Consider the following 46,406-nt stretch of genomic DNA (forward strand, 5'->3'; position numbering starts at 1 on the left):
CCTGATGGTTCCAATGGAACTCCCACTGCTCGCGCAGCGTATGGTTCCAGTCGAGTTCGTCTGCGTCCATGGAGTCACCCTGACACCCCTGGCGGACAGGATCGGTCCGCTATCTCTGGCAGGGTGTGGGACATGGACCTGGCAAGCGGTGCGGATCGGGGTACGACGGAGCGAGTGCTCACCCTGCTCGGGCTGCTGCAGCAGCGCCAGGTCTGGACCGGCCCCGAGCTCGCCGAACGCCTCGGGGTCACGCCGCGCACGGTACGACGTGATGTCGAGCGGCTGCGCACGCTCGGCTATCTGGTGCATGCCGGCCAGGGTGTCGGCGGCGGCTACCAGCTCGGCCCGGGGCAGGACCTGCCGCCGCTGCTGCTCGACGACGAGGAGGCGATCGCCACCGCCGTCTCGCTGCTCGTCGGCGCGGGTGGCGCGGTCGCCAGCGCCGGCGACGCCGCGCTCCGGGCGCTGACCAAGCTCGACCGAGTGCTGCCCACCCGGTTGCGGCACGAGGTGCGCGCGCTCTCCGGCTCGGTGGAGTCCTTCGGCGGTGGCCGTACACCGGTGGACTCCGAGGTACTCATGACGCTGGCCAGAGCCTGCCGCGACGAGGTCGAGGCCGGCTTCGACTATCCGTCCGGGAGTGAGGTACGACGACGGCGGATCGAGCCCTACCGCCTGGTCGCCTCCGACCGGCGCTGGTACCTGTTCGCCTTCGACCTCGATCGCGACGACTGGCGCAGCTTCCGCGTCGACCGGATGACCGACGTGTCCGTCCGGACCTGGCACTTCCGCCCGCGCGCGGCGCCCGACGCGGCCACGTACGTACAGGAGAGTGTGGCGAGCCGGGTCTACCCGCACCAGGCGCGCTTCCTCGTGCACGCGTCGGCCGACACTGTGCGCGCGCAGATTCCGGCGTCGGCGGCGGTCGTACGGCGGCGCGGCGCCGAGCTCTGCGAAGTGCTCAGTGGCGCCGGCAGCCTCGACTTCGTGCTCATGCACGTGCTCCTGCTGGGGCACGACTTCGAGGTGCTCGACCCTCCGGAGCTCGGCGGACGCTGTCGGGCGCTGGCGGAGAGACTGCTGTCGGCCGGTGCGGCGATCTCACCGGCGCCGGACCCGGACGAGTCATGAGCGGTGGTCAGCCGAGCCAGCGGCCGTCGCGCATGAGGTCGCGGCCCCGCAACTCGTTCGCCTCCCGCCAGGCCTGGATGCGCCGTGGCCGGATCAGGAAGTACTGGTAGGGCTCGTCGAGTTCGCGCGGGTCGAAACCGGTCTTGGCCGCGAACGCGTCGCCCGTCTCCGGGGCGAGGTCGGCGAGGTGCACCGGCTCGGCGGTGCCGTCGACGACCACGACGTCGCGCGTCGGCCCGAGACCGAGGCGTACCCGGCCGTCCGCCAGCAGGTTGCGGCCGGTGACCGAGGCGCTCGGCGTCGAGATGAGGAACGCGGTCCCGTCCCAGAGGTAGGAGAGCGGGATGAGGTGGACGCCCGCCGAGCCCGGCGTCGCGACCCAGAGATCGACGTCTGCCTCCAGTCTCGCGCGAGTGTCCCGCAGCCTCTCCTCGAGCTCACGCGGCGGCGCGCCGGTCATGCCGCGGCCTCCCATGCGAACCCGTCCGGGTCGATGAAAGACTCGGCATCGCTGCCGAGCGTGATCCGATGCGATCCGGTGCCGTCCATGGGGACGCCGACATCCTTGGCGAGGGCACGGCGCCCGTACAGCGCCAGCTTGACCGGACTCGACTCGGTGGCGAACTCGACGTACTTGCGGCCGAAGCTCTTCGCCACGACAAGGCCCTGGTCGACGTAGAACCGCTTGCTCGCGGCCACGTCCGTGGCACCCAGCAGGAGCACCATCTCGTCGAACTGCTGAGGGGCAGGCCCGGTGTCCTTCTTCTCCGACGTCGCAATCTTCCAGATCGTCCCGTCCGGGGCCTGTACGACGCCGCCGTAGCCCCAGAACGACTTCGCGGCGGGCTTCAGCGACGTGGCGCCGGCGTCGAGGGCGGCGCCGATGAAGGCGTTGACGGTGGCGGGCTGGGACACCGTGAGCGACAGCACGAACCCACGGAAGCCGGTCGCCGGCACCTCCGAGGCCCGCAGGCGCACGTGAGCGCCCAGACCGAAAGCGGTGTAGAAGCGGCTGGCGGCCTCGGTGTCGGCCACTTCGAGGGTGAGGGATGCGATGGAAGTCATGGCCGTCACGCTAGTTGCGGCTCGATGACCGGCGCTTCTCGATTCCTGACCGGTCTCGTCACCTGCTTCGCCACGCACGACGGCATCCCCGCCGCGCCGCCCGCCGCCTGGCGTTGGTAGGCGCTGGGCGGCATGCCGACCAGCTCGGTGAAACGAGTGCTGAACGTGCCCAGCGACGAGCAGCCGACCGCGAAACAGACCTCGGTGACGCTGAGGTCGCCACGACGCAGCAGCGCCATCGCGCGCTCGATGCGCCGCGTCATCAGATAGGAGTACGGCGACTCGCCGTACGCGAGCCGGAACTGCCGGCTGAGATGCCCGGCCGATATGTGCACGCCACGGGCGAGCGCCTCGACGTCCAGCGGCTGCGCGTACTCCCGATCGATCCGATCGCGGACCCTGCGCAGCCGGGCGAGATCGTTCAGGCGCTGTGCCGCGGTGAGCGCGCGCCCCCATGCGGGATGGCACATGAGAGAACTCCTTTCAGCGCAGCTCTTGGATGCGGACCAGGTTGCCCGCGGGGTCGCGGAAGGCGCAGTCGCGGACGCCGTACGGCTGCTCCGTCGGCTCCTGGACGACCTCGGCGTCGCCGGCCTGCAGCTTCTCGAAGGTGTCGTCGAGGTCACGGGTGGCCAGCAGGATCCAGCCGTAGGTGCCCTTGGCCATCATCTCGGTGATGGTGCGGCGCTCGTCCTCGGTGATGCCGGGGTCGGCGGCCGGCGGCGCCAGGAGGATGGAGGTGCCGGGCTGGCCGACGGGGCCGACCGTAATCCAGCGCATCGTGCCCTGCCCGACGTCGCTGCGTACCTCGAAGCCGAGGGTGTCGCGGTAGAAGGCCAGGGCGGCGTCCGGGTCGTCATGCGGGAGGACGGTTGTGTGAATGGTGAGGTCCATAGCCGTCCACACTAGCTACAGCTCGATGACCAGCGCTTCTCCGATCCTGCTCGATCAAGCCACCGTCCACGGCCGGAGCTTCTCGGGGTTGCGTACCGCCCAGATGTGCTTGATCCGGTCGCCTGCGACGTCGAACGCCATCACCATCTCGGTGACGTCGTCCCGCTGACCGATCAGGCCGGGCTGGCCGTTGACCGTACGCTCCAGGATCACCAGATCGGCCGCCCTGATGGCGATGTCGATGGCGTAGCGCGCGATGTCCTCACTGCCCTGGATGGGGTGGAGCACGGCGCTGACCAGGCCGCCGCCGTCGGCGATCGCCGTGGCGTCCGGGTCGAGCAGGCTGATGAGGGCGGCGATGTCCTTGGCCTGCCATGCCTGCTTGAAGTCCCGGACGATGCCGGCCTGCCGCACCGCTGGAGTCGCGGGCGCCTGCGACGTGCGAATGCGCCGGCGGGCCGAGGAGGCCAGCTGGCGGCAAGCCGCGGGCGTACGGCCGACGATCTCGGCCACTTCGGCGAAGGAGTGGCAGAAGACGTCGTGCAGGATGAACGCGACGCGTTCGGCCGGGGTCATCGATTCGAGCACGACGAGGAAGGCCATGTTGATCGACTCGTCGAGCGTGACCCGTTCGGCCGGATCGACCGCGGTGCCGCCCGGCCGCGCGCTGATCCACTCCGTACGATCGGGCAGCGGCTCAGGGATCCATTCGCCCACGTAGCGTTCCCGCCGGGCCCGTGCCGAGCCGAGCAGGTCCAGGCAGATGCGACTGGCCACCGTCGTCAGCCAGGCACCGGGCGATTCGATGGCGTCCTGCTGCTGCCGGGACATGGCGTACCAGCGGGTGTAGGTCTCCTGGACGACATCCTCGGCATCGGCCAGGGAGCCGAGCAGCCGGTACGCCAGATTGATCAGCTGACGCCGCTCGCTCATGATCGCGCTCAGGCTCGGATCTGGGGTGGTCATGGTGTCGTCGGCTCCCTTGGTCGCGGCTGCCCTCACCCATTCGACGAAACAGCGCCCTGAACTGTGAGGTCTCACATTCCCAGCGGTTGTGTCGTCGGCTACTGAAACACCGCTGAAATCGAGAGAGGAAGACCTCGCGATGTCCACACCCACGACCGATCTTCGATCGCGTATGCCCGACCCCACCCAGTTCTTTCCCGAGGTGGGAAGCATCGCCGGGGCCATGTCCAAGGCCGCCCTGAACGGTGCGATTCCGCAGACCACCGTCGGTCTGGTGCAGCTCCGCGCCGGGCAGATCGTCGGCGCCACGTACCATACCGTCCGGCAGACCGGCCTCCTCCGCAAGGCCGGGGAGACGGAGGAGCGCATCACCGCCGTGGCATCATGGCGGGACGCCCCCTACTTCACCGATGCCGAACGGGTCGCGCTGGAGCTCCTGGAGGCCGTCCTCACCCCGAACCCGTTCGGGGAGCGTGTCCCCGACGAGCTGTACGCCAGGGCATCCGCCCACTACGACGACAAGGCACTCTGGACGCTTACCTTGGTGATCGGTCAGATCTGCTTCTTCATCCCCGTCGCTCTCATCGCCAAGCCGATCCCTGGTAAGCCCTTGGGGAAGAATTACCGCACGTAACGGAAAGGGGAGCATCCACGCCTTTCCACTCTCAACGTATAGCGCACTGGGGGGCTTGCGGCAAGACCCGGGTCGTGCCTCATGATTACCGACCGTAGGGCCAGAACCTGCGGAAATGGGGGTACGAAATGCGGGTGTCGTTGTCGACATGGGGATCGCGCGGGGACGTCGAACCGCTGGCCGCTCGGCCCGACGGTGGCCGCGAAGCTGCTGCTCGACGCGGTCAGCCAGTAAAGACGCGCCAGCGACCTCAGATCGGAGCCAATCACGTGAACCCGCTGACCACCAGCGCGTTTGACCTTCCCGACCACCTCTCTCCCAAGGCCGACCCGAAGCTGATCGCCGGCGACGAGCAGCACTTCGCGGCCATCGCGGACAGCCTTGAGCAGGCGATCGCCGACCTGTCCGACCGCCTCGACGCCGAGCGCAAGGCGCCCGGCGGCAAGGGCCGGCAGGCGTTGGACCGGGACCTGGAGGTCCACCGGCTGACCTCCCGCCTGCGCGCACTGCGCCGCTTCGGCCTGGACCTGTGCCTCGGGCATATAGTCAGCGCGGACGACCCCGAGCCCGTGTACATCGGACGACTTGGCCTCACGGACAGAGAGGGTCGCCGGCTGCTGCTCGACTGGCGCTCCCCCGCGGCCGAGCCGTTCTTCGGAGCCACCCACGGCAACCCGATGGGGCTGGCAAGCCGCCGCAGGTACCGCTGGACCCGCGGCCGGATCAGCGACTACTGGGACGAGGTGTTCACCTCGGACGGGTTCGAAGGGCACGCCGCGCTCGACGACCAGTCCGCCTTCATCGCCAGCCTGGGCGGCAACCGGTCGGCCAGGATGCGAGACGTGCTCGGCACCATCCAGGCCGACCAGGACGCCATCATCCGCGCGGGATCCAGCGGCGCTCTCGTCGTCGACGGCGGTCCGGGTACGGGGAAGACCGTCGTCGCCCTGCACCGCTCCGCCTACCTCCTCTACTCCGACCCTCGCCTCGGTCACCGCCGGGGCGGGGTGCTGTTCGTCGGTCCGCACCAGCCCTACCTGGCCTACGTCGCCGATGTCCTGCCCAGCCTCGGAGAGGAGGGCGTACAGACCTGCACCCTGCGGGACCTCGTCGCCGAGGGAGGGGCTGCCGCGATCGAGCCCGACCCGGACGTGGCCCTGCTGAAGTCGTCCGCGAACCTGGTGAAGGCGATCGAGCCGGCCGTCAGGTTCTACGAGAACCCGCCCACCAAGGGGCTGACGGTCACGACCCCCTGGTCCGACATCCGGCTGAGCGCCGACGACTGGGCCGAGGCGTTCGAAGCGGCGGAACCCGGCACTCCGCACAACGAGGCACGCGACCAGATCTGGGAGGAGCTGCTCACGATCCTGGCCGACAAGCACGACAACGAGGACATCTCGCCTGACCTGCTCCGCAAGTCACTGCTGCGGAACAGGGAGCTGCTCACGATCTTCAACCGCGCGTGGCCGCTGATCGAAGCGGCAGACCTCGTCGGAGACCTGTGGACGGTCCCCGCCTACCTGCGGATGTGCGCTCCCTGGCTCAGCCCCGACGACGTTCGGCGACTGCAGCGCGCGGACGCCCAGGCCTGGACGGTGTCCGACCTGCCGCTCCTGGACGCGGCCCGGCAACGCCTCGGCGACCCGGAGGCGGCGCGACGCAAGCGCCGGCAGAAGGCCGCTGTCGCCGCCGAACGCGAGCGCATGGCCAGTGTCGTCGACAACCTGCTCGAGGCCGATGACGACGGTGAAGGCGCGGTGACGATGCTTCGCGGACACGACCTACGGGACGCCCTGGTCGACGAGGCCGCACTGCTCAGCACCGAACCGGACCTGCTCGCCGGCCCGTTCGCCCACGTCGTCGTGGACGAGGCGCAGGAGCTGACCGACGCGGAGTGGCAGATGCTGCTGCTGCGCTGCCCGTCCCGGAGCTTCACCATCGTCGGGGACCGTGCCCAGGCCAGGCACGGGTTCACGGAGTCGTGGCAGGAACGGCTTGAGCGGATCGGGCTCGACCGGATCAACCTGGCCTCCCTGAGCATCAACTACCGGACCCCGGAAGAGATCATGGCGGAAGCCGAGCCGGTCATCCGGGCCGTGCTCCCGGACGCCAACGTGCCGACCTCCATCCGCGGCAGCGGCGTCCCCGTCGTACACGGATCCACTTCGGACCTGGGCTCGATCCTCGACACCTGGCTCGCCGCCCATGCCGACGGGATCGCCTGCGTCATCGGCGACCCCACGTTCCGGGCGACGTCCCGCGTCCGGTCGCTGACTCCGGAGCTGTCGAAGGGGCTCGAGTTCGACCTGGTCGTCCTCATCGACCCGGAGTCGTTCGGCGAGGGCATCGAGGGAGCGGTCGACCGCTATGTCGCGATGACCCGAGCGACCCAGCGGCTCGTCATCCTCACGAGCTCCTGACGTCGGCTGGACGGGTTGATGGCGGTGCCTCGCGAAGCGCGTCCGAGATGGGCTTGGCACCACGATGGGCGGTGTAGCCGCCGTCGATCGGGATCTCGGCGCCCGTGATGTACGACGACTCGTCGCTGACGAGGAAAACGACCAGCGGGGCGACGTCGTCCACGGTGCCGGTGCGGCCGAGCGGGGTCTGGGCCAGGTTGGCCTCGCGGAAGGGCGGGGTGGCAGAGGCGGTCATCGGGGTCTCGATGAAGCCGGGATGGATGGTGTTGACGCGGATACCGCGCGGACCGAGTTCCAGGCTGGCGGCGGCGGACAGGCCACGCAGGGCCCATTTGCTGGTGGTATAGGCAATCGGGTAGTGGGCGGTGAGGGCGGCGGCGGAGCCGACGTTGACGATGGAGGCGCCGGCCTCCATCAGGGGTGTGAGGTGCTGGATGCCGAGCAGCGGGCCGGTGAGGTTGACGGTGTGCACCCTGGACATATCGGCTTCGGTCACTTCGTCGAGGCGGGCGCGCCAAGTGATGCCGGCGTTGTTGACCAGACCGTCCACCCGGCCGTGCGTGGCGCTCAGCCACGTCGCCAGTCCTGCCCAGGAGGCGGCGTCGGTGACGTCCAGGCGGCGGCCGGTGATGCCCTCCAGCTCGGGCGGAACAAGGTCGGTGGCGACGACCTCGGCACCTTCCCGGGCCAGGGCGACGGCCTCGGCCGCGCCCTGGCCGCGGGCGGCTCCGGTGACCACGACGACCTTGCCCTGTACGCGGTTCATGTAGCTCCTAAGGACGGCGCCGCGGGCGAGGGCGTGCCTTCGGCAGCGGCACCGGATCCACGCCGGCGACAACGGTGTTGCGGATGGCGCCGATGCCCTCGACAGCGATCTCCACCACGTCTCCGGGTCGCAGTGGGGGTGGGTCCTGCCGGCCGCGCAGTCCCCACAGCTCGGCCAGGCAGCCGCCGTTGCCACAGGTGCCGGAGCCGAGCACGTCGCCGGGGCGGACCCACGTGCCCCGGGAGGCGTAGGCGACCAGGTCCTCGAACGGCCAGCCCATGTTGGACAACAGGTCACGGCCGACCTCGGCCCCGTTCACGGTGACGGTGAGTGCCAGGCGCAAGAAGCCGTCGGTGTCCCGGTACGGCGCCAACTCGTCGGCGGTGACCAGCCAGGGGCCGAGCGTGGTGGCGGTGTCCTTGCCCTTGGCCGGGCCCAGGTTGACCTGCATCTCGCGGGACTGCAGGTCGCGGGCGGACCAGTCGTTCATGATCAGGTACCCGGCGATGTGCTCCCGCGCGGCTTCGGGGGTCAGGTCGCGCCCGGCCCGGCCGATGACGGCGGCAACCTCCAGTTCGAAGTCGAAAGCTTGGCAGCCGGGCGGCACCGGCACGTCGTCATGTGGGCCGATGACGGCGTAAGGGTTGGTGAAGTAGAAGGCGGGCGCGTCGTACCAGGCGTCGGGCACTCCGGCACGGCCGTCCACGTGCTTGCGCACGCCTTCGACGTGCTCCTCGAAGGCGACGAAGTCACGGACGGTCGGCGGCTGGAACGGCGCCAGCAGCCGCACCTCGGGCAGCGGGACCGGCTCCCCTGTGGGCTCCACGTCGAGGCGGCCCTGCCGGAGCAGGCCGAGCAGGTCGCCGTGCACCGGGGCGACCATGCCGCCTGCCACGACGCCGCAGCGGACGTGGCCCTCGTGGGTGTAGGTGGCCAGGCGCATCAGACGGGCGGGGCGACGAACACGCCGCGGTCGACGTCGTTGAACGATTCCTTGGCGATCAGCTCGTTCATGGGGTTGGCGGTGCCCCACTGGTCGGTGACCTCGGGCTGGGAGAAGTCGTGGACGTGCGGGTGCCAGGCGTCCTCGTCCAGTTCCTCCAGCTCGGTGGTGTACTCGACGGTGTTGCCGTGCGGGTCGAGGAAGTAGGAGAAGGTGTTGTCGCCGGCGAGGTGGCGGCCGGGGCCCCAGATCATGTGAACGCCGGCGCGCAGCAGCCTGCCTGTCCCGTACATGTACTCGTCCAGCCCGCGCAGCTCGAAACTGACGTGATGCAGGGAGGCGTGCGGGCCGCGGGCGATGGCCATGCTGTGGTGCTGGGGGTTGCAGCGCATGAAGTGCATGACCTGGCCCATGTGGGGGTGGGCGAGGGTGTCGGAGAGGGCGAAGCCGAGGTGGGTCTCGTACCAGGTGCGGGTCGCGTCGATGTCGGGCGCGTTGAGCACCACGTGGGAGAGGCGGACCGGCACCGACTCCTTGGCCTCCAGCTTGCGGTGCCCGCGCACGGCGACGTCCGCGGAGACCTCGATGGTACGGCCGTCGAGGTCGAAGAAGCGGAAGCCGTACCCGCCGCCGGGGGTGTCCATCTTGCCGGGCTCGGTGATGAGCCTGACCTCGGCGGCGCGCAGCCGTTCGGCCAGGGCGTCCACGTCGGCGGGGCTCGCGGCGCCGAAGGAGACCAGGTCCAGGCGCTTCTCCTCCGCCTTGCGCAGCCGGATGACGTACCGCTCGGGCGAGCCCTCGGCGGCCAGGAAGCTGATCCCCGAGTCGTTGGCGACCTCGGTCAGGCCCCAGACGCCGGAGTAGAAGTCTCGCTGCTTGTCGTAATCGGGCACGGCGAGAGCGACGTGCCGCAAATGAGTGATGAGTCTCATGAGCCGTCCTTCAGGTCGAACAGGCGGATGGCGTTACCGCCGCGGATGGCGTCGAAGGTCGTGGAGTCGGGCCCGGCCGCGCGCAGGGCGGCAAGGGGGTCGGGTTCGCCCATGTCGAAGGGGAAGTCGGAGCCGAGCAGCACGCGCTGGGGCCCGGCGGCCCGGACCAGCTCGCGCAGCACGGCCGGGTCGTGCACCAGGGAGTCGAAGTGCAGCAGGCGCAGGTAGCTGCTCGGTTCGCGGGCACAGCCGCGGGCGTCGGGCCGCTCGCGCCAACCGTGGTCGGACCGGCCCAGGTAGTACGGCAGGTAGCCGCCGCCGTGCGCCGCCAGCAGCTTCAGGCCGGGATGCCGGTCGAGCACACCGGAGAAGATCAGGTGGGAGAGGGCGACGGCGTTCTCGACAGGCTGGCCGACGATGTTGGACAGGTACCAGCGGTTCAGACGTTCGTCGAGCGTGCAGCCGAACGGGTGCAGGAACACCACCGCGCCCGACTCCGCGGCGCGCGCCCAGAACGGTTCGTAGGCGGGGTCGGACAGCTCGCGGCCGGGGGCGTGCGAGGAGATCTCCACCCCTTTCAGCCCCAGGTCCAGTGCGTGGTCCAGGGTCTGCGCCATCAGGGCAGGGTGCTGGAGCGGGGCCAGGCCGAGGCCGTACAGGCGGTCGGGCGCCTCGGCCACGTGCCCGGCGACGCCCTCGGCGGCCAGGCGGCACACCTCCCCGGCAAGATCATGGTCGGCCCAGTAGTGGTAGTGAGAGGGCGACGGGCTGACGATCTGCACGTCCACACCCGCCTCGTCCATGGCCGTCAGGCGGTCGGCGACCCGGGTGAGCAGGCCGATCCGCTCGCCGACCATCGCGCCCGACACGGCGAGCGCGTCGGGGCCGTTGCGGCGCGCGTCCAGCTCCCGGTGCGCGGCGTGGCCGGGCTGTCCGGCCACTGCCCGCTCGATCTCGGGCAACAGCAGGTGCGCGTGTACGTCCACGGTCGTCATGGGCGCTCGCTCACCATCGCCGCGATCCGTCCCATCAGGCCGGGCACGTCCGCGTCGCGCACCCCGTCGAGCTGCCAGCGCGCGAGCTGTACCGACGCTTCGACCACGGCCTTGACCCGGTCGTGGCGGCGGGCCATGAAGACGTCGAACAGCTCCTCGTCGAGCCGGTCGGCGGCGAGCAGCAGTTCGGCCAAGACGGCGGCGTCCTCCAGGCACTGGGCGGCGCCCTGGGCGAGCGTGGGCGGGCAGGCGTGCGCGGCGTCGCCGATCAGCACGACGCGTCCGCGGTTCCACGGGCGATCCACGAGCAACGACTCGAACCACGTGTAGTTGATGCGAGCCGGGTCGGTGATGTCCTCGCGGATCTCCGCCCAGACCCCGCCGTACCCTTCGGCGAGGGCGCGCATGTGCCCGGCCTTGTCGCCGACGGCCTCCCGGGGACGGGCCTTCTCAACGAGGTAGGCGTACATGGTGTCGTCGCTGGTCGGGCAGTAGCCGGCGATGAAGCAGGGGCCACCGTAGATCAGATCGGTGCGCTCCACCTGCTTGGGGCGGCGGGTGTGGATGCGCCAGATGCCCATGCCGGTCGGCTCGGGCGCCAGGCCGATGCCGATCAGGCCGCGGACCTTGGAGCGGATTCCGTCGGCGCCCACGACCAGGTCGTAGCCGGCGGTCGTGCCGTCGGACAGGCGCACCCGGCCGTCAGCTGTGACGCTGTCCACGGTGAGCCCGTACCTGACACGTACCCCTGCCTCGCGTACGGCGGTGGCAAGGACGGCTGCCAGTTCGGGCCGGTTCATGCCGAGGGTGGCGGGCAGGTCGGCGCCGCCGGTGCGGACGTCGGGGATCTCGGCGAGCAGGCCGCCGTCGGGCGCGCGCAACCCGAGCGTGTCGAACCCGAACCCGGCCGCGCTGACCTGCTCCCAAACGCCGAGGTCGCGCAGCACTCGCAGGGCGTTGCCCTGCAAGGTGATGCCCGAGCCGAACGTGGTCGGGGCCGGCTCGATCTCCGCGATGTCCACGGCGACTCCGGCACGGGCGAGCAGGATCGCCAGGGCCGAGCCGGCGGTGCCGCCGCCGACGATGAGGACGTTCCCTACTGCTGGCATACGGGCCTCATTTGATGGCGAGGGGGTTGACGGGGGATCCGACCGCGCCGGTGATGGGCAGGGGCGCGGCGGTGAGGAAGAAGTCGTAGACGCCGTCGGCGGCGCAGTCGGCGGCGAGCGCGTCCAGGTCCCACATCTCGCCGACGAGCAGGCCCAGGTGCGGGAGGACGACCTGGTGCAGGGGCTGGAAGGAGTTCTCGAACTCGTTGGGGCGCACCTCGAAGCCCCAGGTGTCGGTGGCGATGGCGGCGATCTCGGTACGATGCAGCCAGCCCGCGCTCCAGAACGACAGGCCCGGCGCGGGTCCGCCCGCGTACTCGCCCCAGCCCTCGCGCTTCGCCCTGGCCAGCCGGCCGGTGCGCACGCACACGAGGTCGCCGGACCCCACCCGGACGCCGTGCGCCTCGGCCGTGGCCGTCAGGTGCTCCTCGGCGATGGCGAACCCGTCCGGCAGCTCGCCGTCGCCGATCACCCGGCCGACGTCCAGCAGCACCCCGCGCCCTGCCACGGGGGCGGCCAGGTGCTCGATGCCGGTGACCTGGTCGCCCTCGCTGGTGACGACCTTGTCGGCGGGGCGGCCGTTCCATGCCCGGCCGTGGTCGAAGATGTGGCCCAGGCCGTCCCACTGGGTGGAGCACTGCAGCGGCATGAAGATCGTGTCGTCCGCGCCGCCCAGGCCGTGCGGGAAGCCCTGGTCGCCGTGGACCGCGTCCGTGCCGGTGTCGAGCATGGTGTGCACCGGGTTGGTCCGCCGCCGCCAGCCCTTCTGCGGGCCGTTCATGTCGAACCGCTGCGCCAGCGAGAAGCTCACGCCGCGCCGGACCAGCCGGGCGGCGCCGGCCCGTTCGGCCGTACCGATGAAGTTGATCGTGCCGAGCACGTCGTCGGCGCCCCATCGGCCCCAGTTGGAGTACTTCGCGGCGGCCTCGGCGATGGAGTCCTCAGCGTTCATCGCGGCATCCGTTCCGCTGCACGCCGAGCCCGGTGATCGTGCCTTCCATCACGTCACCGGAGCGCAGCAGGCGGCCGTGGTGCAGACCGTTCCCGGCCGGGCTGCCGGTGAGCACGAGATCGCCGGGCAGTAGCTCCACGGTCTGCGAAGCGTAGGAGACGAGCCGCGCCACGTCGAAGATCATGTCCTTGGTAGACTCGTCCTGCATGACCTCGCCGTTGAGCCGCAGCGTCACTCGCAGGTTCGACGGGTCGGGCACGAACGCGGCCGGCACCAGGTACGGGCCGAGCGGTGTGAACGTGGGCGCGTTCTTGGCCCGCAGCCAGTCGGTGCCGATCTCCGGCATGTCGCGGCGGAACACCAGCTCGCGCGCGGTGATGTCGTTGGCGATGGTGTAGGCGGCCACGTGCTCCAGCGCGTCCTCCGGATCCACCCGGAACGCCGGGCGGCCGATCACCGCTGCCAGCTCCAGCTCCCAGTCCGGCTTCACGCACCAGGCCGGGATCACCACGTCGTCGTACGGGCCGGTGACTGAGGAGGGCAGGCCGACGAACATGTACGGCTGGTCCTCGGCCGCGCGGCGGTCCATCATCGCCCCGACCTCGGCCCGCACCTGCTCGGCCGGCCGCCCGCCGGCGGGCTCGTGCGCCACGGCCAGGTCGATCACGTGGGTGCGGTAGTTCGCGCCGGACTGCAGGATCTGCCGCGGCTCGACGGGCGCGTGCACCCGCAGCTCCGCCAGCGGCAACCACGCCCCCGAAGACGTCGACGCGGCGTCGTGCAGCAGCGGCAGGACGTCTTCCCAGCTCTCCAGCAGCGCGCGCGTGGTCGGCGCGGGGACGACAGGACGCAGGTCCAGGACGCGGTCACCGACGACCAGGCCGGGAAAGGCCGGGGCGGTCCCAGCGGAGAAGGACCCGAGCGCGAAAGGGCCGGCGAGAGACAGGGATGTTTCCATGAGGTTTCCTCCGGATGCGATGCCTTAACCTTGAGCCACCCATAAGAATTTGGGAAATTGATTCTTCAGATGTAAGCCATCCACGACATGGATATGTGCGTGAACCTCGCCAACCTCGACCTCAACCTCCTCGTCGCCCTGCGCGCGCTGTTGGAAGAGCGCAACGTCACCAAGGCCGGCCTGCGCATCGGACTGAGCCAGCCCGCGATGAGCGCCGCCCTGGCCAGACTCCGCCGCCACTTCTCCGACGAACTGCTGGTCAGACAGGGCAACCGCTACGAGCTGACCCCGCTCGGCACCGCCCTGCGCGCGCCCGTCGCCAACGCCTACGCCACGCTGGAACGGCTGTTCACCAGCCGCGCCGACTTCAATCCGGCCACCGAACAGCGCGACTTCACTTTGCTCTCCTCCGACTACGCGATCGCGGTCTTCGGCGCGCGGCTGGCCCGCGTGCTGCACGAGTCGGCGCCCGGCGTACGACTGCACTTCCGGCACCTGCCGCCCGACATCGTGGAGAACCCCGAAACCCTGCTGCCCAGCGTGGACGGCATGCTCATGCCGCACGGCGTGATCTCCGGCCTGCCCGCGGTCGAGCTCTACCGCGACGAATGGGTGTGCCTGGTGTCAGCCGGACATCCGGAGATCGGCGAGCACATCATGCTGGACGATCTGGCCCGCCTGCCATGGGTGGTCTACCAGCGCACCTTCGACACCCCGGTCACCCGCCAGCTCACCATGCTCGGGCTGGAACCGCACGTGGAGGTGTCCGTGCAGAGCTTCCAGCTCCTGCCGTCACTGGTGGCCGGTACCCGCCGGGTCGCCCTCGTGCAGCAGCGGCTCGCGCACCTGCTGCGCGACCTCGCCCCCGTCCGCGCGCTGCCATGCCCGTTCGAGGCGGTGCCGCTGCAGGAGGCCATGTGGTGGCACCCGGTGCACACCCACGACGCCGCCCACATCTGGCTACGCGAAACCGCCGAACGGGTGGCCGCCGAGCTCCCGGATCCACCGGCTCTCTCCGACAACGGACACGAGGCGACCACATGACACATCTCGACTTCAACCTCGTCGCCGCACTCCGGGCACTGCTGGAGGAACGCAACGTCACCCGGGCCGCCGCGCGGCTCGGCCTCAGCCAGCCCGCCATGAGCGCCGCGCTGGCGCGCCTTCGCCGCCACTATGGCGACCCCCTGCTCACCCGCGCCGGCAACGCCTACGAACTGACCCCGCTGGCGGCCATCCTGCGGGAGCGAAGCGCGGCCGCCTGCGACATGCTGGATCGGGTCTTCAGCGCTCAGGCGTCCTTCGACCCGGCCGAACCCCGCGACTTCACGCTGGCCTGCTCCGACTACGGCGCCGCGGTCTTCGGCGCCGCGTTGGCCCGCGTCCTGCACGAGCACGCCCCCCAGATCCGTCTCCATCTGCGCCACCTCTCCCCGGCGCTGGTGGAGAACGCCGCCACCGTGCTCAGCACGATCGACGGGATGGTCCTGCCGCACGGCGTCATCGACGGCCTGCCCGCCGTGGAGCTGTACCAGGACCGCTGGGTGTGCCTGATCGCCGACGATCATCCCGACGTACCCGGCGGGCCGACTCTCGATGATCTCAACCGCCTGCCCTGGGTGGTGTACCAGCGCGCCTACGACGCCCCGGTCGCCCGGCAGCTCAGCATGATGGGGACGAGTCCGCGGGTGGAGGTCTATGCCCCTACCTTCCAGCTGCTGCCCCTGCTGGTGGAGAAGACCCGGAGGGTCGCCCTCATACAGGAGCGACTGGCTCGTCTCTCGGTCGGCGGCGCGCGCGTACGCGTCGAGCCGTGCCCCTTCCCCGCCGTCCCGGTACAGATGGCCCTGTGGTGGCATCCGCACCACAAGCACGACCCCGCGCACATCTGGTTGCGTGAAAGAGCTACCGAGGTGGGACAGGCCCTGCGAGAAGCCCCCGAGCCATCCACCCGCTGAATAACGGGCATCACGACTTTCCGTCTTCCGCGCACCGCGTCCGGTGTCCAACAGTGATGCTGCACATTCCCCGCGACATCAAGCGAGGCCCGCATGTCACAGCCGGCCACCGTGAAGCAGGCGGGTTTGCCGCAGCTGATTCTGCTGCTCATCGGCAGCTGCATGCCCGTGCTGGGCGCCGTCCTGCTCTCGCCTGTCCTCCCCCGCATCAGCCAGCACTTCGCCGCCACGCCGGGCGTGGACGTGCTGGTCCCAGTGATCTTGACCGTTCCGGCGCTGTTCATCGCACTCGGAGCACCCTTCGCCGGCGCCATCGCCGACAAGTTCGACCGCAAGCGCCTACTGATCGCCGCCATGGTCAGCTACGCGATCTTCGGGACCGCGCCGCTCTACTTGGACTCGATCCAGGCGATCCTGGCCAGCCGCGTGCTCGTCGGCGTGTGTGAAGCGGCCATCATGACCTGCTGCACGACCCTGATCTCCGACTACTGGTCGGGCCCCCTCCGGGTCCGCTATCTGGGGCTGCAGACCTTGGTCGCCACCGTGGCCGCGACCGCCTTCTTCGCGCTGGGCGGATTGCTCGGGGCCGACGGGTGGCGCACGCCGTTCTGGCTGTACGCGGCGGCCGCGCTCGCCGCGATTCCCATGGCCGTCCTTCTGTGGCAACCGGCTGCCTCGCACCACAAGGAACGCAGCCCGTGGCCATGGCGCATCCTGGCCCTCCCTTGTCTGGTCACCATCGGCGGGGGCGTCGTCTTCTACACGCTCATCGTCCAGCTGTCCTATGTCCTGGACGACGCGGGGGTCTCCGACACGGCCGCGATCGGCGGCATCACCGCGCTCGTATCGCTGGCGACCGCCATCGGAGCCGGCCTGTTCGCCAAGGTCTCCGCCCGTGGGGCGCGGACGCTGCTCATCGCCGAATTCGTGGTATCCGGCCTCGGCCTACTGCTGATCTTCATGGCACAAGCGGTTCCCTTGATCATCGCGGGTGCCGTACTGACCGGCTTCGCCACCGGTGTTCTGCTCCCCACACTGCTCACCTGGGCGGTCAACAAGCTGCCCTTCGCCCAGCGCGGTCGCGGAACCGGCCTGTGGACGGGCGCTCTGTTCCTCGGGGAATTCCTCTCTCCGCTGCTCGTCAGCGCCCTGACCGCGGCAACCGGAGGGCTCGGTCTCTCCCTCGCGGTCATCGGAGTCGCGTCACTGGTCCTGGCCATCCTCACCGCGACGATCTTGACCGTTCCAACCGAACCGCTCAACGCCCCGGCAGCCCAAGAGGCGTCATAACAGCGCGGTCCAAGACCAAGCCCTGCACGATATGCGGGCTAGATCGTTTCCAGGATCGCCACGACTTCCCCCACCCGGGGGTCGTCCATGGCCTTCCATTCGGCCAGCGCGGACTGCAGGACCTGTCTGGCCGGTTCGCGCCGGCCGGCGTCCGCCAGGGCCTGGCCCAGGTCGGTCAGGGCCGTAGCCAGCCAGCGGCGGTTGCCCTTGCCCTGGTAAAGGGCCACCGCCTCGCGGAAGGAGCGCAGGGCCCGGCGCCAATCTCGCAGGGCCGCGTACGCACGTCCGAGATGACTCAGGACGTCGCCGCGCACATCGGTGTTGCCGTTGAGGGCGGCGGCATCGAGGGCCCGGCGGAAGTAGTGAACCGCGAGCACGTGGTCGCCGGCCAGGTGGCTCACGGTGCCCAGATTGTCGAGGAGGTGCGCGATTCCGTACTGACCGCCGAGCCGTTCGTACAGTGTCAGCGCCCGTTCCAGACAGCGCCTGCCCTCGGCGGGATCGCCGAGTTCGCCGTGGACCAGGCCGATGTTGCCCAGCACCATCGCCTCGCCTCTGGCGTGTCCGGCCTGCTGGAAGTGGGACAGCGACCGCTCGAAGCAGGACAGGGCGGCCGGGTGGTCGCCCATGTCGAAGTGGACGCAGCCGAGGGAGTTGAGTGTGTAGCCCTGCCCGGCCGGCTCGCCGGCGATCTCGGCCGCCCGCAGCGCCGACCGGGCGAACTCCAGGCCGTCGTGCCAGGGGATGTACCGGTCGAAGAAGGTGGTCATGGCGATGGAGATGCGCCACGCGTGCCCGGCCTGGCCGCTCGCCGCTGCGCAGGCGATCACGGAGCGCAGGCAGTGATACTCCCGTTCCAGCCAGCTCGTCGCCTGGCGGTGGTCGCCGAACGCCAGTGGCGGGATCTCGGTGGTGTACGGCTCGACGAAGTCCCGGACGCGGTGGGGCAGCAGTTGCCGGTCGGCCTCGACGACGGTGTACAGGTACCAGTCCAGCAGCCGGTCCACCGCCGCGTCGCGCTCACCGGCCCGCTCCTCCTCCATGGCGCGGCCGGTGGCGTACAGGTGCACCAGGTCGTGCAGCTCGAAGCGGTCCGGCTGGACCTGCTTGACGAGATGGGCGGCGACGAGCTGGTCGAGCAGCGCGTTCGCCTCCCACGGCGGCACGCCGACGAGCGCGGCCGCGGCCTCCAGCGAGAGGTCTCCGGTGGGATGCAGGCCGAGCAGGCGGAACATCCTGGCCACCGGCGGGGTCAGCGCCCGGTAGGACCACAGCAGGGCGGTGTTGAGATCGGCGAGGGGGTCGTCCTCGCCGATCCGGAACTGCTCCAGGCGGGCCTTCTCGTCCTCCAGCGCGCTGACGATCCTGGCCAGGCCGCCGCCGCGGTGGGCACGTTCCGCGATGACGGACAGCGCCAGCGGAAGGCCGGCGCAGAGCTCCACCAGGCGTACGGCCGCGTCACGCTCGTCGGCCACCTGTCGCGCGCCGATCACCTTCTCCAGCAGCTCAAGGGATTCGGGCCCGGTGAGGGTGTCGAGAGTGAGCTGGCGGGCGCCGTCTCTCGCGGCCAGCCCGCGGAGCTGGTTGCGGCTGGTGACCAGGACCAGCGAGTTGGCCCCCGGCAGCAGGGGCCGTACCTGCGCGCTGTCGCGGGCGTTGTCCAGGAGGAGAAGCATGCGCCGGCCCGCCAGCGTGCTGCGCAGCATCGCCGCGCGCGCGTCCAGGTCCGCGGACAGGCTGGTGGCGGAGACGCCCATCGCGCGCAGCAGCGTCTCGATGGCGACCATCGGTTCCATGGGCGCACCGGGGCCGAACCCGCGCAGGTTCAGGTAGAGCTGCCCGCCGGGGAAGCGGTCGATCATCTGATGCGCCCAATGGACCGCCAGCGCGGACTTGCCCGCGCCTCCCGGGCCGCCGATCACCACGATCTCAGTACGCCCCGGCACGTCGGCCACGAGCCGGTCCAGCCGGTCCAGCTCGGCCAGCCGCCCGGTGAAGTGCGCGACGCCGGAGGGCAGTTGCTGCGGCGTCATCGAGGCGCCGACCACCTCGGTCTCGCCCGCGGTCAGGATGGACTGGTGGGCCCGGCGTAACAGCTCGCCGGGGCGTACGTCCAGGTCCTCGCGGAGGCGGTGGGTGACGCTCTGATAGGCCTCCATGGCCTCCGCCTGCCGTCCCGAGCGGTGCAGGGCGCGGATGAGGTTGGCCCACAGGCGCTCGCTGTAGGGATGCCTGGCGGTGGCGGCCCTGAGGACGGCGATCCCCTGCTCCGGCCTGCCCCATTCGAGGTGGAGGTCCGACCAGCGTTCCAGGGTACGCAGCTGCTCCTCGACGAGCAGGGAAATCTCCTCGCGATGGAGTGCCTCCGAGGGGACGTTCGCCAGCAGCGGCTCTCCGCACAGCGCCATCGCCTCGGTCAGCGCGGCCAGCTCCTCGGCCGGCTCACCCCTGCGGGATCGTCGGCAGATCTCCCGATAACGCAGCAGGTCGAGGCTGTCGGGGGTGGCGGTGATGGTGTAGCTGCCGTCGAAGGTCCGGATGAGACCGGGGGCGCCCAGGGCCTGGCGCAGGCGGGTCAGGTGGGTCTGCAGGGCCGCTCGCGCGTTGGCCGACTCGTCACCGTCCCACATCCGCGTGATCAGGTGGTCGGCGGAGACGCGTTCGTTGGCGTGCAGCAGCAACGTCGCGAGCGCGATGCGCTGCTTGGGCCCGGACAAGGGGATCTCCGCTCCGGCGCTGCTCACTCGTAGCGCGCCCAGGACGCTGAAGTGGATCAAGCGACCCGCCCTCCACCCCTGTGCATTCGGCTGAGCCTAGGGGCCGCCGACGACAAGTTCAAAGACCGTGGCCGCTATACCAGCCTGTCCGGCTGAGGCACCTGGGACATCGCGCGTCGGGGTTGGACGCTCGCCGACGCGGAGCCGGACGCTGCGATTCAGGGGTCAAGGATGATGACGGACGCCTGCGCCCGTAAGTGGTGGCGTAAATTCGGAGCGGCATGGAATGCTGCCTGAAAGGGCACTGACGGGTTTTGGCTTAGCCGGCTCGGCTCCGGCGTTCATCGCAGGGTGAGTGGGATCTCGGATGCGATGCGGGTCAGCTTCTCCGGGTTGCGGACGTAGTAGAGGCCGGTGATGCGGGTGTCCTCGACCCGGATCGCGATGACGCCGTCGATCTCGCCGTCCAGGCGTAGGACGAGTGCCGGGTTGCCGTTGACCACCGTGGGGTCACCGGTGAGCGCGACTCCAGCCTTGCCGAGGCCACCGATGATCAAGCGGGACACCTTGCTGGCGCCGATGATCGGCCGCGGCGCGGCCTTCTTGACGCCGCCGCCGTCGCCCACCAGGACGACCTCAGGGGCGAGCACGTCAAGGAGGCCCTGCAGGTCCCTGGTTTCGAGCGCGCGCCGCAACGACTCCAGAGCCGTCCGGGCCTCGCTCGGGGAGATCACCTCGCGAGGGCGGCGGGCATCGACGTGCCGGCGGGCGCGGTGCGCGATCTGGCGGACGGCGGCGGGGTTCTTGCCGACGGTGGCCGCGATCTCGTCGTAGCTGACGCCGAAAGCCTCACGCAGCACGAAGACGGCGCGCTCGGTCGGCGACAGCGTCTCCAGCACGAGCATCAGCGCCATCGACACGCTTTCGGCGAGCTCGACGTCCTCGGCCACGTCCGGCGTGGTGAGCAGGGGCTCGGGCAGCCAGGAGCCGACATACGCCTCCTTGCGGCGTCTCATGGTGCGCAGCCGGTCGAGCGAGCGCCGGGTCGTGATCCGGACCAGGTACGCGCGCTGGTCGCGTACCTGGCCCATGTCGACCTTCATCCACCGCAACCAGGTTTCCTGGAGGACGTCTTCGGCGTCGGCCACCGATCCGAGCATCTCGTAGGCGACGGTGAAGAGCAGGTTGCGGTGGGCGACGAACACCTCGGTGGCGGAGTCCATCGGGTCACCGCCGGCGAACGGCTCGGCTGTGCCCGTCGTTGGCTCGCTGCGCTCGTTCATGGCCGGCTCCTGCCGTTCGCTGTCAACTGTGCTCGCCTCACAAGACGGCGACCCTCACCGCTGTGTGACATCCGTGACGGTGGCGCACGTCACATGGCCGCGCTGTCACAGAGGTCGGGGCAGCGGCGCCTCATGTTCGTCAGGACACCGCGATCCGCGCGGTGATCGCCACCGCAGAAAGAACGGAAAGACATCATGAGCAAGGTCTGGTTCATCACCGGTTCCTCACGCGGCCTGGGCCGTAACTTCGTCGAGGCCGCCCTGTCGCGCGGCGACAAGGTGGCCGCGACCGCCCGGAACACCGCAAGCCTTGACGAGCTGGTCGCCACCTACGGCGACGCACTGCTTCCGCTGGAGATGGACGTCACCGACAAGGCCGCCGTCTTCGACAGCGTCAAGCTGGCCAAGGAGCGCTTCGGCCGTCTGGACGTCATCGTGAACAACGCCGGCTACGCCCAGGTCGGCGCGATCGAGGAGCTGACCGAGCAGCACCTGCGCGACCAGCTGGAGACCAACCTGTTCGGCGCGGTGTGGGTCATTCAGGCCGCGCTGCCCTACCTGCGCGAACAGGGCGCGGGGCACATCATCCAGCTGTCCTCGGCGGCCGGGCTCCTGGCAATGCCGCTCGGCGGCGCGTACCACGCCTCCAAGTGGGCCCTGGAGGGCCTGAACGAGGCCCTCGCCCAGGAGGTCGCCGGCTTCGGCATCAAGGTGACCGTGGTCGAGCCCGGCGGTTTCGCCACCAGGTCCGGCAAGAACCCCGATCCGCTCGCCAACGGCCACGTGGCCGCGCCCAACCCGATCTACGACGGTCTCCGCCAGCGCCTCGCGGGGATCGCGGGAAAGCAGCCCGCCGGCGACCCGGCCGCCGCGGCCCAGGCGCTCCTCAAGATCGTCGACTCCGACGACCCGCCCCTGCGGGTGCTCTTCGGCCAGGGCTTCTACCCGATGATCCAGCAGGTCTACGCCGACCGGCTCAAGACCTGGGCCGACTGGCAGGACCTGTCAGCGGAGGCTCACGGCAAGCTCGACCAAGAATGAAGAGTAGTCACATATATAATGCTATTGCTAATTAGTCGCAATAATATGGAGCATGACTGACCCCACCCCGCCAGTACGGCGGTCCCTGTTCCTCCACGCGCCCATCCGGCGCGGGCCGCGCGCTGTGCTGGAGCGCATGCTCGCCCTCGTGGACGACGACACCCCGCCGGATGGCCCCGATGGCCCGGTCGCGGTGCTCGAACGGCGCATGGCCGCTCTTCTCGGCAAGGAGGCCGCGCTGTTCTTCCCGAGCGGGACGATGGCCCAGCAGGCGGCGCTGCGGGTGCACGCCGAGCGGAGCGGACGGCGCGCCTTCGCCGCGCACCCCCAGTCCCACCTCGACGTATGGGAGGAACAGGGCTACAACGCCGTCCACGGCCTATGGCTCCACCGGACCGGCGACCCGTTCGAGCTGATGACCGCCGACGACCTGACGGCCATCGGCGAACCGCTCGCCGCGGTGGTGTGGGAGCTGCCGCAGCGTGATCTCGGCGGACTCCTGCCCGAATGGGATGACCTGTGCGACCAGGTCGCGATCGCGCGGGCCACCGGCGCCGTCCCGCACCTGGACGGCGCCCGGATCTGGGAGGCTCAGACCTACTACCGCCGCCCCCTGGCGGAGATCGCCGCGCTGTTCGACACCGTGTACGTCTCGCTGTACAAGAGCCTGCTGGGCACACGCGGCGCCGTACTCGCGGCGGACACCGCCACGGTGGCCACCGCCAGGACCTGGCGGCAACGGCTCGGCGGCGGCATCCGCGACGCGTGGCCGCTCGCCCTGTCCGCCCTGGTCGGCCTCGACACGATCGCTGACCGGATGCCCGTCTACCGCGACCACGCCATCGCGATCGCGGCGGCCGTCAACGCCGACGGCGCCGCCCGCGCCTACCCCGATCCTCCGCAGACACCGATCTTCCACGTCCACCTGCCGGCGCCCCGGCGGGCCGTCGAGCAGGCCGGCGCGGCCATACTCGCCGAACACGGCGTCCAGTTGTACGGCCGCGTGCGATCCGGACCGGACCCGTCCCGGTGCAGCTTCGAGGTGACCGTCGGCGAGAACGCGATGGACTTCACCCCCACCGAGGTCGTCACCCTCCTCCACGAACTCCTGGAGCGCGTGCGCGCGGTCGGTTGACCGCTTGCGAAGGTCAGACTCCTGCGTCCACCAGCTTGGAGATCGCCTCCAGGGCGTCGAAGCGGGAGAAATCATCCCGAAGTTTCTGCGCACGAGCGCGATAAGAGGGCGTCGACAGGACGGTGTCCACGGCGCTGCGGAGTGCGGCGTCGTCGGGCCGGGCGGTGCCCAGGTTGACTCCTGAGCCGCTCCACTCGACCCGGGCGGCGATCAACGGCTTGTCCTCGGTGGCGCCCCCGACGACGAGCGGGACACCGTGCCGTAGGGCGGTATGCACACCACCGTAGCCACCGTTGGTCACCAGAACATCGGCGAAGGGCAGCAGCATGTCGAAGGGGATGAAGTCCGCCAGCCGTGCGTTGTCCGGGACAGTTCCCATGAGGTTCCGCACCTCCTCGGCACCATCCGGACGCGCGGTGGCCGCGACGACAAGGGCATCGGAGTCGCCGAGGACGCGCACCGTGGGAATCACCAGTTCCTCCAGGTCCACGTTGGCGAACGTCCCCTGCGTGGCCACCACGACCGGAGCTACGGCGCGATGGACGTGATCACGCTGGCGGAGGGGCAGCAGGTCGTGGTGGACTCCGGGCACCTGGTCGCCTACGACGAGACGGTCAAAGAGCAATCTGCGCCGGGCGGTCGAAGGTAAGACGGTCCAGTCACTCAAGTCAGGCGAAGGCTTGGTCTTCGAGTTCACCGGGCCGGGCCGGATCATGACACAGACCAGGAATCCCGGTGCCCTGATCCTCCACCTGACGGAAGTGCTCCCCTTCGAGCGCGCTTGACACCGTGAGCAGGTGCCCGCCCGGCTGGATCACTCGGGATCCGGGTGAGCCGTCCTGAGTTCCCGGCGCAGCCGGGCCGGGTCGACTTCGGTCACAGCCGTCTTTCCGTCCAGCTCCCAACCCTTCCCGTACGCCGCGGCGAAGGCTTCCTCGCCCAGCGCGGCCCGCCCTCGGCGGGTCAGCTCGCGTACCTGCTGATCGGTGCGGTCGTGAGCGCCGCGCAGCCGGGAGGCGGCGCCGAGCAGGACGGCCGACTCGTGATGCCGCCCGTGCGCCGCCGCGAGCGCGGCCGCCGTCACCGCCCCCAGCGACAGGATCGGCAGGTCCCGGGTCTCCAGCGCCACCGCGTACGCCTTCTCCAGCGTCTTCTTCGCGCCGGCCAGGTCACCCAGCTCCAGGCAGAGCGAGGCCCGCACGTTGCCGGCCAGCGCCCGCGCGTGGTGACCGGGGAATGTGGTGTCACCGCGCAGAGCCCGGTCGGCGTCGTCGAGCAGTTCCCGCGCTCGGTCCAGGTCGCCGCGCCGCACCCGGAAGGCGGCCTCCCACGCGTCGACCAGGGCCGACATCTCCGGCGAGTTCGCACGCAGCGCCCGTTCCCGGGCCGAGTCGATCATCGCGATCGTCGCGTCGGTGTCGCCGCGCCGCAGGTGCAGGTCGATCCAGCGCAGGTCGCTGAACACCTCGTCGCTGAGGCTGAGTGAGCCGAACTCCCCGGCCAGCGACCGGGCCTCGCGCAGGTCGGCCAGCGCTCCGTCGAGGTCGCCGTCGTACTGCCGCTGCTGGGCGCGCATCGGCAGCACGGTGGCCTGGCCCCAGCGGTCGCCGACCTGCCGGAAGCAGGCCAGGGCCGCTTCCACGTCGGTGCGCATCTTGTCCAGCTGGCCCGCGTTCTCGGCGAACTGGGCCCGGAACATGCGGGCCAGCCCGGACAGCCACACGTCGTCGCCGTCGACCAAGCGCTCGGTGATCACGAGCGTGGTCTTCACCTCCTGTCCGAACGCGAGCGGGAGCGCGGTGAGCGCGCCGTACGGGCCCGGCAGCTCGGGACAGGCGAGCAGCCGGTCGGCCAGCTCGCGCAGCTGCGCCTGGTCGTACGCGGCCTCCTCGGTGGTCATCCCCGGCCGGGTGCCGACCCGGTTGATCAGGTAGATCGCGTGGGCGCAGTCGCGGTCGGGCGTCGGCGCACCGCCGGGCACCGCCAGTGCCTCACCCAGCCAGTAGGCCGCGTCGGCGTGCCGGCCGAGCATCTGCCAGTACCAGGTCAGGTTCAGGGCGAGAGCGATCGCACCGGGGGCGTCGCCGGTGTCGCACCGCCGGCGCAGGGCGGCCAGCGTGTTGTCGTACTCGGCGCTGATGACTCGCATGGCCGCCAGCTGGCCGGGTCCGCACAACTGCGGGTCGCATCGGGCCATCAGCTCGGCGAAGTAGCCGGCGGCCAGGTCGCGGACGGTGTCGAGGTCGCTCGTCTCGGCCAGGCGGTCGATGCCGTACTCGCGCAGCGTCTCCAGCATGCGGTAGCGGCCCGGGTCGGGCGCGAGCTGCAGCAGCGACCGATCGACCAGGCCCGCGAGCAGCTCGGGAATCTCGGCAGCCGACACCGCGGTGTCGGCGCAGACCGCGGTGGCCGAGGCCGGCGTGACGCCGCCGGACAGGATCGAGACGCGTTCGGCGACCGTACGCTCGTGCTCGCTCAGCAGCTCCCAGCTCCAGGCGATGACCGCGCGCAACGTGCGGTGCCGGGGCAGCGCGGTACGGCTGCCGGTGGTGAGCAGCCGGAACCGGTCGGACAGCCCGTCGGCCAGCTCGGGCAGCGACAGCGTCCGCAGCCGGGCCGCGGCCAGCTCCAGCGCCAGCGGCATCCCGTCCAGGCCGCGGACCACCCGCCGGACCTCGGGCAGCGTCGTCTCGTCCACGTCGAACCCCGGGCGCACGGCCGCCGCTCGTTCGGTGAACAGGCGTACCGACGCCGCCCGCCGGACCTGCTCGACGCCGTCGTCCGGCCCGGGCAGCGCGAGCGGGCCGAGCGGCACCAGCGCCTCGCCGTCGACCGCGAGGGGTTCGCGGCTGGTGGCGAGCACGCGCAGCCCGGGGCAGCGGGACAGCAGTGCCGCGACCAGGTGGGCCACGGCGTCGATCAGGTGCTCGCAGTTGTCGACCAGCAACAGGCTCTCCCGGCCGCCGAGCTGGTCGGCGAGTACGTCCAGCTCGTCGCCCTCGACCCGCATCCGGGCCTCGAACATCGCGCCACCGCGCAGCCCGATCCCGGCGAGCACGGCCGCGCCGACCTTGGCCGGCTCGGTGACCGAGGCGAGGTCGATCATCCAGGCGCCGTCACGGTAGCCGTCGCGGTGGCGGCGGGCGGCCTCGACGGCGAGGCGCGTCTTGCCGGCGCCGCCCGGGCCGAGCACGGTGACCAGGCGACCGGCGGCGAGCAGCGTGTCGATCCGGGCGAGGTCGTCGTCGCGCCCGATGAAGCTGGTCAGCGGCGCGGGCAGGTTACTCGGCCTGGTCTTCGCGGCGGCGGCGACGGCGGCGGTGGCGACGGCGGTGGCGGCGACGGCGGTGGCGGCGGCGGGCCGCTCGGCGCGGAGCAGGTGCAGGTGGCGCTCGCGTAGGGCGGTGCCTGGGTCAGTGCCGAGGACGTCGGCCAGGGTTTCGCGGACCCGCTCGTACAGGGCCAGGGCCTCGGCCTGGCGACCCTGGGCGGCGAGCGCGTCCATGAGCAGCGCGGCCGCCCGCTCGTAGACCGGCTGCTCGGCGAGCAGGGCGGCCAGGCGGGCGGCGGCCGCGTCGGCGCGGCCCAGGGAGAGCTCGGCATCGGCGAGGTCAGCGACGGCCTCGATCGAGGTTTGGGCCAGCCGGGTCGCGGCGGCGGGCGCTACCGCGGCGACGACCGTGGGCTCGGCGCCGGGACGGTCGCCCCACAGCGCCACGGCCTCGCCGAGCACAGCCGCCGCGCCATTCGGGTCGCCGGCGCGCAGGCGGTCACGCCCGGCGGCGGCGAGCTGCTCGAACCGCAGCGCGTCCACGTCGGCCGCGTCGACGTCCAGCCGGTAGCCACCCGCGACCTGCGCGACGTCGCCGGCCGAGCCGAGTGCCCGGCGCAGCCGCGAGACAAGGGCCTGCAGAGCGTGGGCGGGGTCGGCCGGCGGGTCCTCGGCCCAGATCGCGTCGAACAGGACGCCCTGCTCGACCGCGCGCCCGCCGGCGAGCGCGAGCCGTACGACCAGACCCTGCAACCGCGCACCCGGAACGGACAGGGCGACGTCACAGCGAGACGCCTGAAAGGCGCCGAGCAGCGTGACGCGAAGCCGCGCACCCCCGTCCATCTCCCGATCCTCGCGTACGCACCCTCGGGTCCCCAAATCATCCGCCATGGGAAGCCTGCCGGGTGCTTGCTCGAACGCAGCGGTGACGCGGGGTGTCAGCGCCGTGTGCGCCCCTGTGAGCGCCGTGTGCGCCCCGTGTGAGCGGCCCGCTTCAGTCTTGGGGTGCCTGAAGAGAACAGGACGACGAGCTTCGAAAGCCTCGAAAGCCTCGGAAAGGGAGTTCTCATGCACGACGTAGTGATCGTGGGCGCCGGCCCGGTTGGTCTGTTCCTTGCCTGCGAGCTTGGTCTCGCGGGCTGCTCTGTCCTGGTGCTTGAGCGGGATCCGGAGCCCCGCTCCCCGTGGAAGGCGGACCCGCTCGGGATGCGGGGCCTGTCCGCCGCGTCGGTCGAGGCGTTCTACCGCCGGGGGATGCTGCACCCGCTCTTGAAGACGTCGGGCGTCAACGACTATCCCGACGCGGACGAGCCGTCACCATCCCCTCGTGGCGTGGGCCACTTCGCCGGCATGATGCTCGATCCGGCCAAGGTCGACGTCGCCGCTCTGCCGTTCCGGCTGCCCAGCCCGGCGATGGAGGGCGTGATGACGAACCTCGAAGCGATCGAGACCGTACTGTCCGAGCGGGCATCCATACTCGGCGTGGAGATCAGGCGCGGCGTCACGATCTCAGCCATCGCGCAGAACGATGAGAGCGTGGTCGCGCGAGCCGGCGAGCACGAGTACGCGGGGCGCTGGCTCGTCGGCTGCGACGGCGGACGCAGCGCGGTGCGTGGGCTCGCGGGCTTCGACTTCGTCGGCACCGAGCCGCAGTTCACCGGCTACGCCGTGCACGCCACCATCGCCGATCCCGAGAAGCTGCGCCCCGGGTTCAATCCGACGCCGACCGGCATGTACCTCCAGACGCCCCTGAAAGGGCACATCGGCATGATGGAGTTCGACGGCGGCGCGTTCGATCGCTCGCAACAGCCGACTCGCGAACATCTCCAGGCGGTTCTGCGCCGTGTAGCCGGCACCGACGTGACGCTGAGCGAGATCCATCTCGCCTCCAGCTATACCGATCGGGCGATGCAGACGACGACCTACCGGCAGCGGCGCGTCCTGCTCGCGGGCGACGCCGCTCACATCCACTCTCCCCTCGGAGGGCAGGGACTCAACACCGGCATCGGCGACGCCATGAACCTGGGATGGAAGCTCGCGGCGACCGTGCACGGGTACGCGCCGGACGGGCTTCTCGACACCTACACCCGCGAGCGCCATCCGATCGGTTCCTGGGTGCTCGACTGGACGCGCGCCCAGGTGGCGGCCATGAAGCCGGACCCGCATGCCCAGGCGATCCAAGGAGTGATTCGCGACCTGATCGGGACCCGTGACGGAACGACCTACCTGTTCGACAAGATGTCGGGATCGTCGATCCGCTACGACCTCGGCAGCGAGCAGCCGCTGGTCGGCCGTAACGCCCCGGATTTCCGTTTCGAGGACGGCACTCGCCTCGGCGACCTGATGCAGGACGGACGAGGCGTCGCGCTCGATTTCAGCATCGACCGATGCCTCCACGGTTCAGCGATGGGCTGGGAGAGCCGGGTGCGGTATGCGGCCGGGCCGGCGAGAAACGACCTCGGATCAGGTGCCGTGCTTGTCCGACCTGACGGCGTAGTCGTCTGGGCAGGTGATCGCGAGCCTGATCGTGAAGCTTTTGAGCGGGCCGCCGGCCATTGGTTCGGTAATCCGACAATCTCCTCAACCGAGTTCTAGGAGCGTACACATGACAATCACCCTCCGACCGGGAAGCACCGTAATGTTCACCGGCGATTCGGTCACCGACTGCCAACGACTTGAGAGCGAAGACCGTCTCGGGTTCGGCTACCCGCTGCGCGTCGCGGGAGAGTGGGGACTCCGGCACCCGGACAGGCCCGTGACCTGGCTGAACACCGCCATGGCCGGCGACAAGGTGATGGACCTCGAAGCCCGATGGCAGGCGGACGTGCTCGACGCGCGCCCGGACGTGGTGTCGATCCTCGTCGGCGGCAACGACGTGGCCTGGCACACGTACGACCCGGACGGCTACGTGATCTCCGCGGAGGAGTACGCGGCGGGTTACGACCGCCTGCTCGCGCCCCTCGCCGAGGCCGGCGCCGAACTCATCCTCATCGAGACGTTCCTCCTGCCGATCAGCGGAAGCGTCGAGGTCGGCGACGTGTACGTCGGCGAGAAGGAGCGAAAGGAATGGCGCGCCGACCTGGACCCGAAGATCCAGGTCGTGCGCGAGCTCGCCCGCAAGTACGGCGCGCACCTGCTCGCCGCCGACGGCATGTTCGCCGAACTCGCCGCGACGACCGGGCCGGAGTACTGGGCCGCGGACGGCGCGCACCCGACGCCGGCCGGTCACGCCGCACTCGCGGCGGCCTGGCTGCGCCTGGTCGCGTGACCGTGCCTCGCGATCGTCCGTGACACCGACGATCGTGAGGCGATCCAGGCCATGCCGGCGCAGAGGACTACGGCAACGTTCCCCCGGGCGTGCCCGTCTCCTCACGCCGAACCAGCGTCAAAAACATGACCAGCACCGCACCCGCCAAATAGTGCAGGATCGGCCCGGACTCCACGATTTTCCAACCCCCGAAACGGAGGGTGTCCATACACCCATCCATGACGACCTGGATGGCGAACGGAATCGTGAATACCCCGGCGATCATCACGAACAACGCCGCCGTCAGCCACCCGGCGATTGTCCCCCACCTTCCCCGAAGGGCGAGAGTCGCGCTCAGGCCAAACGCCATCACCGCGGTGGGCCAGCCGTTCATCTCCGCCGATATGGTCTGCCCGTTGATATCTATCAGCCAGCCGACATTCGCGAAGGGGTAGTCGGCACATGAGAAGCGGAGGAAGCTCCGCGTCGAGTAGGCCGGTCCTTCGGGGAAGTATCGCCAGACGGTACGCAAGGCGGGAGCCGCCAGCGCCGCCAGGGTCAACAAAGGCACCCCCCAGCGCGGGGGAACCACCGGTAACGGAAGCAAGAGGGCCGCCACGTGGTCGTAGATGGAGGCGCCCAGCCTAGATCATCTCTGGCGGGGACGGCGGAATGTGCCCTTCGGCAGGATCGTGTTCATCCCTGACCCGGCACGCCGCCGTGTCAACGGGGTCCGGAGCGGACCCCGGTGACGAGCAGGTCGGCATGTCATCAAGCGGCGTCGAGGGCTTCGGTGATCTTGCGGGCCATCTCGGCCATGGTGGGGCTGGGCTCGCCCTGGTGAGTGCGGGCTGCTTCGATGGCGACGGTGACGGTGCCGCGGAAGTTGTCGGCTTCTGCCGGATCCTGCTGGTTCAGCAGGCGCATGGCGGCGGTCAGGGCCGGGAGCACCTGGTCGGCGAGTTCGGCCACGGATTTGCCGTACTTCACGCCCTTGGGCGCCTTGGTGAGCACGTGCCCGACCAGGCCGGTCGCGGAGGTCAGGGCGATGGAGCCGTGGGTGGCGACCTTGTGAGCCGAGCCGGCGGCACCGGCGGCCGACATCAGCGAGACGGCGCCCCATGCGGCGATCCGCAGGGTGAGCTTGTCCTGGTCGGAAAGGGTGACGGACATGATGGTGTGCTCCTTCAGATTGGATGGACGGCTGGTGGACCGCGTCCTGTTGGCCGCGATCGCTGAACCGTTCATGGGTCAACCATCGCCGACCGCTCTGATACCGGACCGTCGCTGCCCTGACACGGCCACTGACACGACACCGCACGGTCAACGGGCTGGTCAGCTGGGTCGAGGGCGCCCCGCGAGGGGCTCGGTGGCACGCGCGATGAGTTTCGGCCGGGTCGCGGGTCTGTTCAGCTGACCGTCGAAGGGCGTCGCACGACGCTGTCCGGCACGAGAACACCACGGAGGACACCATGACGACCACGCCGAATGACCCGACCACCGCGCTGCCCGGCCGCCCGCCCATCGTCGACCTGGCCACCTGGCAGGCCGCCCGCGACGAGCTCCTGGTCCGCGAGAAGGCCCACACCCGCGAGGGCGACGCCATCGCCGCGGCCCGCCGCCGGCTGCCGATGGTGGAGCTCGACGGGACGGTCGAGGTCGTCGGACCTGACGGCCCGGTCCCGTTCCTGGACCTGTTCCAGGGCCGCGACGAGCTCGTGGTCTACAAGCACATGTGGCACGACGGCGCGCCGCACCAGGGGCAGTGCGAGGGCTGCACCACCGTGGCCTGGCACCTGAAGGACGCCGTCTACCTCAACGCCCGCGGTGTCTCGTTCGCCATCCTGACCACGGGCCCGTGGGACGAGGTGGTCTCCTACGTCGAGTTCATGGGCTACACCCAGCCCTGGTACTCGGTGCGCGACGTGGATGCTCCGGTCGGCGGCAGCATGGGTTACCTCACCTGCTTCCTGCGCGACGGCGACCGCGTGTTCCTCACCTACTCCACGACGGGCCGTGGCAACGAGGCGGTCGCCGGGTCCTTCAGCCTGCTCGACATGACGCCCTACGGCCGTGGCGAAGCGTGGGAGGACAAGCCCGAGGGCTGGCCCGAGGGGCGCCACCCGTGCTGGTACTGGCGCTCGGACGCGGACGGGAACGCCACCTGGGGCCCGACCAGCCGCCCCGTGCCGCAGTGGACCCGCCCCGGCGCGACCCCCGTGGAGACCCTCGGCCGGCACGACCACCACCACTGACAGGCACGTCGGTCATGATCTTGACAATAGATCGCAACATGTCCGGATCATCGGTCTCGATCTGCCTCGCCGGCCGCTGCGCGGGCGTCACACTGTTGTCCACGGCCATCGCCCTGTTCTCCTTCGATCTTGAACTGCGCACTCGAAGGCTCACGCGATGGCCGTCCCCATTTCCCGACGTCATGCCTGCCACCAGGTCAGAAGGGCGTGGTTGGCATCATCGGGGGGAGTAGCGTGATCGCGTGGAACAGCGAATCACTCTGATCACGCTGGGGGTCTCCGATCTCGCTCGCGCCAAGGGCTTTTACGAGGCCTGGGCTGGCGGGGGCAAGAAGTCGAGGAGACCGTCTTCTTCCAGGCCGGCGGCCTAGGACTGATCCTGTGGGGTCGCGACAAACTCGCGAAGGACTGCGGCCTGGAGCCTGGGCCGGCGGTCGGTTTCGGCGGGATCGCCCTGGCACACAACGTCCGGTCCGATGCGGAGGTCGATGCTCTGCTCGCGGCAGTGGAGCGGGCTGGTGGAACCATCACCAAGCCCGCGACCATCAACGCGATTGGGTTCTACTCCGGTGCCTTCGTCGATCCGGATGGCCACGCCTGGGAGATCGCGCACAATCCCGGGTTCCCCCTCGCCGAGGACGGTTCGATCACCCTTCCTGATTTCGGCGACCTCTAGCGCTCTTTGGTGGTCTGGGGAAACCGGCCGTCTCGTGGCCACGTCAGGCAGCGGCGATGACGTGCTGGCCACGAGGTGGTCGACACGCCTCGCATCACGTGGGTGGTCGTGATCGCGGCACTGACGACGGTTGTGGTCCTGCGCAGGCTCGATATCGACCCGTGGCCTGCGCTGGCGGTCGTCGTGGTCACCCTCGCCGCGGTGGGCCTCCTCGACGGCCGGTTACGCAGGCCTGGCCTGCGACAGGTACGGAGCCTGCCTCGCCCACGCTGAAGGACGAGGGGACATCTCAGGGACGGTGATGTCTGTCGCTGTCCCTGATCAGCCGGACGCCGGCATCCACCCGCAGTCCTCTTTCAGCGTTTGATCTTAAGGGCCGACGCGAGCTGGTTACAGTGGCGACGGCCAGCAGTCAAATGCAGTTAAGGCTGGCCAAAAATCGGGAGGAGAACAGGCATGCGAAGAACCTGGCCGGTGGCGTTGGTGGCCCTCGCCACGATTGTCATGAGCGGCGCGACGCCGGCGAGTGGCGACGCGGTCGATTCGGCAACCAATTCGACGACGGCAACGGCAGCGGTCTGCGGCAGCTCGACACTGAACGGCCCGACCACACCGCCCGCCGGCGCGGTCGTGGTCCCTGCGGGCGACAACAGCGGCGTGGACTTACGCAAGGCGAACACCACGTACTACTTCGAGACCGGCACGCACACGCTGGGCACCGACCAGTACTCCCAGATCATGCCCGGCACCGGCGCGACGTTCATCGGCGCGCCCGGCGCGGTACTGGACGGGCAGCGGCGGAACCTGTTCGCGTTCACTCAGGGGGCGACCGGCGTCACGATCCAGTACCTGACCATCACCGGGTTCGTCGCACCGCACGATCAGGGTGTGGTCAACCACGACTCCGGCGACGGCTGGGTCGTGGAGCACAACACGATCCGTGACAACTCCGGTGCGGGGCTGATGGCCGGGGCCACGAACAAGATCCGTGGCAACTGCTTGAAGGACAACGGGCAGTACGGACTGAACGCGTACAAAGCCGGCAACACCATCACCGGCCTGGTTGTGGCGGACAACGAGTTCACCGGCAACAACACCGAGGACTGGGAGCACCAGATCCCTGGGTGCGGATGTACCGGCGGGATGAAGTTCTGGGCGGTGAACGGTGCCGACGTGACCGGCAACTGGGTCCACGGCAACCACGGGCCGGGGGTCTGGGCGGACACCAACAACAACGACTTCCTCATCGAGAACAACCTCATTGAGAGCAACGACTCGCTCGCGATCTTCTACGAGATCAGCTACAACGCCGTGATCCGGAACAACACCATCCGCGGCAACGCCTGGGCCTCCGGTTCAGAGCGGGCAACGAAGGGCGACCCGTTCCCCGAAGCGGCGATCTACCTGTCCGAGGCGGATGGTGAGCCCCGCGTGAAAGCGCGGACCAGCAAGATCGAGATCACCGGCAACCGGTTGGAGAACAACTGGGGCGGGATCACCGCGTGGGCGAACGCCGACCGGTTCTGCAACAGCCCAGCCTCGACGACCAGCGACTGCACGCTGATCGTCGGGCCGACCAACACCTCGCAGTGCTCGGATCCTGCCATCGCCAGCGAGCCGCTCTACACCAACTGCCGCTGGTGGACGAAGAACGTCGACATCCACCACAACACGTTCGCCTTCGACCCCAGTGCCGTCAACGGCGGCTGCCCGACGCAGTACTGCGGACACATGGCCCTGCTGTCCAACTGGGGCACCTACCCAGCCTGGTCCCCGTACAAGGGCGCCGTGATCCAGCAGTCGATCGTCCACGAGTCGAACAACTCCTGGCACGACAACACCTACACAGGACCGTGGCAGTTCAGGGTCACCGACATGGGCACTCGCATCGCGCCCGGGCAGTGGGTCGGCCCCCAGTACGGCCAGGACGCCGGCAGCACGTTCGACGGCGGCACGCCCGTCCCGCCGTCGATCACCGAGCAGGACTTCGAGTCTTCGACGACCTCGCCCTATACCCCGTGGTACGGGGCCAGTCTGGCGCACCAGACCGGCGGCGCGCATGGTGGCACAGGCTCGCTGCAGATGACCAGCAGCCAGGCGTCTGGCAGCGCGGTGCAGCTTGACAACTTCCCCGGATACAGCGGTGTGGTCGCCGGTACGAGCTACCGCGTGTCGCTGTGGTACCGGGAGGCCGTGGCGACCATGCCTGCCGTCACGTGGAATGTGCGGTGGCGCGACGAGTCCGGCACGGTGCTGCGTACCGACGCCATCTCCCTGGCCCAGAAGACCGCCTGGACCGAAGCGGCCGGCACGTTCACCGCGCCCGCGGGCACGACCCGCGTCGACTGGACCTTTGTCTGGAACGCGAGCACCGCCGGGCCGGCGTTCCAGATCGATGATCTGGCAATCCGTACCGGGTAGCTTCAAGCAAAAGACCTGAAGAACGCGAGCCCGGTGCCGGCGGCTCCGCCCGCCTTCCTGAGACGATCTCGCCCGGACAAGCCGCAGGACTCCGCATGAACTCCGGAGCCCTGCGGCTTGTCCGCGCAATCCCACAGATGAACGCCGCAGTCATCCACCCAGCGATGGCGCCCCGCCTTCGCCGAAAGGCGATAGTCGCACTCAGACCGAGCGCCATCACCGCGGTGGGCCAACCGTTGATCTCCGCGGACACGGTTGCCCAGCTGATCTCTACCAGCCAGCCGACATCCGTAAGGACCGCGGCTCACCACTCAAAGGGCAGGCAGAGCCCGTCCAGTAGTAGACCGGCTCTTCGGGGAAGCCCCACCAGGCGGTACGCGAGGCGGGAGCCGCCAGCGCCGCCAGGGTCAACAAGGACAACCCCCAGCGCGGGGGAATCGCCGGTAACGGGAGCACGAGGGCCGCCACTTGGTCGTAGATCGAGGCGCCCAGCCTAGATCATCTCCGGGGAGCCCTCAGCTTGGCCGCGCATTGGCCGTGGCGACTCCGGATCAAGCCCCCACTGGGCACGGCCGGCCGGCTCAGCTGCAGCGCGCGACGCGGGTGACGGAATACGGCTTGTAGACAGCGGCGTAGAACTTCTTCTTGCCCTTGGTGTGGGCGTTGACCGTCATGCAACGGTACTTGGCGGCCTTGTCGCCGACCGAGCCCTTCCTCACGAACATGATCTTGGCGCTGACCTTGTGGCTGCAGTGGTTGTTGAAGTAGATGGTCGCGCTCGTGTTGCCCTCACCCCACGAGTAGTTGGCCCACTTGCCTCTGGGCTTGGAGCAACGGATGCTGTCGCGCTCGACCCCGGCTCGAGCCGACACGGTGGTGGCCTTCGTCCCGGCGGTCTCCGTGCTCGTCCGTGCGGTGCCTGCCTGTGCGGAAGCTGCGGTTGCCGGAGTCAGCAGCATGGCCGTCGTGGCGGCGGAGCTGAGCAGAACGGATGTGAGCTTCTTGCGGTACATGCTTCAACCTCATAAGAGCAAAGATCTTGACCGAATCAACCGTATCGGCCATCCCAATACTCTGTAAAATCGAGATTGTCTGCCCGTCAAGCAGCCTGTTCGCCACCAGGCTGGCGGGACCTGGAGGGCGAAGAGTTGGAGAAACTGCGGCGTACCTGGCCACCAGCGGCGTCCCCAACGAGATGACAATCAACGCCATCACCACTGCGGAGCCGCACGCGGCGTCCAAGAGCCGTGACAGCATGTCCGACGCCCTCTCCACGGTCCTCCCGGCTCTGACCAAGGAGACGCCCGGTGGCCCCGACGCCAACACCCTCCGTCGAGCCCTGCGCAAGTACGCCTTGCTGCCGGAGGGCAAACGGCCGACCGCTCCCCCGGACATGGCCGAAGCCATTCGATGGCTGGAGTCGGCATCCCTCGACATCCAGGACCTCAGCGAGACCAAGGTCATACGCCCGGCGCTCGATGCCCTGGCGTTGTGCCTGGACGGGACGAAAGCGGGCGCCAACACCGTCAAGCGGAAGCGGGCCGTCCTCCACAACGTGCTGGAGTACGCCGTGGAGTTGGAGGAGTTGCCCTCCAATCCGCTACACCGCGTCAAGTGGTCGCCTCCCAAGACGACCGAGACGGTAGCCCCCCGCGTGGTCGTCAACCCTCGCCGGGCTCGCGAACTGCTAGTGGCGGCCACTTATGGCGGCAAGCGCGGGCGAGGCGCGCGGGGACGTGGGCAGCACCTCATGGCCCTGTTCGCCTGCATGTACTTCGCCGCCCTGCGACCGGCCGAGGCGGTCAGTCTGCGCAAGGAATCAAGGCTGCGAGCCGTCCTGGAGGGCCTTGCCCTCCGATGAGACGAGGAATCATCTGGGGCTCGGCGAGCCTCCCCAATCGGGCTTGATCGTAGACGAGAACAGCCACAGTCCGGAGTGCCTGCCCCCGGGTCGAGGCCTTCATTGGATGCGAGGAGCGAACTGCGGAGAATCTGGAACGCTCTGGCGTTCTGGCGCTGGATGGCGATTCGGAGGTCTCAGACCATCGGAACCTCTGGGAGCCTCAGGATGAGATGGCGACCGCGGTGCGGTGGGTGCGGGGGTCGTCGATCGCGGCGAGGATGAAGGCGGCGAGGTCGGCTCGGGCGGTGGTGGGGCCGACTTTGGCGGTGGCGCCGATGGAGATGCGGGGGCGGCCGGTGGCGGGCTGGTCGGTCAGCCGGGTCGGGCGCACCGAGGTGTAGTTCAGGTCGCTGGTCGTGAGGAGTTCCTCCATGCGGGCCATGTCGGCGTAGGTGTGCCGCATGACGCGGTGCAGCAGGCGCGCGGCCAGACGTGTGCCGGGACCGGCGTCGGCGGGGATGCCGAGGCCGGCCGACGAGATCACGATGAGTCGCCGTCCGGGCTCGAGGGCGGAAATCATCTCAGTGGTGCCGGCCGAGTAGACGGTGGTGGGCCCGCGCCCGGTCGCGCCGAGCGCGGAGATCACCACGTCGTGGTCGTCCAGTGCCCCCTGGAGCCAACCGGAGGTGAGGACGTCAGCGCGGAGGAACGTCAGGTGAGGCCGAGCCGGACCGAGGTTCTCGGGTCTGCGCGCGATGGCGGTGACGTGGTGCCCAGCGGACAGGGCGTTTGCCACGATGATCTGCCCGGTGCGTCCGGTGGCGCCGATGACGGCGATGGAGGCCATGGTGAAGCGTTCTCCAGGGGTTCTGTGCGGTCGCAATGGCAGGGTGTCACTGGGTGGCGGCGGGCTTGGTGGCAGGTTGGGCGCGGAAGGAGATGGCCTCCATCAGCGAGCGTCGCTTGGTCTTCTGGACCGCGGCGATCCGCCAGCGTCCGTCGACCTCGCGGACGAGGATGTAGGTGGCGAGCTTGCCGAGCTTCTTCGGCTTGCCCTTGGAGACCTCGCCGCGGGTGACGACGACGGCGGTGTCGGCGCCGTATCGGCGGATGTCGAGGATCTCCATGGTCAGCCGGGTGCCCTTAAGGAAGCTGTCGAACAGCGCCTGGTGGGCGCGGCCGATCTCCTCGGCGCCGTGGTAGACGGTTCCAACGAACGTGACGTCGGTGGCGTCGGCGGTGAAGCACGCGCCGTAGGCGGTGCCGTCGCTGCGGTCCCAGGCGTCGCTGGACTGCTGCAGCAGGGCGCGGATGGCGGTGAGGTCGGCCTGTGCATCGGTGCTGGTGGCGTTCATTGAGGTGGTTCCCTTCTGGATGGTTCGGTTCTGGGCGGATGGGATGTGCGGGCGGGTGCGCGTCAAGGTCACTTCTCGGCCTCGGGCTTGGTTGCGCCGCCTGCGGCCAGCCCGGGCGTCAGGGCCGTGACGCCCAGCGTGCGCTTGATCCGCCGCCGACGGCGCGGTGGAACAGTGAGGTCGGTGGTATCGACCTTGGGCTGGACGGACGTGACGGCGCTCATGCCGATCCCCTTCTCTATGATAGCTTCTTAGAAGAAGTTACTTCTTTGAAGATTTCTCTTCTCTGAAGAAGAGATTAGGCTGAGGAGGATCTCGTGTCAACACCCCAGGTGCCCTCGAACGCGAGCCGGGTCTATCGCCGTTACCTGAGCGCGGTGCTGCTGCACGGCCACGCCAGCGCGAGGGCGTGCGACCTGGGAGCGACCGATCTGTACGCGTTGAACATCCTGGAGCTGGCGGGGCCGATGACCCCCGGGGAATTGGGCACCCGCACCGGCCTGACGACCGGGCCCACCACCCGGCTCATCGACCGGTTGGAGCAGGCCGGCTACGTACGCCGGGAACCCGCACCGGATGACCGCCGCAAAGTGATCGTCGAGCCCATCGGCAAACCTGCCGGGCTGGACGAGATCATGGCCCCGGCCCGGCAGAAGGTCGCCGAGATTCTCCGGGGATACTCGCCTGAACAGCTCGACGTCCTCTTCGACTACTTCAGCCGGGCCGCCGACGCCTACCAGCAGGCCGCCGAAGAACTGCGAAGCAGCACTCTATGACTGAGCCTTTTCAAGCTGACCGCGAACCAGCATCGACGGGCAGGAGGGGATCGTGAACCAGCGGATCGAGGACGCGCTTGCCGCCTGACATCTCACGACGAGCGACCAATGAGCTCCGGATCACCCTCCGGCCCTTCGGCGTTGCCGGGCTCGGATCGTTCCGTGACTATTCCGGATCAAGGTGTCCGACCTGGGGAAACACCCCGTGATCCATTCCGCGTATATTCCGACCAGCTACAAACGGCGGCTCAGAGCGGCCTACGGCTGCCTACTCCTGAAATGCAAAGAGGCCCTTAAGGGGCCTCTGAGCTGGTGTTCTGCTGGTGGCAGGTGCAAGGTTCGCACTTGCGTAGGCTGAGCCGACGGTTTTACAGGGCGTCGCTGCTCATCACCTGGCAGCCCCTTTGAGCTGCGAAGGTGCCGCGTTCAACTCCTCCCCTGCGAGCTGCCTTCCGGGTATATTCCGGATCTTGCACCTCCAGCCCTGCCCAGCTTCTCCTCTGACACCAACCCCGCTGCCCTGTGGGACTGGATGAGGAACGAACCCCGGCCCGGCACTCAGCAGCGTCGCCAGGCGGCGTTTGGCGCGAGAGGTGCGCGTGCCGACCGTGCCGACCGGGATGTTGAGACGCTCGGCGATCTCTCTTTGGGTGAGGTCGTCGAAGTAGGCCAGGCGCAGGACGTCGCGTTCCTCGAAGGGAAGCCGGTCAAGGGCGATCCGCACACAGGGGACCGCGTCAGGCGCCGGCTCCTCGGCCGGGATGTCGTCGTCCATCAGGGGAGCGGCGGACAGATGCGGCCGCTCCCTGCGCCAGACGTCGATCGCGGCCTTCCGGGTGATCGAATACAGCCACGGGCGCAGCTCCCGTACCGGATCGAATCGGTGGGCGGCGCGCCAGGCGCGCACGAACGCGAGCTGTACGGCCTCGGCCGCCAGCTCGTGATCGCCCAGCAGCCGGTACGCCAGCGCCGACATGGGGCGCGAGTGAAGGCGGTACACCTCCGCGAGTGCCCGCTCGCTGCCTGCCTGGAAGCGTTCGCTGAGCGAACGGTCAAAATACGAAGTCATGAGATCTCCCCCGATATACGTTCGCCACCCAGGATGCGGGCCGACGGCGGCCGGGCGTAAGGAGGCACTCTCATGTCAGTAGGGCACACGGGAGTATGTGACGAGGTCCGGGAACTGCTGGAGCGGCTCGGCGACCGATGGTCGATCTATGTCCTCTACGAGCTGTCGGGCGGCGTGCGCCGGTTCAGCCAGCTCCAGCGGGCGATTCCCGGCGTTTCGCAACGGATGTTGACGCTCACGCTGCGCCGCCTGGCAGAGCAGGGGCTCATCTCGCGGACCGTCTACGCCACGGTCCCGCCGCAGGTCGAGTATGAGATGACCGATCTCGGACGGAGTCTGGGCACCGCGGTTCTCGGACTCGTCACCTGGCTGGAGCAGAACGGAGAGATTCTCGAACGGGTCCGCGAACAGTTTGCGCAGGCCCATGCCAGCTGACGGGCGGAGTGGGCGGTGAGTGTGTCGAATTACCGGTAGTGAAGCGGAGCGGGGGGCCAAGCGCGTACTGCGGCGTGTCAACGACTCCACATCACGAACGGAAACCACAGTCATGATCAAGACACTCATCGGTGCCCTCGCCGTCGGCGGGGCCCTCTTGACCGCCGCACCCGCGAACGCCGCCACGTACATCGAGTTCGAGAACGACAGCAGCGCCTTCGACCTGGTGATGTCGGCCACGAGCGTGACCAACGGCGCATCTGTGGGCCTGGCCACCGACAACAACGCCACCCTGGGCCAGTGGCGTGAGGAGATCGTGGGCACCGCGATCGACGGCCTCGCCCAGCGCAGGTTCGTCCTGCGGGCCAGCGAGGGCAGCGTGGCCGGTCCGCTCTGCCTGGCTGTCAATGACAACATCCAGCCCGGCCAGGCGCTCGGGGTCAAGGTCGCCACCTGCAACACACTCAACGCCCAGCGGTGGACGCTCCACTCGGGCGGCGTCGGCCTGGTCCGGCTGCGCAACGAGAAGTACCGGACGCACTTCATCGCCCGCGTGAGCGGTAGCCCGGAGTTCATCACGCCGCTCCAGATGACCACGGCCTTCTCCGGCAGCACCTGGGTGGAGCGGGCCAGCGGCTGACCCTCTGCTCGGTCTGGCGCGCCGACCAGCGGGGAGTCAGGGAGCTGTCTCCGCGGGCTCGCGGGTGCCAGGCCGAGCATTCGGGTGGTGATCCGGTGCAGGTGGGTGCGAAAGCGCGCCACGCTTCTCTCGCCCTCGGAGAAGCCGGCGGGGGTGAGCTCATCGTGGCATAACGCACGAAAATGATGACGGTCCAGGCGATGCCAACGGGCTCCGGATCGCCCTCCGGGCCTTTCGGCGTTGCCGGGCTCTGATCGTTCCGTGACCGTTCCGGATCAAGGGGTCCGACCTGGGACACCCCATGATCCATTCCGGTTATATTCCGGGACCAGCTACAAACAGCGGCTCAACGCGGCCTACCCCTGAAATGCAAAGAGGCCCTCAAGGGGCCTCTGAGCTGGTGTTCTGCTGGTGGCAGGTGCAAGGTTCGAACTTGCGTAGGCTGAGCCGACGGTTTTACAGGGCATCCGTAAAGTCGGCCTTGACCTGTGCTTTTACCTTCACAGGCGACTAGCTTCGCACGCATTCGACACACCCACCCACAGGAGCCCGGCTGAGGCTTCCCAACGAGACCAAATTCCCCTGGGTGACAGGACATCCAGACAGACCGCATTCGCCGCCGTATGGCGCCCCTCCGCGCCGCACCTCTTACCCATCGACCGACCTTGGCCCTCCACGCCGGAGCCTGCTTCTGTACCTCGCCAAGTTCGATCCCGCTCCCGCACTAGGTAAGAGACGACACGTACCTTGCAGCCTGGCCACCTGTATGGCTCATGTCACCGACGCACGCTTGCGCTGTAACGCTGTGCGATGTATGCCAGATATGACTATAAAGCCAGTCCAAATTCCCCGGTCCATAGTTACGCATCCTTGAATCACCGCCGTCGCACCATATCAATCATCTACTAGGATGCCTGTGCACGAATATTCTACTGACACCATTGGACGTCATCGCATCATTATTGCTGCGTGCGTTTTGATCGCGATAGGAGGAGCATATGGCCTGGGCGTACTTTACGAGAGGGTTGGCTTCACTCCTCCATGGTGGCTCGACGCGCCGGCTATCTTTGGTTGCTATGCCGCGATATGGCGTATCTATGATCAGTTCGTCTGGCGATGGACACTGTTCGGAAGAACCGTATCAGGGATTGACGATTACTCAGGCGAATGGAGTGGGATGCTACATAGCAACTATGCCCGCAATGCAGCACTGCCAATAGAGTTGAGCATCAAGCAGACCTCCAGTCGCATTCTTGTCGAGGTCAGAACGGAGACATCAAACTCCTATTCAAATATGGCAATGGCATGTTCATCCGCAGGCCGCTCTAAAGGATTGCGCTACACATACTCAAATGAGCCACGCGCGTTCGCAGCATTGAGCATGAGTCCACACTCTGGCATAGCAGAGATCCAGCTTTCTGCGGACCGTACTACACTCAGTGGACAGTATGAAAACAATCGACATCGAGGGACGTACGGGACTATCAGGGCTATGAAGGTTATTCTCCACGGAGGTAATTCTCCACGCGAAGGGAGCTCAAGTTAGTTGTCTGTGATTACCCCTAAGCGGATCGCCAGAATCAGAGACGAGCTCATCGACGAGATTGGACTAGAGCTCCCATCGATCGTGCTCGAAGAGGTCGTCTATGCGAGATATATACCGATCCACGAACTCAAGCAGCCCCAATATGGCGCAATGATTATCCCGGACAACGACTTTCTTCCATTGTTTTCCACCTTCGAGTTTGGACCATTTGAGACAAGAGATATTCAACAGTCGAGCCTCGATGTGATACGTCTTCTAGCTGATGGAAACACAATGTTCGCTGGAAAAGACGGACTGGGCAGCTACCTTCTAGAACACTCCGCAACCGAGAAAAATCTGGCAGAAATAGTTAGCAACTTCCATGCTGTGGTTGTACAGCGCACCACCAACCCAACGGAGGTGAAGATTTATCACAGAGACGGCATTTCTACCTGGAGTGGTGCGGCCTGGCACACTAGGCCATATAGCCATGACTACTCAGGAATACTGATGCACGCCGTTGATGGACTCGAAGACACCTCGCAATTCGCAATCGCGGAAGCGATCCTAGATTTTTGCATGCATACCTTGAGCGCAGCCAAAATAGGAGCAACGATTGTCTGGGACCGCGCCGAATTTGAGGCAGATTTCCGTCAATACACAGTTGACGAGGTCCGCAATGTAGACAGGTCCCAGGCCATCAACTTGCCTCCACTGCCTATATGCGACTACGGCAACCATCCAGGAATTGCTAACCTACTTGAACAATTTGACCTAGCTATGTTGATTGACAGCAATGGAATTCTACAAAGCGCTCGCGTCGGGCTAGTGTCGGGGATTTCGAGTAGATCTGTATCTACAACAGGCGGAATGAGACACAACTCCGCAATCAGGTTTTCTAACGAGGAGCAAAATGCACTCGTTTTCGTGGTGTCCCAGGACGGTCCAGTAACCGTGTTTCGTGCTGGCGAAGTTGTTATCTCTCCAGCTCATGCCTCCTACTATGTGATAGAGATGGTCAGATGTATATGCTGCGAGAAGATCGGATCCTGGCAAGAGGATAATTCTTATGCGCCCGACCCGGATTGCTTTTTCTGTCGTGGCACCGGGTTAGATTCAGACGAGGGATACCTTCTTGATATGACTCATTCCGAGTATGTAGAGAAAAGGCGCGCCTGGGACAATTTGTTCCCGTCAAGAACCGATCCACCGCATCTCTGCTTCATCTGGCGGGGAGGCGAGAGTCCTCAAATTATTTCTAGCAGGAATGCCCTGCCATCCATGGCAAGCTAGTAGCTTATGGACACTCAGCCCTTAAGTTTTTTCTCAGGTACTGGATTCGACAACAGGGAAGGCAGCTTTCATCGTGGAGACGGAGGAGTTTGGGGGCAAGCCTTCGGTCGATTCCATTCGAATCAGCGAAGTGGACGCTTCGCCCGACGTGGCGAAGCGACTAGACCTGACCACATAGGACAAGATTCTCGTACGCTCCCGTCGCTATCTGATCAACGGCCACCCTGTAGAGACGGCCGTCTCATACCTGCCTGCTGTTATCGCTACAGGACCGCGGATCGCCGAACCCGACACCGGACCGGGGGGCATCTATGCCCGACTGGAGGAGATGGGTTACCGTCTGGACCGCTTCGACGAAGAGATCAAGGCGTGCATGCCATCTACAATGAGGCCGACAGAGACGATTACTTGAAGCTTGGCTTCGCGACCTTCTACCTTAACAGAAACTAACAGATCTGGCGTGCTCAATGGAGGGCCTATTGGAGGAATGGATCAGTCTGGCAATTACAAGATTGACGCAAGATTTAATAGATCTACGCTAATTGAGCGCATCAGACTTATCGATTTATATCGCAACAGAACCACCGTCTCAAACCGCGACGGATTTGCCGCAATTGACCAATATGCCCAAGCCTCTGATGTGTTTATCTATGCCGACCCGCCATATTTTGAGAAGGCGGGAACGCTCTACATGAACTCCTTTACCGAAGCGGATCATGCAGCCTTGGCTAAATCTCTTAATAGCTTTAAGGGATCCAATTGGCTGCTTACATACGACAACGTCACTCAGGTGAAGTCTCTGTATGAAGACCGGCGCCATGAGATTATTACGCTTAGCTATTCTGCTCATCGTGTCGTGAAGGCCAAGGATATTATGGTCTTCGCGGACACATTGCGACTACCGTCCTAGTCTAGACAAGGGCTCCTGCTGCCTATGCACCAATCTCCCAGTGCTCGCTACCTGCGCTTTCCAAACAATCCGCGGCGCGGCGGCGCTGGAAATAGCTGATCCTGTATATGCCTCGAGACACTAAAGAATTCGCGCGCTCCGCCGCTTCCAGCGGCCGAAAGGAGCTCTCGCAGACATGAATGCGCAAGCTCCGCAACCTCTGGTTGCCGGTATGTCCACTCTTCCACGATGGCATGAAGAGCTGGGGAGAATTCATCATAGGTCTCAGAGGCGAAACCGGTCTGAAGTTCCAACAGCAGGCCGCTTACGGCTCTTGCCAAATGGTAACCACATACCTCCTTGTTTACAAACAAATCATCACTTGCGATCAGTTCAAAATTAAAAGCGAAGCAGGAGGGAAGACTTGCCGTGTCGTTAATCCCGTGAGGGGGATACCTACTAAAGGCGTCCTTGATCGTCCGCTCTATTGGCCCACTCTCGGGAAGTCGTATTTTTGGGTACGGACAATCCTCCTCTGACTTCAGCAGACCCTCTTGACCCCCACGGAAGATCTCATAGTTGAAATCTTGCGACCAAGGCATTGGAATCACACCTCCTGATTATTGCTCCCTGCTGAACTGTTGATGCCTCTCGAGTTGTCGGGAGACTACTTGAGAGTCTTTCGTTGGAAATGTTTCCCAGCCACAGTCGCAACAGCGGACCATTATTTCACCCCGCTGGTTGTTGAAGTAAACGAAATCGTCGTGATTAACTACCGCATTAACCTTCCTTAGATGATTCCTCCATAGTTCCCGAGGATCATCCCGAGGTGGCGATACCCTTTTAGTCCAGCCACAAGAACAGCTCGCATAAATCTTGGTCATGCCCTCAAACTCGAGATCATATGTATGCCCTTCTGGCATGATCCCTCCAAGATGGCGCGGCATTTATACGACCATGATGCAATACTAAATGCCCCAAGGGGGCTCAATCAAGCATGAGATGGCATAAATCGAACAAAAATGCCTTAATGGACTAAAGGTAAAGGGGATGCCTATACGGCGCTTAAGCTGAGTAAAATACATTGCCGTGTCGACATGCTGTATATTCGCCCAGACCAAGTATGCGCCTTCGCAACGTGCACACTGAGAAACGTTGGTGCTCTTGTCCCCCACCGTCCATACCAGCTCACGATGCTGAGTTCATCCGGAGACGTGCAGCAGCGGCCACAGTCCATCGATAGACCATTGCATGCAGTAACCCCGTGAGGGGAACCCCTTAGACCGACCGCGCCCTGGCGAACGGCCAGCTGGCGTGTGCCTTTGATGTGTCGTGTGTCGGTGGGCAGCGCCATGGAGGCACCTCAAGTTGTACACCGGTGCACACCACTGTCAGCTATTCTACAAGGGGCAGGCAGGCCTGATGGCCTAGTACGGCAGCCGCCATTTGTTAGTTGACCTGGATATATGCGGTGGTCAGGCGGGCTCGGTGATGGAACCAGCGGGCGCGTGCTTGATGGCGG

The 46,406-nt window shown here is 67.7% G+C and carries 47 protein-coding genes (1 of these 47 running past the window's edge); 23 read left to right on the top strand and 24 right to left on the bottom strand.

Annotation, left to right across the window (positions count from 1 at the left end; genetic code table 11):
• Positions 1-70, bottom strand: partial view of a DinB family protein gene (locus AB0B91_RS51170; protein ID WP_358337670.1) — the 5' end (the start) only. It extends 506 nt beyond the left edge of the window; only the first 70 of its 576 coding nucleotides appear in the window; its start codon is at positions 68-70; its stop codon lies off the left edge, out of view.
• A gap of 62 nt (positions 71-132) precedes the next feature.
• Here AB0B91_RS51170 and AB0B91_RS51175 point away from each other — a divergent pair, with 62 nt between their 5' ends.
• Complete coding sequence (locus tag AB0B91_RS51175; protein WP_358337673.1) at positions 133-1,131, top strand: YafY family protein; 999 nt, start codon at positions 133-135, stop codon at positions 1,129-1,131.
• Positions 1,132-1,138: 7 nt separating this feature from the next.
• On the opposite strand, the gene AB0B91_RS51180 is transcribed toward AB0B91_RS51175, so the two are convergent.
• Genes AB0B91_RS51180 through sigJ form a run of 5 tightly spaced genes read right to left on the bottom strand, consistent with a single transcriptional unit; the run spans position 1,139 to position 4,056 of the window.
• Positions 1,139-1,591 (bottom strand): pyridoxamine 5'-phosphate oxidase family protein, encoded by a 453-nt coding sequence (locus tag AB0B91_RS51180; RefSeq protein ID WP_358337676.1) that lies wholly within the window; start codon positions 1,589-1,591, stop codon positions 1,139-1,141.
• Positions 1,588-2,196 (bottom strand): glyoxalase, encoded by a 609-nt coding sequence (locus AB0B91_RS51185; protein ID WP_358337679.1) that lies wholly within the window; start codon positions 2,194-2,196, stop codon positions 1,588-1,590. The genes AB0B91_RS51180 and AB0B91_RS51185 overlap by 4 nt, the downstream gene beginning before the upstream one ends.
• A 5-nt stretch (positions 2,197-2,201) precedes the next feature.
• Positions 2,202-2,666, bottom strand: a complete 465-nt coding sequence (locus tag AB0B91_RS51190; RefSeq protein ID WP_358337682.1) for a helix-turn-helix transcriptional regulator — start codon at positions 2,664-2,666, stop codon at positions 2,202-2,204.
• A gap of 13 nt (positions 2,667-2,679) precedes the next feature.
• Positions 2,680-3,090, bottom strand: coding sequence for a VOC family protein (locus AB0B91_RS51195; RefSeq protein ID WP_358337685.1), 411 nt, complete (start codon positions 3,088-3,090; stop codon positions 2,680-2,682).
• 54 nt (positions 3,091-3,144) lie between these two features.
• Positions 3,145-4,056, bottom strand: a complete 912-nt coding sequence (sigJ, locus tag AB0B91_RS51200) for an RNA polymerase sigma factor SigJ (RefSeq protein WP_358337688.1) — start codon at positions 4,054-4,056, stop codon at positions 3,145-3,147.
• A gap of 139 nt (positions 4,057-4,195) precedes the next feature.
• Between sigJ and AB0B91_RS51205 the strand changes: the two genes are divergently transcribed.
• Together AB0B91_RS51205 and helR are read left to right on the top strand one after the other, a co-directional pair.
• Positions 4,196-4,690, top strand: coding sequence for a carboxymuconolactone decarboxylase family protein (locus AB0B91_RS51205; protein ID WP_358337691.1), 495 nt, complete (start codon positions 4,196-4,198; stop codon positions 4,688-4,690).
• A 269-nt stretch (positions 4,691-4,959) separates the two neighbouring features.
• A complete protein-coding gene (gene helR, locus AB0B91_RS51210) occupies positions 4,960-7,110 on the top strand; it encodes an RNA polymerase recycling motor ATPase HelR (protein WP_358337694.1) in 2,151 nt (716 codons plus the stop codon).
• Here the strand turns inward: helR and AB0B91_RS51215 are convergent.
• The 7 genes from AB0B91_RS51215 to AB0B91_RS51245 are packed head-to-tail and all read right to left on the bottom strand — an operon-like array spanning position 7,097 to position 13,765.
• The gene (locus AB0B91_RS51215; RefSeq protein WP_358337697.1) at positions 7,097-7,876 is read right to left on the bottom strand and encodes an SDR family NAD(P)-dependent oxidoreductase; all 780 of its coding nucleotides are present in this window, start codon (positions 7,874-7,876) and stop codon (positions 7,097-7,099) included. The genes helR and AB0B91_RS51215 overlap by 14 nt on opposite strands.
• A 7-nt stretch (positions 7,877-7,883) precedes the next feature.
• Positions 7,884-8,819 carry a fumarylacetoacetate hydrolase family protein gene (locus AB0B91_RS51220; RefSeq protein WP_358337700.1) on the bottom strand — a complete coding sequence of 312 codons (936 nt, stop codon included), beginning with the start codon at positions 8,817-8,819 and terminating at the stop codon, positions 7,884-7,886.
• Entirely contained in the window at positions 8,819-9,751 is a 933-nt protein-coding gene (locus AB0B91_RS51225; RefSeq protein WP_358337703.1) for a VOC family protein, read from the bottom strand. The genes AB0B91_RS51220 and AB0B91_RS51225 overlap by 1 nt, the downstream gene beginning before the upstream one ends.
• Positions 9,748-10,746, bottom strand: coding sequence for an amidohydrolase family protein (locus tag AB0B91_RS51230; RefSeq protein ID WP_358337706.1), 999 nt, complete (start codon positions 10,744-10,746; stop codon positions 9,748-9,750). Before AB0B91_RS51230 ends, AB0B91_RS51225 begins: the two co-directional genes overlap by 4 nt.
• Positions 10,743-11,855, bottom strand: coding sequence for an FAD-dependent monooxygenase (locus tag AB0B91_RS51235; RefSeq protein ID WP_358337709.1), 1,113 nt, complete (start codon positions 11,853-11,855; stop codon positions 10,743-10,745). The genes AB0B91_RS51230 and AB0B91_RS51235 overlap by 4 nt, the downstream gene beginning before the upstream one ends.
• 7 nt (positions 11,856-11,862) lie before the next feature.
• Positions 11,863-12,807 carry a cyclase family protein gene (locus AB0B91_RS51240; RefSeq protein WP_358337712.1) on the bottom strand — a complete coding sequence of 315 codons (945 nt, stop codon included), beginning with the start codon at positions 12,805-12,807 and terminating at the stop codon, positions 11,863-11,865.
• Complete coding sequence (locus tag AB0B91_RS51245) at positions 12,797-13,765, bottom strand: fumarylacetoacetate hydrolase family protein (protein WP_358337715.1); 969 nt, start codon at positions 13,763-13,765, stop codon at positions 12,797-12,799. The genes AB0B91_RS51240 and AB0B91_RS51245 overlap by 11 nt, the downstream gene beginning before the upstream one ends.
• Positions 13,766-13,864: 99 nt before the next feature.
• Between AB0B91_RS51245 and AB0B91_RS51250 the strand changes: the two genes are divergently transcribed.
• From AB0B91_RS51250 to AB0B91_RS51260, 3 genes are all read left to right on the top strand, one after another.
• On the top strand, positions 13,865-14,809 hold the full coding sequence (locus tag AB0B91_RS51250) for a LysR family transcriptional regulator (RefSeq protein WP_358337718.1): 945 nt from the start codon (positions 13,865-13,867) through the stop codon (positions 14,807-14,809).
• The gene (locus tag AB0B91_RS51255) at positions 14,806-15,723 is read left to right on the top strand and encodes a LysR family transcriptional regulator (protein ID WP_358337721.1); all 918 of its coding nucleotides are present in this window, start codon (positions 14,806-14,808) and stop codon (positions 15,721-15,723) included. Before AB0B91_RS51250 ends, AB0B91_RS51255 begins: the two co-directional genes overlap by 4 nt.
• 126 nt (positions 15,724-15,849) lie before the next feature.
• On the top strand, positions 15,850-17,013 hold the full coding sequence (locus AB0B91_RS51260; protein ID WP_358337724.1) for an MFS transporter: 1,164 nt from the start codon (positions 15,850-15,852) through the stop codon (positions 17,011-17,013).
• A gap of 38 nt (positions 17,014-17,051) precedes the next feature.
• Here the strand turns inward: AB0B91_RS51260 and AB0B91_RS51265 are convergent, their stop codons facing one another.
• Together AB0B91_RS51265 and AB0B91_RS51270 are read right to left on the bottom strand one after the other, a co-directional pair.
• Complete coding sequence (locus tag AB0B91_RS51265) at positions 17,052-19,790, bottom strand: BTAD domain-containing putative transcriptional regulator (RefSeq protein ID WP_358337726.1); 2,739 nt, start codon at positions 19,788-19,790, stop codon at positions 17,052-17,054.
• Positions 19,791-20,071: 281 nt separating this feature from the next.
• Positions 20,072-21,013 carry an RNA polymerase sigma-70 factor gene (locus AB0B91_RS51270; RefSeq protein ID WP_358337729.1) on the bottom strand — a complete coding sequence of 314 codons (942 nt, stop codon included), beginning with the start codon at positions 21,011-21,013 and terminating at the stop codon, positions 20,072-20,074.
• A gap of 195 nt (positions 21,014-21,208) precedes the next feature.
• On the opposite strand from AB0B91_RS51270, the gene AB0B91_RS51275 reads away from it, so the two are divergent.
• Together AB0B91_RS51275 and AB0B91_RS51280 are read left to right on the top strand one after the other, a co-directional pair.
• Positions 21,209-22,054, top strand: coding sequence for an SDR family NAD(P)-dependent oxidoreductase (locus AB0B91_RS51275; RefSeq protein ID WP_358337732.1), 846 nt, complete (start codon positions 21,209-21,211; stop codon positions 22,052-22,054).
• 52 nt (positions 22,055-22,106) lie between these two features.
• Positions 22,107-23,189 (top strand): beta-eliminating lyase-related protein, encoded by a 1,083-nt coding sequence (locus tag AB0B91_RS51280; RefSeq protein ID WP_358337735.1) that lies wholly within the window; start codon positions 22,107-22,109, stop codon positions 23,187-23,189.
• 13 nt (positions 23,190-23,202) lie between these two features.
• Here the strand turns inward: AB0B91_RS51280 and AB0B91_RS51285 are convergent, their stop codons facing one another.
• Positions 23,203-23,781, bottom strand: coding sequence for a nucleotide disphospho-sugar-binding domain-containing protein (locus AB0B91_RS51285; RefSeq protein WP_358337738.1), 579 nt, complete (start codon positions 23,779-23,781; stop codon positions 23,203-23,205).
• Between the two features lie 34 nt (positions 23,782-23,815).
• On the opposite strand from AB0B91_RS51285, the gene AB0B91_RS51290 reads away from it, so the two are divergent.
• A complete protein-coding gene (locus AB0B91_RS51290; protein WP_358337815.1) occupies positions 23,816-23,974 on the top strand; it encodes an AIM24 family protein in 159 nt (52 codons plus the stop codon).
• A 29-nt stretch (positions 23,975-24,003) separates the two neighbouring features.
• Here AB0B91_RS51290 and AB0B91_RS51295 read toward each other — a convergent pair whose 3' ends face one another.
• Entirely contained in the window at positions 24,004-27,303 is a 3,300-nt protein-coding gene (locus AB0B91_RS51295; RefSeq protein ID WP_358337741.1) for a BTAD domain-containing putative transcriptional regulator, read from the bottom strand.
• Between the two features lie 162 nt (positions 27,304-27,465).
• Here AB0B91_RS51295 and AB0B91_RS51300 point away from each other — a divergent pair, with 162 nt between their 5' ends.
• A complete protein-coding gene (locus AB0B91_RS51300; protein ID WP_358337744.1) occupies positions 27,466-29,055 on the top strand; it encodes an FAD-dependent monooxygenase in 1,590 nt (529 codons plus the stop codon).
• A gap of 10 nt (positions 29,056-29,065) precedes the next feature.
• Entirely contained in the window at positions 29,066-29,728 is a 663-nt protein-coding gene (locus AB0B91_RS51305; protein ID WP_358337747.1) for a GDSL-type esterase/lipase family protein, read from the top strand.
• A gap of 67 nt (positions 29,729-29,795) precedes the next feature.
• Here the strand turns inward: AB0B91_RS51305 and AB0B91_RS51310 are convergent, their stop codons facing one another.
• Positions 29,796-30,269 carry a hypothetical protein gene (locus AB0B91_RS51310; RefSeq protein WP_358337750.1) on the bottom strand — a complete coding sequence of 158 codons (474 nt, stop codon included), beginning with the start codon at positions 30,267-30,269 and terminating at the stop codon, positions 29,796-29,798.
• Positions 30,270-30,478: 209 nt separating this feature from the next.
• On the bottom strand, positions 30,479-30,880 hold the full coding sequence (locus tag AB0B91_RS51315) for a hypothetical protein (RefSeq protein WP_358337753.1): 402 nt from the start codon (positions 30,878-30,880) through the stop codon (positions 30,479-30,481).
• A 299-nt stretch (positions 30,881-31,179) separates the two neighbouring features.
• On the opposite strand from AB0B91_RS51315, the gene AB0B91_RS51320 reads away from it, so the two are divergent.
• From AB0B91_RS51320 to AB0B91_RS51335, 4 genes are all read left to right on the top strand, one after another.
• Entirely contained in the window at positions 31,180-31,962 is a 783-nt protein-coding gene (locus tag AB0B91_RS51320) for a DUF899 domain-containing protein (RefSeq protein WP_358337756.1), read from the top strand.
• A 415-nt stretch (positions 31,963-32,377) separates the two neighbouring features.
• Positions 32,378-32,638, top strand: coding sequence for a VOC family protein (locus AB0B91_RS51325; protein ID WP_358337818.1), 261 nt, complete (start codon positions 32,378-32,380; stop codon positions 32,636-32,638).
• Between the two features lie 75 nt (positions 32,639-32,713).
• The gene (locus AB0B91_RS51330) at positions 32,714-32,911 is read left to right on the top strand and encodes a hypothetical protein (RefSeq protein ID WP_358337759.1); all 198 of its coding nucleotides are present in this window, start codon (positions 32,714-32,716) and stop codon (positions 32,909-32,911) included.
• A gap of 183 nt (positions 32,912-33,094) precedes the next feature.
• Entirely contained in the window at positions 33,095-35,059 is a 1,965-nt protein-coding gene (locus AB0B91_RS51335) for a right-handed parallel beta-helix repeat-containing protein (RefSeq protein ID WP_358337765.1), read from the top strand.
• Positions 35,060-35,640: 581 nt separating this feature from the next.
• Here AB0B91_RS51335 and AB0B91_RS51340 read toward each other — a convergent pair.
• A complete protein-coding gene (locus AB0B91_RS51340; RefSeq protein WP_358337768.1) occupies positions 35,641-36,072 on the bottom strand; it encodes a hypothetical protein in 432 nt (143 codons plus the stop codon).
• Between the two features lie 182 nt (positions 36,073-36,254).
• On the opposite strand from AB0B91_RS51340, the gene AB0B91_RS51345 reads away from it, so the two are divergent.
• Positions 36,255-36,920: a hypothetical protein gene (locus AB0B91_RS51345; RefSeq protein WP_358337771.1), complete on the top strand. Its 666-nt coding sequence runs from the start codon at positions 36,255-36,257 to the stop codon at positions 36,918-36,920.
• 202 nt (positions 36,921-37,122) lie between these two features.
• Here AB0B91_RS51345 and AB0B91_RS51350 read toward each other — a convergent pair whose 3' ends face one another.
• From AB0B91_RS51350 to AB0B91_RS51360, 3 genes are all read right to left on the bottom strand, one after another.
• Positions 37,123-37,749 (bottom strand): NAD(P)H-binding protein, encoded by a 627-nt coding sequence (locus AB0B91_RS51350; RefSeq protein ID WP_358337774.1) that lies wholly within the window; start codon positions 37,747-37,749, stop codon positions 37,123-37,125.
• 46 nt (positions 37,750-37,795) lie between these two features.
• Positions 37,796-38,257, bottom strand: coding sequence for an SgcJ/EcaC family oxidoreductase (locus AB0B91_RS51355; protein WP_358337777.1), 462 nt, complete (start codon positions 38,255-38,257; stop codon positions 37,796-37,798).
• 68 nt (positions 38,258-38,325) lie between these two features.
• Positions 38,326-38,481, bottom strand: coding sequence for a hypothetical protein (locus AB0B91_RS51360; protein ID WP_358337780.1), 156 nt, complete (start codon positions 38,479-38,481; stop codon positions 38,326-38,328).
• Positions 38,482-38,574: 93 nt separating this feature from the next.
• Here AB0B91_RS51360 and AB0B91_RS51365 point away from each other — a divergent pair, with 93 nt between their 5' ends.
• Complete coding sequence (locus AB0B91_RS51365; RefSeq protein ID WP_358337783.1) at positions 38,575-39,033, top strand: MarR family transcriptional regulator; 459 nt, start codon at positions 38,575-38,577, stop codon at positions 39,031-39,033.
• 388 nt (positions 39,034-39,421) lie between these two features.
• Here the strand turns inward: AB0B91_RS51365 and AB0B91_RS51370 are convergent, their stop codons facing one another.
• Positions 39,422-40,102, bottom strand: a complete 681-nt coding sequence (locus AB0B91_RS51370) for an RNA polymerase sigma factor (RefSeq protein WP_358337786.1) — start codon at positions 40,100-40,102, stop codon at positions 39,422-39,424.
• Positions 40,103-40,174: 72 nt separating this feature from the next.
• Here AB0B91_RS51370 and AB0B91_RS51375 point away from each other — a divergent pair, with 72 nt between their 5' ends.
• The 6 genes from AB0B91_RS51375 (at position 40,175) to AB0B91_RS51400 (ending at position 44,905) form a co-directional block, all read left to right on the top strand.
• The gene (locus tag AB0B91_RS51375; protein ID WP_358337789.1) at positions 40,175-40,537 is read left to right on the top strand and encodes a helix-turn-helix domain-containing protein; all 363 of its coding nucleotides are present in this window, start codon (positions 40,175-40,177) and stop codon (positions 40,535-40,537) included.
• A 112-nt stretch (positions 40,538-40,649) separates the two neighbouring features.
• On the top strand, positions 40,650-41,177 hold the full coding sequence (locus AB0B91_RS51380; protein ID WP_358337791.1) for a hypothetical protein: 528 nt from the start codon (positions 40,650-40,652) through the stop codon (positions 41,175-41,177).
• Between the two features lie 910 nt (positions 41,178-42,087).
• Positions 42,088-42,723, top strand: a complete 636-nt coding sequence (locus tag AB0B91_RS51385; protein ID WP_358337794.1) for a hypothetical protein — start codon at positions 42,088-42,090, stop codon at positions 42,721-42,723.
• Positions 42,724-42,729: 6 nt separating this feature from the next.
• Complete coding sequence (locus AB0B91_RS51390) at positions 42,730-43,995, top strand: DNA integrity scanning protein DisA nucleotide-binding domain protein (RefSeq protein WP_358337821.1); 1,266 nt, start codon at positions 42,730-42,732, stop codon at positions 43,993-43,995.
• Positions 43,996-44,179: 184 nt separating this feature from the next.
• The gene (locus AB0B91_RS51395) at positions 44,180-44,407 is read left to right on the top strand and encodes a UTRA domain-containing protein (RefSeq protein ID WP_358337825.1); all 228 of its coding nucleotides are present in this window, start codon (positions 44,180-44,182) and stop codon (positions 44,405-44,407) included.
• Between the two features lie 48 nt (positions 44,408-44,455).
• Positions 44,456-44,905 carry a DNA adenine methylase gene (locus tag AB0B91_RS51400; protein WP_358337797.1) on the top strand — a complete coding sequence of 150 codons (450 nt, stop codon included), beginning with the start codon at positions 44,456-44,458 and terminating at the stop codon, positions 44,903-44,905.
• Positions 44,906-46,406: the final 1,501 nt, after the last annotated feature.

It is taken from the genome of Nonomuraea sp. NPDC049141 (assembly GCF_040648415.1).
In the GTDB taxonomy this organism is placed as follows: Bacteria; Actinomycetota; Actinomycetes; order Streptosporangiales; family Streptosporangiaceae; genus Nonomuraea.

Bases quoted from the DNA above. Each gene is read 5' to 3' on its own strand.
- AB0B91_RS51175 (WP_358337673.1), top strand. From the start codon at position 133: ATGGACCTGGCAAGCGGTGCGGATCGGGGTACGACGGAGCGAGTGCTC.
- AB0B91_RS51180 (WP_358337676.1), bottom strand. From the start codon at position 1,591: ATGACCGGCGCGCCGCCGCGTGAGCTCGAGGAGAGGCTGCGGGACACT.
- AB0B91_RS51185 (WP_358337679.1), bottom strand. From the start codon at position 2,196: ATGACTTCCATCGCATCCCTCACCCTCGAAGTGGCCGACACCGAGGCC.
- AB0B91_RS51190 (WP_358337682.1), bottom strand. From the start codon at position 2,666: ATGTGCCATCCCGCATGGGGGCGCGCGCTCACCGCGGCACAGCGCCTG.
- AB0B91_RS51195 (WP_358337685.1), bottom strand. From the start codon at position 3,090: ATGGACCTCACCATTCACACAACCGTCCTCCCGCATGACGACCCGGAC.
- sigJ (WP_358337688.1), bottom strand. From the start codon at position 4,056: ATGACCACCCCAGATCCGAGCCTGAGCGCGATCATGAGCGAGCGGCGT.
- AB0B91_RS51205 (WP_358337691.1), top strand. From the start codon at position 4,196: ATGTCCACACCCACGACCGATCTTCGATCGCGTATGCCCGACCCCACC.
- AB0B91_RS51215 (WP_358337697.1), bottom strand. From the start codon at position 7,876: ATGAACCGCGTACAGGGCAAGGTCGTCGTGGTCACCGGAGCCGCCCGC.
- AB0B91_RS51220 (WP_358337700.1), bottom strand. From the start codon at position 8,819: ATGCGCCTGGCCACCTACACCCACGAGGGCCACGTCCGCTGCGGCGTC.
- AB0B91_RS51225 (WP_358337703.1), bottom strand. From the start codon at position 9,751: ATGAGACTCATCACTCATTTGCGGCACGTCGCTCTCGCCGTGCCCGAT.
- AB0B91_RS51230 (WP_358337706.1), bottom strand. From the start codon at position 10,746: ATGACGACCGTGGACGTACACGCGCACCTGCTGTTGCCCGAGATCGAG.
- AB0B91_RS51235 (WP_358337709.1), bottom strand. From the start codon at position 11,855: ATGCCAGCAGTAGGGAACGTCCTCATCGTCGGCGGCGGCACCGCCGGC.
- AB0B91_RS51240 (WP_358337712.1), bottom strand. From the start codon at position 12,807: ATGAACGCTGAGGACTCCATCGCCGAGGCCGCCGCGAAGTACTCCAAC.
- AB0B91_RS51245 (WP_358337715.1), bottom strand. From the start codon at position 13,765: ATGGAAACATCCCTGTCTCTCGCCGGCCCTTTCGCGCTCGGGTCCTTC.
- AB0B91_RS51255 (WP_358337721.1), top strand. From the start codon at position 14,806: ATGACACATCTCGACTTCAACCTCGTCGCCGCACTCCGGGCACTGCTG.
- AB0B91_RS51270 (WP_358337729.1), bottom strand. From the start codon at position 21,013: ATGAACGAGCGCAGCGAGCCAACGACGGGCACAGCCGAGCCGTTCGCC.
- AB0B91_RS51275 (WP_358337732.1), top strand. From the start codon at position 21,209: ATGAGCAAGGTCTGGTTCATCACCGGTTCCTCACGCGGCCTGGGCCGT.
- AB0B91_RS51280 (WP_358337735.1), top strand. From the start codon at position 22,107: ATGACTGACCCCACCCCGCCAGTACGGCGGTCCCTGTTCCTCCACGCG.
- AB0B91_RS51295 (WP_358337741.1), bottom strand. From the start codon at position 27,303: ATGGACGGGGGTGCGCGGCTTCGCGTCACGCTGCTCGGCGCCTTTCAG.
- AB0B91_RS51305 (WP_358337747.1), top strand. From the start codon at position 29,066: ATGACAATCACCCTCCGACCGGGAAGCACCGTAATGTTCACCGGCGAT.
- AB0B91_RS51315 (WP_358337753.1), bottom strand. From the start codon at position 30,880: ATGTCCGTCACCCTTTCCGACCAGGACAAGCTCACCCTGCGGATCGCC.
- AB0B91_RS51320 (WP_358337756.1), top strand. From the start codon at position 31,180: ATGACGACCACGCCGAATGACCCGACCACCGCGCTGCCCGGCCGCCCG.
- AB0B91_RS51335 (WP_358337765.1), top strand. From the start codon at position 33,095: ATGCGAAGAACCTGGCCGGTGGCGTTGGTGGCCCTCGCCACGATTGTC.
- AB0B91_RS51340 (WP_358337768.1), bottom strand. From the start codon at position 36,072: ATGTACCGCAAGAAGCTCACATCCGTTCTGCTCAGCTCCGCCGCCACG.
- AB0B91_RS51345 (WP_358337771.1), top strand. From the start codon at position 36,255: ATGACAATCAACGCCATCACCACTGCGGAGCCGCACGCGGCGTCCAAG.
- AB0B91_RS51350 (WP_358337774.1), bottom strand. From the start codon at position 37,749: ATGGCCTCCATCGCCGTCATCGGCGCCACCGGACGCACCGGGCAGATC.
- AB0B91_RS51355 (WP_358337777.1), bottom strand. From the start codon at position 38,257: ATGAACGCCACCAGCACCGATGCACAGGCCGACCTCACCGCCATCCGC.
- AB0B91_RS51360 (WP_358337780.1), bottom strand. From the start codon at position 38,481: ATGAGCGCCGTCACGTCCGTCCAGCCCAAGGTCGATACCACCGACCTC.
- AB0B91_RS51370 (WP_358337786.1), bottom strand. From the start codon at position 40,102: ATGACTTCGTATTTTGACCGTTCGCTCAGCGAACGCTTCCAGGCAGGC.
- AB0B91_RS51375 (WP_358337789.1), top strand. From the start codon at position 40,175: ATGTCAGTAGGGCACACGGGAGTATGTGACGAGGTCCGGGAACTGCTG.
- AB0B91_RS51380 (WP_358337791.1), top strand. From the start codon at position 40,650: ATGATCAAGACACTCATCGGTGCCCTCGCCGTCGGCGGGGCCCTCTTG.
- AB0B91_RS51385 (WP_358337794.1), top strand. From the start codon at position 42,088: ATGCCTGTGCACGAATATTCTACTGACACCATTGGACGTCATCGCATC.